This is a genomic window from Lacrimispora sp. (genome assembly GCF_031982545.1).
GTDB lineage: Bacteria > Bacillota > Clostridia > Lachnospirales > Lachnospiraceae > Lacrimispora.
The window spans coordinates 1-57,671 of sequence record NZ_DALYXB010000022.1; the positions used below are offsets into that span (position 1 = coordinate 1).

Annotated in this window: 50 protein-coding genes and 2 tRNA genes (1 of these 52 running past the window's edge); 38 read left to right on the plus strand and 14 right to left on the minus strand. The window is 41.7% G+C overall.

The annotated features are described in order from the left end of the window. Positions 1-245: 245 nt before the first annotated feature. From ABS301_RS24680 to ABS301_RS24735, 12 genes are all read left to right on the plus strand, one after another. Positions 246-2,411, plus strand: coding sequence for a bifunctional diguanylate cyclase/phosphodiesterase (locus ABS301_RS24680; RefSeq protein ID WP_349674710.1), 2,166 nt, complete (start codon positions 246-248; stop codon positions 2,409-2,411). Next, on the plus strand, positions 2,396-2,671 hold the full coding sequence (locus tag ABS301_RS24685) for an acylphosphatase (protein WP_349674711.1): 276 nt from the start codon (positions 2,396-2,398) through the stop codon (positions 2,669-2,671). The genes ABS301_RS24680 and ABS301_RS24685 overlap by 16 nt, the downstream gene beginning before the upstream one ends. A 206-nt stretch (positions 2,672-2,877) precedes the next feature. Further along, positions 2,878-4,326, plus strand: coding sequence for an ABC transporter substrate-binding protein (locus ABS301_RS24690; protein ID WP_349674712.1), 1,449 nt, complete (start codon positions 2,878-2,880; stop codon positions 4,324-4,326). Between the two features lie 77 nt (positions 4,327-4,403). After that, on the plus strand, positions 4,404-5,339 hold the full coding sequence (locus ABS301_RS24695) for a carbohydrate ABC transporter permease (protein WP_349674713.1): 936 nt from the start codon (positions 4,404-4,406) through the stop codon (positions 5,337-5,339). 11 nt (positions 5,340-5,350) lie between these two features. Continuing rightward, positions 5,351-6,235 carry a carbohydrate ABC transporter permease gene (locus tag ABS301_RS24700; protein ID WP_349674714.1) on the plus strand — a complete coding sequence of 295 codons (885 nt, stop codon included), beginning with the start codon at positions 5,351-5,353 and terminating at the stop codon, positions 6,233-6,235. A gap of 113 nt (positions 6,236-6,348) precedes the next feature. Further along, entirely contained in the window at positions 6,349-8,190 is a 1,842-nt protein-coding gene (locus ABS301_RS24705; RefSeq protein ID WP_349674715.1) for a sensor histidine kinase, read from the plus strand. After that, the gene (locus tag ABS301_RS24710; protein WP_349674716.1) at positions 8,175-9,782 is read left to right on the plus strand and encodes a response regulator; all 1,608 of its coding nucleotides are present in this window, start codon (positions 8,175-8,177) and stop codon (positions 9,780-9,782) included. Before ABS301_RS24705 ends, ABS301_RS24710 begins: the two co-directional genes overlap by 16 nt. Positions 9,783-9,794: 12 nt before the next feature. After that, the gene (locus ABS301_RS24715; RefSeq protein WP_349674717.1) at positions 9,795-11,774 is read left to right on the plus strand and encodes a heparinase II/III domain-containing protein; all 1,980 of its coding nucleotides are present in this window, start codon (positions 9,795-9,797) and stop codon (positions 11,772-11,774) included. After that, positions 11,771-12,826 (plus strand): SGNH/GDSL hydrolase family protein, encoded by a 1,056-nt coding sequence (locus ABS301_RS24720; protein WP_349674718.1) that lies wholly within the window; start codon positions 11,771-11,773, stop codon positions 12,824-12,826. The genes ABS301_RS24715 and ABS301_RS24720 overlap by 4 nt, the downstream gene beginning before the upstream one ends. Further along, positions 12,810-14,144 (plus strand): FAD-dependent oxidoreductase, encoded by a 1,335-nt coding sequence (locus ABS301_RS24725; RefSeq protein ID WP_349674719.1) that lies wholly within the window; start codon positions 12,810-12,812, stop codon positions 14,142-14,144. Before ABS301_RS24720 ends, ABS301_RS24725 begins: the two co-directional genes overlap by 17 nt. A gap of 99 nt (positions 14,145-14,243) precedes the next feature. Continuing rightward, on the plus strand, positions 14,244-14,837 hold the full coding sequence (locus tag ABS301_RS24730) for a lactate utilization protein (protein ID WP_349674720.1): 594 nt from the start codon (positions 14,244-14,246) through the stop codon (positions 14,835-14,837). 282 nt (positions 14,838-15,119) lie between these two features. Next, positions 15,120-16,100: a DUF4352 domain-containing protein gene (locus tag ABS301_RS24735; RefSeq protein WP_349674721.1), complete on the plus strand. Its 981-nt coding sequence runs from the start codon at positions 15,120-15,122 to the stop codon at positions 16,098-16,100. Positions 16,101-16,320: 220 nt separating this feature from the next. Here the strand turns inward: ABS301_RS24735 and ABS301_RS24740 are convergent. Further along, positions 16,321-16,391 (minus strand) — tRNA-Gly (locus ABS301_RS24740). A gap of 156 nt (positions 16,392-16,547) precedes the next feature. Between ABS301_RS24740 and ABS301_RS24745 the strand changes: the two genes are divergently transcribed. From ABS301_RS24745 to ABS301_RS24765, 5 genes are all read left to right on the plus strand, one after another. Then, positions 16,548-18,467 (plus strand): DNA gyrase/topoisomerase IV subunit B, encoded by a 1,920-nt coding sequence (locus tag ABS301_RS24745; protein ID WP_349674722.1) that lies wholly within the window; start codon positions 16,548-16,550, stop codon positions 18,465-18,467. Between the two features lie 11 nt (positions 18,468-18,478). Beyond that, the gene (locus ABS301_RS24750) at positions 18,479-20,713 is read left to right on the plus strand and encodes a DNA gyrase/topoisomerase IV subunit A (protein ID WP_349674723.1); all 2,235 of its coding nucleotides are present in this window, start codon (positions 18,479-18,481) and stop codon (positions 20,711-20,713) included. Positions 20,714-20,873: 160 nt separating this feature from the next. Further along, positions 20,874-21,962, plus strand: coding sequence for an aspartate-semialdehyde dehydrogenase (asd, locus tag ABS301_RS24755; RefSeq protein WP_349674724.1), 1,089 nt, complete (start codon positions 20,874-20,876; stop codon positions 21,960-21,962). A gap of 66 nt (positions 21,963-22,028) precedes the next feature. After that, entirely contained in the window at positions 22,029-23,087 is a 1,059-nt protein-coding gene (locus tag ABS301_RS24760; RefSeq protein WP_349674725.1) for an aldose epimerase family protein, read from the plus strand. Positions 23,088-23,163: 76 nt separating this feature from the next. Continuing rightward, positions 23,164-24,051, plus strand: a complete 888-nt coding sequence (locus tag ABS301_RS24765) for a DMT family transporter (protein WP_349674726.1) — start codon at positions 23,164-23,166, stop codon at positions 24,049-24,051. An 18-nt stretch (positions 24,052-24,069) separates the two neighbouring features. Here the strand turns inward: ABS301_RS24765 and ABS301_RS24770 are convergent, their stop codons facing one another. Together ABS301_RS24770 and ABS301_RS24775 are read right to left on the minus strand one after the other, a co-directional pair. After that, entirely contained in the window at positions 24,070-24,741 is a 672-nt protein-coding gene (locus tag ABS301_RS24770; RefSeq protein ID WP_349674727.1) for a CPBP family glutamic-type intramembrane protease, read from the minus strand. A gap of 31 nt (positions 24,742-24,772) precedes the next feature. Continuing rightward, positions 24,773-25,258: a YbaK/EbsC family protein gene (locus ABS301_RS24775; protein ID WP_349674728.1), complete on the minus strand. Its 486-nt coding sequence runs from the start codon at positions 25,256-25,258 to the stop codon at positions 24,773-24,775. A gap of 196 nt (positions 25,259-25,454) precedes the next feature. On the opposite strand from ABS301_RS24775, the gene ABS301_RS24780 reads away from it, so the two are divergent. From ABS301_RS24780 to ABS301_RS24790, 3 genes are read left to right on the plus strand one after another with little or no spacing between them, the layout of a single operon-like run. Then, positions 25,455-27,509 (plus strand): DNA topoisomerase, encoded by a 2,055-nt coding sequence (locus ABS301_RS24780; RefSeq protein WP_349674729.1) that lies wholly within the window; start codon positions 25,455-25,457, stop codon positions 27,507-27,509. A gap of 12 nt (positions 27,510-27,521) precedes the next feature. Further along, positions 27,522-28,205, plus strand: coding sequence for an LbetaH domain-containing protein (locus ABS301_RS24785; protein WP_104436119.1), 684 nt, complete (start codon positions 27,522-27,524; stop codon positions 28,203-28,205). A 7-nt stretch (positions 28,206-28,212) separates the two neighbouring features. Beyond that, positions 28,213-29,544, plus strand: coding sequence for a sodium-dependent transporter (locus ABS301_RS24790; protein ID WP_349674730.1), 1,332 nt, complete (start codon positions 28,213-28,215; stop codon positions 29,542-29,544). Positions 29,545-29,616: 72 nt separating this feature from the next. Here ABS301_RS24790 and upp read toward each other — a convergent pair whose 3' ends face one another. From upp to ABS301_RS24835, 9 genes are all read right to left on the minus strand, one after another. Beyond that, entirely contained in the window at positions 29,617-30,246 is a 630-nt protein-coding gene (gene upp / locus ABS301_RS24795) for a uracil phosphoribosyltransferase (RefSeq protein WP_097006321.1), read from the minus strand. Between the two features lie 30 nt (positions 30,247-30,276). Then, a complete protein-coding gene (locus tag ABS301_RS24800) occupies positions 30,277-31,602 on the minus strand; it encodes a uracil-xanthine permease family protein (RefSeq protein ID WP_349674731.1) in 1,326 nt (441 codons plus the stop codon). Positions 31,603-31,674: 72 nt separating this feature from the next. Further along, positions 31,675-32,472, minus strand: coding sequence for a polysaccharide deacetylase family protein (locus tag ABS301_RS24805; protein ID WP_349674732.1), 798 nt, complete (start codon positions 32,470-32,472; stop codon positions 31,675-31,677). A 203-nt stretch (positions 32,473-32,675) separates the two neighbouring features. Next, positions 32,676-32,758: transfer RNA gene (locus ABS301_RS24810), tRNA-Leu, on the minus strand. Between the two features lie 191 nt (positions 32,759-32,949). Beyond that, entirely contained in the window at positions 32,950-33,942 is a 993-nt protein-coding gene (locus ABS301_RS24815) for a CgeB family protein (RefSeq protein ID WP_349674733.1), read from the minus strand. Further along, positions 33,943-34,776: a hypothetical protein gene (locus ABS301_RS24820; RefSeq protein ID WP_349674734.1), complete on the minus strand. Its 834-nt coding sequence runs from the start codon at positions 34,774-34,776 to the stop codon at positions 33,943-33,945. 10 nt (positions 34,777-34,786) lie between these two features. Continuing rightward, positions 34,787-35,917 carry a non-hydrolyzing UDP-N-acetylglucosamine 2-epimerase gene (gene wecB, locus ABS301_RS24825; protein WP_349674735.1) on the minus strand — a complete coding sequence of 377 codons (1,131 nt, stop codon included), beginning with the start codon at positions 35,915-35,917 and terminating at the stop codon, positions 34,787-34,789. A gap of 3 nt (positions 35,918-35,920) precedes the next feature. Then, the gene (locus tag ABS301_RS24830) at positions 35,921-37,051 is read right to left on the minus strand and encodes a polysaccharide biosynthesis C-terminal domain-containing protein (RefSeq protein ID WP_349674736.1); all 1,131 of its coding nucleotides are present in this window, start codon (positions 37,049-37,051) and stop codon (positions 35,921-35,923) included. Then, on the minus strand, positions 37,048-38,064 hold the full coding sequence (locus ABS301_RS24835) for a polysaccharide biosynthesis protein (RefSeq protein ID WP_349674737.1): 1,017 nt from the start codon (positions 38,062-38,064) through the stop codon (positions 37,048-37,050). Before ABS301_RS24835 ends, ABS301_RS24830 begins: the two co-directional genes overlap by 4 nt. 199 nt (positions 38,065-38,263) lie before the next feature. On the opposite strand from ABS301_RS24835, the gene ABS301_RS24840 reads away from it, so the two are divergent. From ABS301_RS24840 to ABS301_RS24880, 9 genes are all read left to right on the plus strand, one after another. Next, positions 38,264-38,614 (plus strand): anti-sigma factor family protein, encoded by a 351-nt coding sequence (locus tag ABS301_RS24840; protein WP_349674738.1) that lies wholly within the window; start codon positions 38,264-38,266, stop codon positions 38,612-38,614. An 8-nt stretch (positions 38,615-38,622) separates the two neighbouring features. Next, positions 38,623-41,154, plus strand: coding sequence for a DNA polymerase I (gene polA / locus ABS301_RS24845; RefSeq protein ID WP_349674739.1), 2,532 nt, complete (start codon positions 38,623-38,625; stop codon positions 41,152-41,154). Between the two features lie 16 nt (positions 41,155-41,170). Next, positions 41,171-41,752 carry a dephospho-CoA kinase gene (gene coaE / locus ABS301_RS24850; protein WP_349674740.1) on the plus strand — a complete coding sequence of 194 codons (582 nt, stop codon included), beginning with the start codon at positions 41,171-41,173 and terminating at the stop codon, positions 41,750-41,752. Between the two features lie 6 nt (positions 41,753-41,758). Continuing rightward, positions 41,759-42,556 (plus strand): MBL fold metallo-hydrolase, encoded by a 798-nt coding sequence (locus ABS301_RS24855; protein ID WP_349674741.1) that lies wholly within the window; start codon positions 41,759-41,761, stop codon positions 42,554-42,556. A gap of 14 nt (positions 42,557-42,570) precedes the next feature. Continuing rightward, positions 42,571-42,843, plus strand: coding sequence for an ACT domain-containing protein (locus ABS301_RS24860; RefSeq protein WP_104436132.1), 273 nt, complete (start codon positions 42,571-42,573; stop codon positions 42,841-42,843). A gap of 39 nt (positions 42,844-42,882) precedes the next feature. Beyond that, positions 42,883-44,247 carry a PFL family protein gene (locus ABS301_RS24865; protein WP_349674742.1) on the plus strand — a complete coding sequence of 455 codons (1,365 nt, stop codon included), beginning with the start codon at positions 42,883-42,885 and terminating at the stop codon, positions 44,245-44,247. 2 nt (positions 44,248-44,249) lie between these two features. Then, complete coding sequence (locus ABS301_RS24870) at positions 44,250-45,416, plus strand: class I SAM-dependent methyltransferase (protein ID WP_349674743.1); 1,167 nt, start codon at positions 44,250-44,252, stop codon at positions 45,414-45,416. A 75-nt stretch (positions 45,417-45,491) separates the two neighbouring features. Continuing rightward, a complete protein-coding gene (locus ABS301_RS24875; protein ID WP_104436135.1) occupies positions 45,492-45,836 on the plus strand; it encodes a phenylpyruvate tautomerase MIF-related protein in 345 nt (114 codons plus the stop codon). Between the two features lie 36 nt (positions 45,837-45,872). After that, on the plus strand, positions 45,873-46,379 hold the full coding sequence (locus ABS301_RS24880; protein WP_349674744.1) for an NUDIX hydrolase: 507 nt from the start codon (positions 45,873-45,875) through the stop codon (positions 46,377-46,379). Here ABS301_RS24880 and ABS301_RS24885 read toward each other — a convergent pair. After that, entirely contained in the window at positions 46,374-47,639 is a 1,266-nt protein-coding gene (locus tag ABS301_RS24885) for a tRNA(Met) cytidine acetate ligase (protein ID WP_349674745.1), read from the minus strand. The two genes, ABS301_RS24880 and ABS301_RS24885, sit on opposite strands and share 6 nt — an antisense overlap. Before the next feature lie 162 nt (positions 47,640-47,801). Here ABS301_RS24885 and pduL point away from each other — a divergent pair, with 162 nt between their 5' ends. The 6 genes from pduL to ABS301_RS24915 all read left to right on the plus strand — a co-directional run bounded on the left by pduL (position 47,802) and on the right by ABS301_RS24915 (position 53,651). After that, a complete protein-coding gene (gene pduL / locus ABS301_RS24890) occupies positions 47,802-48,371 on the plus strand; it encodes a phosphate propanoyltransferase (protein WP_349674746.1) in 570 nt (189 codons plus the stop codon). 20 nt (positions 48,372-48,391) lie between these two features. Further along, on the plus strand, positions 48,392-49,585 hold the full coding sequence (locus ABS301_RS24895; RefSeq protein WP_349674747.1) for an acetate/propionate family kinase: 1,194 nt from the start codon (positions 48,392-48,394) through the stop codon (positions 49,583-49,585). A gap of 114 nt (positions 49,586-49,699) precedes the next feature. Beyond that, positions 49,700-50,227, plus strand: a complete 528-nt coding sequence (locus ABS301_RS24900) for a YceD family protein (protein ID WP_349674748.1) — start codon at positions 49,700-49,702, stop codon at positions 50,225-50,227. Between the two features lie 2 nt (positions 50,228-50,229). Beyond that, entirely contained in the window at positions 50,230-50,412 is a 183-nt protein-coding gene (gene rpmF / locus ABS301_RS24905) for a 50S ribosomal protein L32 (protein WP_097006282.1), read from the plus strand. A gap of 191 nt (positions 50,413-50,603) precedes the next feature. Next, a complete protein-coding gene (locus ABS301_RS24910; RefSeq protein WP_349674749.1) occupies positions 50,604-52,115 on the plus strand; it encodes a sialate O-acetylesterase in 1,512 nt (503 codons plus the stop codon). Between the two features lie 9 nt (positions 52,116-52,124). Further along, the gene (locus ABS301_RS24915) at positions 52,125-53,651 is read left to right on the plus strand and encodes a glycoside hydrolase family 43 protein (RefSeq protein ID WP_349674750.1); all 1,527 of its coding nucleotides are present in this window, start codon (positions 52,125-52,127) and stop codon (positions 53,649-53,651) included. On the opposite strand, the gene ABS301_RS24920 is transcribed toward ABS301_RS24915, so the two are convergent. Then, positions 53,648-54,508 (minus strand): helix-turn-helix transcriptional regulator, encoded by an 861-nt coding sequence (locus ABS301_RS24920; protein WP_349674751.1) that lies wholly within the window; start codon positions 54,506-54,508, stop codon positions 53,648-53,650. The genes ABS301_RS24915 and ABS301_RS24920 overlap by 4 nt on opposite strands. A 327-nt stretch (positions 54,509-54,835) precedes the next feature. Here ABS301_RS24920 and ABS301_RS24925 point away from each other — a divergent pair, with 327 nt between their 5' ends. The 3 genes from ABS301_RS24925 to ABS301_RS24935 form a co-directional block, all read left to right on the plus strand. Further along, positions 54,836-56,197, plus strand: coding sequence for an ABC transporter substrate-binding protein (locus ABS301_RS24925; RefSeq protein WP_349674752.1), 1,362 nt, complete (start codon positions 54,836-54,838; stop codon positions 56,195-56,197). A 73-nt stretch (positions 56,198-56,270) separates the two neighbouring features. Further along, positions 56,271-57,158: a carbohydrate ABC transporter permease gene (locus tag ABS301_RS24930; RefSeq protein WP_349674753.1), complete on the plus strand. Its 888-nt coding sequence runs from the start codon at positions 56,271-56,273 to the stop codon at positions 57,156-57,158. Positions 57,159-57,171: 13 nt separating this feature from the next. Continuing rightward, positions 57,172-57,671: the 5' portion of a carbohydrate ABC transporter permease gene (locus ABS301_RS24935; protein WP_349674754.1), read on the plus strand. 355 nt of this gene lie beyond the right edge of the window; 500 of the gene's 855 nt are visible here — the first part of the coding sequence; the start codon lies at positions 57,172-57,174; its stop codon lies off the right edge, out of view.

Here is a 57,671-nt window from a genome sequence, read left to right on the forward strand (position 1 = left end):
CGGGGGGACTCGAACCCCCGACCCACGCATTACGAATGCGTTGCGCTACCAACTGCGCTACGGAAGCAATCCGACTATTCGGCACAGTGCCGAACCTTTGACAGTATAACAAAAACCAGGTGAAAAATCAACCCCTTTATGAAAAAAATCTTAGATTATGTAATCGTTGCCAAACGTTCCATAAAAAGCTATAATTAACATAAAAGAACAAAATGTAAGCTTTCGTTACAAGGAGTAGGACTGTTATGCATATGAGGGAAAATATCAGAATTAGAAAATTTGATATGGCAATTCCTGTACTCCTATGGCTGTTTCTGATTATTTGCTGCATCAGCTTTCTTCTTTATATGGTGCAGAAGAATGATATAGAAAATAATAATTATTATAATAGCGTATCAAAGCAAAACCAGTTAACAGTCAAAGGCCGGATAGAAGGGGATATCTACCTGCTTAAAACCATAGCAGCAGGTTTTGGAGGCATGGATTCTGATCATGCCAGGCAGCTGCCAGATATAGTCAGCCGTATGAAGCTTTCCATGGAAGGTATGAGGGTGGAATATTCCAAGCAGCTTGACTGGACAAGATTAGACAGAGAAGATTATTATTTAAACGTTTTAATAAGGGGCAATGAAAACCAGCCCCTGGGTTACCTTTACGCGGGAAATGTACACCATGTACTGAATGAGTTGCTGAATACGCAGATTTATGCAAGTTTAGGAATATGCGCAGTTTTTGACAACCAGGGGAATTTAATCGCGGCATCAGGTGATAGAAATGATGAACTTGCGCGGAGTGATATAAGACATAAAATTTACAATATGCTTTCCAGTGGTCAGCAAACTTCTTCTGAATTAAAGATAGGAGTCAGGGGGCAGGAACATGCTGTATTGATACCGCTTGAAATCAATGACTGGTATCTTTTAAATACCTTTCCCAGATCTGATTTGGAAATCAGATATATGGAAACTACAGTTGGTATCGGAGTTTTGATATTATTATCCTCCGGATTGTTTTTTTTATTTTATTTCAGGCAGTACAGAACAATTGCAGCGAACCAGAAAACTCTGGTGAACATTGCCTATACTGATTCACTTACCCGCTGTCATAATTTTTATGCATTTAAAGAGGAAGCGGAACGTATTCTTAAAAACGCGGATATGAAAAGCTATGCGGTATGGTATTGTGACATTAAAAAATTTAAGTTTATTAATGATGTGCTGGGATATGAGGAAGGAGACCGGATTCTCATCACCATTGCCAATTTGCTGCAAAAGTGTTCGAAACAGAATTTTGTGTTTTGCAGAGTGTCAGCGGACAATTTTGCGGGACTTTGTCAATATGAATCCCGGGCAGAACTGAAGAACTGGTTTCATAAACTGGTTCAGGCTTTCCGCCAGCAGGAGTTAACCAATAATAAAAGAATTGCAACCGAACTATGTATGGGAGTATATTGCCTGGAAGAGGAAGATCGGAATGTATCTATTGATAATATTGTGAATCGTGCCAACATTGCGCAAAAATACATAAAAAGCTTACCAGGAGATCAGTTTGGTTTCTATAATAAGGAGATACGGGACAAGGTTGTGGATGAATCTGAACTGGAATCTGAGATGGAAGGAGCCATAGAAAGACAGGAGTTTCGGATTTTTGTTCAGCCTAAGATCTCCATTCAGAATAATAATCGGATTGTGGGAGGAGAAGTTCTGGTTCGATGGGAAAATCCTCGTAAAGGAACCATACTGCCTGGACAGTTTATTTCTATTATGGAACGGGAAGGAAAGATTATCCTGTTGGACCGCTATATGTTTGAACTTTCTTGTAAATGGCTTCATGAATATTTACAGTCTGGAAATCACCCTATAAACCTTGCTGTAAATGTTTCCAAAATGGGTATACTGAGGGAAGATTTTGTAGACTACTATGGCAGTATCAAGGAAAAATATGAGATTCCCGACGGCTTACTGGAACTGGAATTTACCGAGACAGTTATGCTCTCGGATGATACAGTATTTAACGGTCTGGTGGCAAAACTTCATGAAAAAGGATTTATCTGTTCCCTTGATGATTTTGGAGCAGGTTACTCGTCTTTAAATCTCTTGAAGAATCTTTCCATTGATATTGTTAAGCTGGATATTATGTTTTTTAGAAAAAGTAACGATATCCAGAGAGAGCGTATTGTCATTTCCAATATCATTAATATGGCGAAGGAACTTCATATTAAAACCATTGCAGAAGGTGTGGAGTTTACAGAAACAGTTGACTTTTTAAAATCAGCTGGATGCGATATTATACAGGGATACGTATTTGCCAGACCCATACCGTTAGAAGATTTTGAACGGCTTCTTAGTGAAACAATATCTCTGTCGCCTACAGATGAAAATAAGGTGGTGAATATATGCATAGAGAAATAATAAGAGAACACATCTATGTCGATGGAAGAGTCCAGGGTGTGGGCTTCCGTTTTCGAACCATGCAATTTGCCATTCAGTTAAAACTGACGGGCTGGGCGAGGAATTTGGATGATGGCCGTGTGGAGATGGAACTGCAGGGGGAACGGGAGAAAATTAATCATCTGTTTGAGATATTGAAGAGAGAACGCTTTATAGAGATTGATGATTATGAGGCGGATTTAATGCCTGTAAAACATGAGTCTGGATTTCAGATTAGATGAAGTGAGAAATATAAAAAACCCAGTATTTACAAGGAAACTTGTTTTTACTGGGTTTTTTGATGAAAATACCAACAAACATATAAATGTGTACAGACTATGAACTGCAACATCGGATTTTGAACATGGGATAGACGGATATTGCATTTACGGTCATTCATTTATCCCGTATAATGAACCCATAAACAAGAAATGGGAGGAAACATCTTATGAGGTTAAGAAGAATTGGAGCAATTACACTTGCTGCACTCATGACAGCGGGTACGCTGGCAGGTTGTTCAGGCAAAACAGCAACGACTGAAACAACAAATGCCCAGACCACAGCAACAGCGGAAACAACAGCGGCATCATCTGACACAAAAGCGGCAAGCGGGGAGAAAACCGTGATTAACATCTGGTCGAAGGATCGCCATGACGCATCCTATGTACAGGAAAAGGTTGATCAGTATAACAAAACCAATACAGATAATATTCAGGTAAATTACCAGCTCTATACGGACAACTACGTTCAGGCCATTGATATGGCAGTACAAAGCGGTGAGCTGCCTGATATCATGGTTCAGCAGGATCAGATGTTTGATAAATACGTGAATGAAGGTCAGTGGGCAAACCTCTATGACTTTATGGATGAAGATATGAAGACGTATTTCAAGGACGTCATCTTCCCTGGTTATAACGAACTGGATGAAAAGCTTTACTTTATTCCCACCACTGGAACGACCTGCCGCCTCTTCTATAATAAAGAAATATTCGCACGTGTAGGGATTGCGGAGCCTCCAAAAACGTTAGAGGAAATGGTAGCAGATTCCAAACTCATTACTTCCAAGCTGTCTGGTGAGGGAATTTATGGATTTGCTGAAAATATGAAGAGTGCAAGCTCTGGCTTACAGCGGTCCTTATTGGTCGGACTTCAACGTGAAACAGGACTTGTAAATGGATATGACTTTGCAAAGGGCGAATATGATTTTACACCATGGGCAGAATCTCTCAAATTATGGAAAGAACTGCTTTCTGAGGACAGTGCATTCCCAGGCTGTGAATCCCTTGATATTGACCCGTTAAGAACGCAGTTTGCAGCAGGAAAAATCGGTATGTACATGTCTTACAGCCATGCAGAGCCAGGAGTATACCAGAATCAGTTCCCAATGGATTCTGATAAATGGGATTGTGTTCCCATTCCAACCGTTGGGGGCAAAACCAATGGAAAACAGTATTTCTCCGGGACCGGCGGATATGTTATTAACGCAAAGAGTTCTAATTTAGAGAAGGCATTTAAAGTATATAAAGATATTTTCACCAAGGAAGATTATCTGGTTGGTTACTATGAAGGCGGTTATGGTGTGAGCATTCTGCCAAGTGTTATTGCAAAAGCAAAACCAAGTGTTGACTTCCAGAATAAAAAATGGCTGTTGATATCCGATATAGATGCACTTCTTCCAAAGCCACCTCACTCAGCATTTGCTTCCGGTATGGTCGTGGAAGGTGAGGATATGTATAAGACCTGTGAATCCATTTACTATGGAGATGCAGATCCAGATGCTGCATTAAAGGATTTAACTGATCGTTATAACAAGGCCTATCAGGATGCGATTAAAAATAACACAGGCTATGAAGTAAAGATTACTGGTTACGATCCGCAGAACCCAAAATTGCAGTAAAATAAGTAAGTAATGGAAAAGAGGGGCCACTTCAATAAAAGAGGCAGCCCCTCTTTCGTTAAGAAAGGAGTACACAGATGAAAGAAATCATAAGCAGGAATCTCAGAATAAAGAAGACTTTAAAACACAACCTGCAGACATATTCTTTTTTGCTGCCAAATCTGATTCTTTTTACAGCCTGTTCTCTGTATCCGGTTGTATGGACGTTAAAGTATGTATTCTATCAATATGGCGGCTATGGAACCGGGAAGCCGATATTTGTAGGTATTGCTAATTTAGCAAGAGTATTTCGGGATAAAGTGTACTGGGAAAGTGTACTTCATACGTTTACTTACGGATTTGGAAAAGTTCTAATTATTATCCCTCTGGCCTTTTTCCTTGCATTTCTTTTAAATCAGCAGAAACGCGGAAATGGAGTCACCCAGAGCATTATGTTTCTGCCTACAATCATGAGCTCTGCCGTCATGGGCCTTGTATTTTACTTATTGTTTAATGCTTATAACGGTGAAGTTAATAAATATCTTCTGGAATCGGGAATCATCAGCCGTCCCATTAACTGGCTTGGTAAAGATCACGCCATGAAAACACTTATTCTGACTGCCGTCTGGGGCGGCGTCGGAAACTATATGGTTTATTTTATAGCAGGAATCCAGCAGGTATCGGAGGATGCCATAGAAAGCGCCAGAATTGATGGAGCGGGCAAACTTCAGACGATCTGGTATATCATTGTTCCAATGCTGGGACCAATTCTTAAGATCATCATGATGCTTGCAATTACATCTGCCTTCAATGATATAACCAATGTTATGGTACTTACCGAGGGCGGTCCCAATAATGCGACCATGGTCATGTCTCTTTACGGATACCGGTATTTCTTTCCAATTTCAGCTGCGGAAGCAACGGTCCCCCAGTATGGATACGGCGCGGCAGTCAGTGTAGTTTCTGCTGCTATTGCAGGCGTGGTTACGGTGATTTATTTAAAAGTTTCTAAGAAACTGGATGATATTTATTAAGGAGGCAGATTATGACAGAAGCATATACACAGAATAAGAAAATGAAAAAAGTACATCTGTCTGACAAAGCCCGGGCTGCGTTGATTTCGAAATGGGTCTTTTTGGGGATTATGATTGTTTTCACCCTGTATCCGGTGATTTATACTGTTCTTGGATCGTTTAAGACCAATGCCGAACTGACTCAGGGAGGCGGTTTCTTCCCCAGTGTCTGGCATTTTGAAAACTATTATAAAGCGTTTATACAGGCTGATTTTACGAAATATACGTTAAACAGCGTTGTGGTCAGCATTTCAGTGACCATTCTCGCAGTGACTACCACTTCCCTTTCCGGATTTGCTATGGCAAGAAAAGATTTTGCAGGAAAAAAGATTCTGCTTGCACTTTATATGTCTATGATGTTTGTGTCACTGGGATCCGTTACCCTCTATCCCATTTACGAACTGCTCCGTGCACTGAAAATAAACAAAACCATATTTGCGCTGGTGATTGCCCTGACCGGGGGGCAGGCCACCAATGTATTTCTGGTTATGGGATTTACCAAAGGTATCCCAAAGGAATTAGATGAAGCCGCCATTATTGACGGATGCAGCATATACGGAGTGTATTCCCGCATTATTCTTCCGCTGAGTAAGCCAATTCTTGCAGTTGTGGCGTTATTCTCCTTCCGGAACGCGTGGAATGATTATATTACCAGTTTAATTATGACAATTTCCATACCAAAGCTTCAGACTTTGACCGTTGCGGTGGTTCAGCTTAAATATTCCGTTAATTCGGCAGCGGAGTGGCACATTATGCTTGCAGGTGCTTCCATAGCAATTATCCCCATCCTGATTGTATACATGTTTTCTAATAAACAGTTTATTGCAGGGCTGACGGCCGGTGCGGTAAAAGGTTAGCCTTTCCATTTTGTAGCCGGAACAGTCTGTGTTCTGGCTATTCGGCCTTTCGGATGGTATGATAGAATCGTATTGGATATACATACCAGGAAAGGCGATATAAAAGGAAAATAATGATGAAAAAAATTTATAAAAACCTGCGGTTTCGTAGCAAGATTATACTGATATTTGGAATTATGTTCTTTTTAACAACGGCAATCAGCGGTTTTTCTTATTATCGTTATACGTCTCATGACATTGAGGAGAATTTCAGAGTCAGTGCGGAAAGTGTACTGACACAGATTGTGGATACCCTTGATATGCGGCTTGGAGTGATCAGGCAGAGAGCTCAGGGTATGCTGACCAATTATACCTTTGTAGTCAGCTTTTCTGATTATTTAAACAATCCCAATGATCTGAATTTAATAAAAACCATGGGAACCGTATCATCTTTTTTAAAGGATTTGGAGACAGGAGAAAATCTGCTGCATTCCTCCTATATTTATACAGACAAGCGGGAATTTGACAATTTTGTCCGGATGAGAAACTGGCAGTTTCAGTTTAAAGAGTCGGAGTATTATAGTTCCTATATAGGAGGACCGGGGAAAGCCATTCAGTGGTTCCCGTCACAAACGGACCAGATCTTTCAGGATACGGATCAGATTATTCCCTGTGTGAGAAGGTTTAGTGTGGAGGGCTATAAGGGCAGCTTATATTTAATCCTTCAGTTAAAGAAAAAGGAACTGGAACATTTATTAGCAGGAAAATATGAATTTTTCGACAAGATCATTATTCTGGATCAGGATGGTAATACAATTATTGGCTCAGAAGGCATTGACTCTGCAAAACTGATGAAACTGGTTCCGAAGGAGGGAGAAAAAGAAGCAGTCCTCACCAGTGATTACGAGTATGAAGGCAATACGTATTTAGTGACCTGCAATCAACTTTCCGAAAATGGCTGGCAGATCTTTGGATTGAAATCAAGAGAAACTCTGCTGGGCAGCTTACAGAGTTTAAGAGATGTAATTTTAGAGACTTTGGGAGTGATCTTTTTGGTTGGTGTGGCTGCCATCCTGTTGTTATCCTATCAGTTAACCAACTCTTTGAGAAAACTGGAAAAGCGCATGAGTCTGGTTGAAAAAGGAGATTTTAATACCCGCTTTTTTTATCCATATAAAGATGAAGTAGGGAGTCTGGCGAAAAGTTTTAACTATATGATCGGAGAAATCCAAAATCTGGTCAGAAAGCAGGAGGAGACAATCGAAGAATTAAAGTGGGAGCGGGATCATGCAGCCGAAGTGCAAAAGCAGAAGAGAAAGGCGGAACTAAAGGCATTGCAGGCACAGATTAATCCCCATTTCCTCTATAATACGCTAAATGCCATAACATGGCAGGCTGCCGATCAGGGGGCTGAGGAAATCAGTATATTGTCTAATTCTCTGGGGAAATTCTTTCGGATTTCCTTAAGTAAAGGTGCAGAAATTATTACCTTAAGGGAAGAAATTGAACATGTCACCAGTTATCTTGATATTCAAAAAATTCGCTATCATTCCAAATTAAATTACCAGATTGATGTAGAGGAGCAGTGGCTGGACTTAAGAGTAATTAAACTGATTTTACAGCCGTTGGCAGAAAATTCGATTTATCATGGTATCAAAGAGAAGAAGGGAACAGGACTGATACGGATTTACGAAGAATCACAGGGAGAAGGTTCACAGAAAACATTAAAGCTGGTTGTATGGGATAATGGAGCAGGGATTCCAGAAGATAAGTTAAAGATTCTGAATGAAACACTAAAAAAAGGGGTAACAGACCGTTTGGAAGGTTACGGAATTTATAACGTAAATGAAAGGCTCCGCTTATTTTACGGAGAGAATTACGGACTTCAATTTGAGAGTGTAGAAGGTCAGTGGACCAAAGCAATGCTTACACTTCCAGTCACAGATGGGGAGATGGATTCATGTATCGGATCATGATTGTAGATGATGAGGATTATGTCAGGGATATACTTGTAAAAAACATTCGCAGCTCCTCGTTAGCTGTAAAAGTGGTTGCGGTTGCGGGAGATGGAAAAGAAGCTTTAAAATCAGCTCTACTTTTAAAACCGGATATTTTAATCACGGATATATCCATGCCTTTTATGAATGGATTGGAACTGATTAAAGAGATGCAGAAAGCCAGACTTTTAAGCAAATATGTTGTGATCAGCGGATACGATGAATTCGATTATGCCAGACAGGCTATTTCACTTGGTGTAAAGGATTATCTGCTAAAACCGTTTCTGCCCCAGGAGCTGGAGGAGGTTTTAGTGAAGATGATAAATGAGTTAGACAGTCAGAAAACACTCCAGCAAAATTTGAGCCTTCTTCGGGAACAGGCGATTATCAGAGAAGGTCTCTACAGGGAAAAAGTATGTAAGGATCTGCTGGAAGGGCGTGAGTGCAGGGAAACGGACTATAAGCAGCTTGGTATGGATTTAACAGGAGACTATTATCTGGCAGGCATACTCCGCCTTGCAGGGGGAACCTGGGATTTTAAAAGTCAGGAAAGTATAGAAGAGTTTCTGCTGCTGATACGGGATGGTTATTTTCCTGCTGATATCAGTCTTTATGGGGTCAGTTTTGATGGAGCCCATCTGGTAATAATCTGGTGCGGGTCAGGAGACGGAAAAGCTGCATTTACCGGTAAAATAAAAACAGGTATGGAAAAGATACAGATCAGCCTGAAAAAGTATTATCAGATCCAGCTTACTTCTGCCATAGGCTCTCCTTATAAGAGCAGAGAGGGGCTGTGTGCTTCTTATCAGGAAGCGATGGCGGTATGGCGGGGAATGATTAATACAGAACACCCTATATTGTTTTATGGAGAAGAGCTTGAAAAACAGGAGGAGGGCAGCAGCTCCTCAATCAGAGACTGGAAAAATCAGATTCGCCTTTCCGTACGGCTGGGGCAAAAAGACGAAGCGCTGTTACAACTGAAAGGTTTAATTAAAAGCTACGCTTCTCTTGCCAACAAGAAAAATGACTACATCAGTGTGTCGGTAAAGGAACTGATTTACGCAATTCAAAATGATATGGAACATGATGGTTTTGACCGTGAGATTCTGGAGCCTGCAGCCTCGATGCAGGACAGGATTCATTATGGCAGCCTTATGGACATGAAGGAAATGCTGGAAAGCTATATCGAAACCTGCTGTCTGGTGATCTCTGATTATTCAGAGGAAACAAAGGCCAGTGCAGTGGTAAAGCAGATGAAACTGTTACTGGAAAACAATATAAAAGACAGCAAGGTGGATTTGGAGTGGGTTGCTGACAAGGTGCATTTTAGTTCCAGCTATGTCCGCCAGATTTTCAAACAGCATACAGGTGAAGGGGTTGGGGAATATCTGATACGGAAACGGATGGAGCATGCCGGAATGCTTCTTCAGAAGACCAGTTTAAAAATACAGGAAGTGTCGGAAGAGTGCGGATATGAGAATCAAAGGTATTTTGCAAGCAGTTTTAAGAAGTTTTACGGATGTACACCAACCGAATTTAAAAAGGCAGTAGAAGAAGAGCGGTTATATTAAGGGAGGGATACCATGATACAGTTTACAAAAGCACAAATTACGCAGCTTCAAATAAAAGGGGAGCTTTGGCCTGAAGCAATCAGTCAGTTAAAAGAGGAAGTAAGTGAGGTAATGGCAGAGCCAGTTCTTGTTCCCAAAACTGGAATAGCAAACTGGTTCCTCTATTATTACTGTCCCAAATGCTCGGTTTTGCTGGAATTTAACAGAATGAATGGGCATTATCATAAATGCCCGGCCTGTGGTCAGGTATTTACAGGGGAGCCTTACGACAGCACCTGGTGGGGAATCATAAACTCCAGAAATTATACTGCTGCATTTAAAATGGGACTCTTATATCTGGTTACCAAAGACGAGGCTTATGCAAAAAAAGCAATTTCTATCATGACAGAGTATTCCAAATATTATAAAGATTATGAGGTGCATGGAGATATCCCTTACAATGGTCCTGGAAAATCAGGCGCCCAGACTCTTGATGAGGCCAATTTTCTAAGAAGCTTTGCCATGACCTATGATCTTTTATCCGATGCAATGACGAAGGCAGAGCAGGCTTTTATCCGGGATGGCATGCTGCTTCCAGGAGCTGAATTTCTCATGGAACACCGCCATAATCAGCTGCATAATCATGAGGTAATTATTAATTCTGCCATAGCCATTATCGGGCTGATTTTTCATAAGGATTCCTATGTTAAATTTGCCGTTTATGAACCATATGGCCTTCTTTATCAGCTGGAGCATGGAATGCTTCCCAATCATATGTGGTTTGAAGGGGCATTTGGTTACCATTTTTACGCGTTAACCAGTTTTTTTGCATATGAAAAGTTTGCTCTGCAAACTCCCCACAGCCATATCAGTCATCCCAATTATAAGGCCATGATGGAGTTATTAGTGGATTATTTAGAGCCGGGATTCCGAATACCAATGTTAAATGATACAAACTATGGACATACATCTTCCAGTCTCTATCTCTATGAGTTTGCTTATCGTGAGATGGGAGGGGAGAAACTTTTATATATTTTAAACCAATTATATGAAAACGAAAAACGGGATAATATGGAAGCTTTTATCTATGGTGTGGATGAGCTGCCCTCATGCAGTCATACGTTTAAAAATTATCATGTAAAAAAAGGACTCAGTGGAAATACCATTTTAAGAGGTTCCAATGGGCGGTATCTGCTGTTTAAGCATGACAGCTATGGCGGGGAGCACGATCATTACGACCGGCTGGACATTAGTTATCTGGCTTATGGGAAGCGGATCTCCCCCGACCTTGGTACCACCGGATATGGTGCCTTATTGCATTACGATTATTATAAAAATACAGGATCTCACAACACCGTGATGATAGGGGAAGAAAATCAGGTACCGGTAAACGCAGTCTTAAAGCGGTATGAGCAACTGGATGGGGTTATTTATGCGGAGGCAGAAGCAGACTGGACTGCTCCCTATACCATGCCCGACAGCTTTACCATTGTACAGTGGAAGGAAGAACATTACAGATCTGTTAAAATGACAAGAAAAATCGCCTGGACAGATGATTATTTTGCAGAAGTTTTTCTCGTAACAGGAGCAGATCCTGATTTAGCAATTGACTGGGTCATGCATGTTTCGGGAGAGAACCTGTTACCGTTTAACGGCCGGCCAGCAGAAGGCTTTTCTATAAAAAAGCCATTTAAGCATCTTCATTCCGTTCAAGAGACCATAGCAGACGGTTCCATCGTAACTGCTTATCAGGATGGGGAAGTGACAACTCATATATTTGGTTATGGATTTGGTCAGACTGTATTTAGTGCAAAAGGACCGGATAATCCTTCGGTGTCAGATATTAACTACAGGATTGAGCGCTCTTTTGGAGGAGAGGCTATGTTTGCTCATGTGATTACCAGCAGCGACGGAGCCTGTAAAGTGGACGCAGTATCATTTGAAGCGTCAGACGGAATTATGATAATTCATGTAAAGGAGGCAGACGGAGGAGAAAGGAAGTTAATAGTATGATTGACTATGGCATGGAGTTCCACAATGTGGATCATTTGGAAGACGTGGAAGGAATGGGAGGAAAGAAACTCTGCCGCTTTCCCCGTGATTTAAGCCGAAGCCTGGGAGTGGCAGGAAACAGGAACGCAAGATTCCGTGCTGACAGGGCCCATGGTTGTGAACTCCGGTTTGTAACGGAGTCCAAATACTTTGATGTGGCGCTGACAGCGGTGGAGCAGGATATTGATGTGCTCATTTATAAAGGAGACTTACTCCATAAAAAAGAAGTACTAAAGGCAGGAGTCTGCACTGTACTTCATGTGGAAGATCCTCCTGTTTATGAGATTGTAAATAAAAATATGCTGACAGGAAAACAATTTGCCCCCTGGATCTGGCGGATTCAGTTTGGAATGAATGGAGCCATCTATTTTCATTATATTGACACTTATGAGAGCACCCTAAGGCCGCCCAATAAGGAAGAAAAACCAGCTGTTTTATGGGCAGCTTACGGATCATCCATTACATGCGGAAGTGTGACGAATCTGTATTCCAACAGTTACATAAACCAGGCGGCGGTGACAGCAGGCTGGGATGTAATGAACAAAGGCCTTTCTGGCTCCTGTCTATGCGAAAGGGAAGTGGCTGACTATCTGTCAGAACTTTCTGTGGATGTCCTTTCTCTGGAAATTGGTGTGAATATGGTACTGTTTTTTGACGAGAAAGAGGCTTGTAAGCGAGTGGAATATCTTCTGGAGGCATTAAAGAAAAGCCGGGCCAGAGATATTTTTGTGATTGATATGTTTCCCAACAAAGGCCTTATCGCACTGGATCAGGACTCCGCCTATTATCGGCATTACCGCAGCTTTAAGGAAATAGTAAGACAGGCTGTATTAAAAGTGGGAGATCACAGATTTCATCTGGTGAAAGGGGAAGAGATATTAAAGGATTTCACGTATTTAAGCACGGATCTGCTTCACCCTTCTGATAACGGACATATACGTATGGGGGCGAATCTGGCAGACCAGTTAACAGGAAGAGGAAAAGGAGTGTTGCAGCATGAAAGAGCAATATGATGTAATCGTGGCAGGAGGAGGTCCATCAGGCGTGGCAGCGGCTGTAGCAGCCTCCAGAAATGGCTGTAATACATTGTTAATTGAGCAGGAAGCTTATTTAGGAGGTATGGCAACCATAGCCGGTGTACCTGCATTTGGTCCTTTTACAAATGGGGAACAGGATTTAATTGGAGGGATTGGACGGGAAATTTTAGAGGCGCTAAAAAAAGACGGATATAGAAGTCCCTTTTATGACCGGAAGCCAGACCGCATAGAAGGAATCGACTGGTATTCCATTGATCCGGAGCATTTAAAACGTGTCATGGATGATCTGGTAATGGACAGCGGCTGTGATGTGCTGTTTCACACAACAGTCACAGAAGCCAAATATAAAGATGGTAAAATCGAAGCAGTCAGAGTCTGCAACAAAGGGGGATTTAAATGGTTTAAGTCCGACTATTTTATCGACTGTACCGGAGATGGGGATTTAGCAGCGATGGCAGGAGCAATGTGGGAATATGGAGATGAGAACGGCAGGGTACAGTCAGGGACACTTTGTTTCCGTGTTGCAAACATCGATGTGAATCGGTTTATGGACTACGTGGATAAAGAAGGGGAAAACGGAAATCTTTCGGTTGCATCGGAAAAAGCAAAAAAAGACGGGCGTTTTCCATTAAACGAGACCAAGGTAGGGGGGATGGCTTTACAGGCAGAAGGAATAGCAGGATTAAATTTCGGTCATGTATATGATTTGAAGCCTTTAGACCCATGGAACAAAAGCCAGGCTGAAATGGAAGCCAGAAGAAACTTACCAGAGCTCATAACGTTTTTAAGGGAATACGTCCCGGGGATGGAGAAATGTGTGCTGGCTTCCAGTGGACCCAGCCTTGGGATACGGGAATCCAGAAGAATTAAGGGCCGCTATACATTGACAAAAGAGGATTATTTAAACAGAGCCGATTTTGCGGATGCAATTGCTTACTATTCCTATCCAATTGACATTCATTCAGCGCTGCCTGAAAAAAGCGGAAAGAATGAGAAACTTTATCAGACTTCCAAGTATGAGAATGGCGAATGCTATGGGATTCCATACCGTTGTTTAATCCCCCAAGGGCTTAAGAATTTAGCTGTTGCAGGACGGATCATCAGCGCGGATCGTATTATGATGTCCTCCATACGTATTATGAGTGCCTGTTTTGCTACCGGACAGGCAGCAGGTACGGCTGCGGCGCTAGGCAAAAAAGCAGGAGGAATTGACCTTAGTGATATTGATACCGATGTACTAAGAAAATGGTTAAGGGAACAGAAATTTCCTGCAGAAGAAGGATTAACTTATTAGAGTACATTGAATGTTAGTGTTGATAGTTTTCAGGTTTGATGGTATCCTGTTTCTATAAACAAACAGATAAGAAATGTAATTTAAAATGGAGATGAGTTTATGGAATATTCGCAGATAAGAAAGAACTTTGAGCGGCATGGATTTACAACACAGGTTTTTTCTACAAAGGAAGATGCCTGCAGTTACCTTACCGATCTTTTACAAAATCAAACCATCGGATTTGGGGGAAGTGAAACTTTGAAGGAGATGGGATTGTTTGAGGCTCTGCAACAAAAAAATGCTGTTGTATGGCACAATAAGGTTCCAGGTATGGCAGTGCGAAGACTTGCAAATTGCGCAGACATTTATATATCCAGTGCAAACGCAATAACGGAGACTGGGGAGATTGTAAATATTGACGCTACAGGAAATCGTGTTGCAATGACTGCTTTTGGACCTCAATCCTGTTATATCATTATAGGCAGAAATAAAATTACAGCGAATATTGGTGAAGCTTATTCCCGGTGTAAAAATATAGCTGCCCCCTTGAATGCCAAACGATTGGGAGCAAAAACACCATGTGCGGTTAAGGGAGATAAATGTTACGATTGTGACAGCCCTAACCGGATTTGCCGTATTATATCGGTAATTGAACGAGTACCATTAAGTATGAAATGTGAAATTATCTTTGTGGATGAGGAATTGGGGTATTAATCTAACTGAAATTACATACCTGTTACGTAAATTGTAAGCAGCTTTTCTAAAATTCCAGAAAATGGGTGATAGAAACAAAAAAGAGGATAATCCAGAACATTCTGGGAGTCCTCTTTTTCCTTTATTATAATTTATCTTGTTCTATTAATGTGATGTCGGAGATATCTGGTTATCTTTAATTACAAATATTTATAGAAAATATTAAACTAAAAAACTGTATTTTCTTTTGTATGATTTTATTGTAAAATGAATCCATATTGGTTTGCAGAACGAGGTGGGAAAATGAGTATAAAAGGGACATCACAAGAGTTATATGTAGGGAAGAAAGAAAGTAATATTATTTCGTATTGGGGAAGCAGAAAACGAATCGATTATGATGATTTAAAACGAATCGATTATATGTTTGCTACATATTCAGAGTTGGGGTATGTTAATTTTGTTCATAACAGCAATAAAACAGACAGATTTAAATTCAGACATAAAGCAAATGAAAAAATACTGCGTACCGTAGAATTAATAAAAGAAAATAATGAAGAAATAAATTTAATAGAAAAGCGAGTAGATGATCTGAAATTCTATGAGCGATGGTGGTTTATTATAGTGTCAATGTTTTTATGTTGCGCTCCGATTGGTATATTTTTATTATGGTACAAGAGAAAATCAACCTTAAGCAATCGAATATTTATTACGATTATGGCTTTGATTCTATGGGGCGCATGGTCTTATGTGCCTTATATTAATTATAAAGCATCAATGAATCAGTTAAGGGAAGCAATGTCTGACAACCAAAACATAGTAAATACTTTAAACTCTGACGCAGAAACAAATAGTATTCAATCACCCATTCAGGAGACTGAGGAAACCTCTACCGCAAGTGACACTGTTTTTGAAGTGGGGGATATTTACGAATCTGATAATATAAAAATTATGTTTTTAAACTGTGGAGATTATTCGGTTGATAACCAATTTATGCAGCCGGAATCAGGAAACAAATATATATTCGCTGAATTTTCAATAGAAAATGTAGGTAAGTCTGATTTAAGCACTGGATCGTTTTTATTTGACTGCTATGCAGGAAATACAGAATGTAAACAGCCTATAATTTCTGGTGAAGATATGCTTACATCAATAACCAGTATTTCTTCGGGGAAAAATACGAAAGGAAAAATATTTTTTGAGGTACCAACAGATGCAGAAGAGATCCAGTTAGAATATAAAATAGATGTATTATCAGACGAAAAGATATACTTTAAAATCAAATAATAAAAGCCGCGTGGGAATAGGTTATAATTTTGAAACGGTCTCTCCATTAAAACTTCATAACTGTTTAAAGGCAGCAGAACCATAATGCCCTTAGCAGCCTCACTCAATTTACACAACTAAAATAAATGATTTCAACTTACGAAGTGGTGTCAAACTTAAAAAAAGAGGGCAATCCAGGTCATTCCGGAAGTCCTCTTTTCCTTGTAAATCAAAGGTTTTAAGCAGATAACGGGAATCGGACCCGCCTCCTCAGCTTGGGAAGCTGATGTTCTACCAATGAACTATATCTGCATGCTATTGTTTGACACATTCCGTATTATACCACAATAGACTTTATTATTACAATAGGTTTTTCTGAAAATTGGTAAAAAATCCCCCATAAACTTGCCAAATATGGAAAAACCATTGTATAATGGGTATTGATAATACAAGATGTGGAGGAGTAACATGGCGAAAACGCAGTATAACGCAGACAGTATTACCGTGCTGGAAGGCCTTGAGGCGGTACGGAAACGTCCGGGAATGTATATAGGAAGTGTTGGGACAAAGGGACTGAATCATCTGATTTATGAAATTGTTGATAACGCAGTGGACGAGCACCTGGCAGGTTTCTGTAATCAGATCTGGGTGACACTGGAGGCCGATGGGTCCTGTACAGTCAAAGACTCTGGCCGTGGTATTCCGGTTGAGATGCACAAAAAAGGTGTTTCAGCGGAACGAGTGGTTTTATCTACCCTTCATGCAGGCGGTAAGTTTGACAACGATGCATACAAAACCAGCGGAGGGCTTCACGGCGTAGGTTCTTCCGTGGTAAATGCCCTGTCTGATTACATGAGTGTTAAAGTATATAAAGATGGTCTGATTCATTATGACAAATACGAGCGGGGCATACCAACGGTGGAGCTGGTGGATGGCCTGCTTCCTACGTTGGGAAAAACCAGAGAGACAGGAACGGAAATCAATTTCCTCCCTGATGAGACTATATTTGAAAAGATACGTTTCAAAGCGGAATGGCTGAAAAGCCGTCTTCACGAAACAGCATACTTAAATCCCAATCTTCATATCACCTATTCCAATAAGAGATCAGGAGAAGAGGAGAAAGTGGAATTTTATGAGCCGGAAGGAATCGTTGCTTACGTAAAGGAATTAAATGCTGGAAAAGAAGCTGTCCATGACCCGGTTTATTTTAAGGGTATTGTTGATAAAGTGGAAGTGGAAGCAGCCATTCAGTTTGTGGATACCTTTGAAGAAAATATACTTGGTTTCTGTAACAACATATTCACCCAGGAGGGCGGCACCCATTTAGCCGGTTTTAAAACCCGCTTTACCCAGTTGATTAACAGCTATGCCAGAGAACTCGGTATATTAAAAGAAAAGGATACGAATTTCACAGGAGCTGACACGAGAAACGGTCTGACTGCAGTGATTGCAGTCAAGCATCCGGATCCGATCTTTGAGGGACAGACGAAAACAAAGCTTGCCAGCGCAGACGCCACAAAGGCAGTTTTTACTGTGGCAGGCGATGAGCTGCAGAGATATTTTGACCGGAACTTAGAAGTGCTTAAATCCGTTATCAGCTGTGCGGAAAAGTCAGCAAAAATCCGCAAAGCAGAAGAAAAAGCCAAAACCAATATGCTCAGTAGGTCAAGATTTTCTTTTGACAGCAACGGAAAGCTGGCTAACTGTGAAAGCAGGGATGCTACCAGATGTGAAATATTTATTGTCGAGGGAGATTCGGCCGGCGGCTCTGCCAAGACGGCCAGAAACCGCCAGTACCAGGCCATACTGCCCATTCGCGGTAAAATTTTAAATGTGGAAAAAGCTTCCATCGATAAGGTATTGGCCAATGCTGAAATCAAAACAATGATAAATACCTTTGGGTGTGGCTTTTCAGAGGGTTATGGCAATGATTTTGATATTACAAAGCTTCGTTATGATAAAATTATTCTTATGACCGATGCCGATGTGGATGGCAGTCATATTGATACGCTGCTGTTAACATTTTTATACCGGTTTATGCCCGAATTAATTAACGATGGACATGTTTATATTGCTATGCCTCCATTGTTTAAAGTGATTCCAAAACGGGGAGAGGAACAGTATCTTTACGATGAAAAAGAGCTGGAACGTTACAGAAAAACACATACCGGTGAATTTACCCTTCAGCGTTATAAAGGACTTGGAGAGATGGATGCAGAACAGCTTTGGGAAACAACTCTGGATCCGGAACGGCGTGTATTAAAGCAGATTGAAATTGAAGATGCACGGATGGCCTCAGAAATAACAGAAATGCTAATGGGTAGCGATGTACTTCCCAGAAGACAGTTTATTTATGAGCATGCGGATGAAGCGGAGATCGATGCGTAAGGAGAAGGAATATGGCAGAAAAAATTATTAAGACAGAGTATTCCGAGGAAATGCAGAAAAGCTACATGAACTACTCCATGAGTGTCATTACAGCACGAGCTATCCCGGATGCGAGAGACGGATTAAAGCCGGTGCAGCGCCGCGTACTTTACGATATGAGCGAACTGCATTTAAATCATGATAAACCACACAGAAAATCAGCACGAATCGTGGGTGATACCATGGGTAAATATCATCCCCATGGTGACAGTTCCATCTACGAGACTCTGGTTGTAATGTCCCAGGTATTTAAAAAAGGAGTACCCCTGGTAAACGGGCACGGTAACTTCGGTTCCATAGAAGGTGACGGGGCAGCGGCCATGCGATACACCGAAGCAAGACTGGAAAAGTTTGCCGAAGAGGTTTATTTGAAGGACCTTGATAAAACCGTAGAATTTATTCCCAATTATGATGAGACGGAAAAAGAACCGGAGGTTCTTCCGGTTAGAGTTCCCAATCTGCTGATTAATGGTGCGGAAGGAATTGCAGTCGGCATGAGTACCAGCATTCCCCCCCATAATTTAGGCGAAGTGGTAGACGCGGTTCAGGCATATATAGATAATCCTGATATCTCTGTAAGGGAACTAATGGAATACCTGCCGGGTCCTGATTTCCCGACTGGCGGAATTATTGCCAACAAAAGCGATCTTCCCTCGATCTATGAAACCGGAATGGGGAAAATTAAGCTTCGGGGAAAAATTGAAGTAGAGCTTGGTAAGCGAAAAGCCGATAAGGACAAGCTGATTATTACCGAGATTCCATATACCATGGTAGGAGCCGGAATCAATAAATTCCTTATAGATACTGCTGATCTGGTAGAGAATAAAAAGCTTACAGATGTAATAGATATTTCCAATCAATCCAACAAAGATGGAATCCGTATCGTTTTAGAACTTCGGAAAGATGCGGATGTAGAGAAAATCCGAAACATTCTTTATAAAAAGACAAAATTGGAAGATACCTATGGCGTCAATATGCTTGCAATAGCGGAAGGACGCCCGGAAATCCTGAATTTAAAAGGTATTTTAAGAAATTATCTGGACTTCCAGTACAAAAATGCAACCAGAAAATATCAGGTTCTTCTGGATAAAGAGCTGGAAAAGAAAGAAATAAAAGAAGGACTTATAAAGGCCTGCGACATTATTGATTTAATTATAGCAGTTTTAAGAGGATCGAAGAATCTAAAGGATGCAAAAAACTGTCTGATAACAGGTGATATCTCAAATATTTCTTTCCGGGTCAGGGGTTTTGAAGAAGATGCAAAAAAACTGTGCTTTACTGAAAAGCAGGCAAGTGCGATTCTCGAGATGCGGTTATATAAGCTGATCGGACTGGAGATTCTTCAGTTGGAAAAAGAATTCAAAGAAACACTGGCAAAAATTAAAGAGTATGAGAAAATACTTTCCAGCAGAAGAAATATGGATGAGGTCATTAAAAAGGATCTGGATTATATTAAGGCAGAATACGGTACCCCGAGAAAGACTCTGATTGAAGACGGAAAGGAAGCCGTATATGATGAAGCAGCTGTAACTGTTTCAGAAGTTACCTTCATAATGGACAGATTTGGTTATTGTAAGATACTGGATAAAAATACTTATGACAGAAATAAAGAAACCATTGAAACCGAGAATCCTTTTGTGGTAAACTGTCTGAATACGGATAAAATCTGTATTTTCACTAATACTGGAAATTTACATCAGATAAAAGTATTGGATATCCCGGGTGGAAAGCTTCGTGACAAGGGGACTCCTATTGATAATTTAAGTAAATTTGACGGGTCGAAGGAAAAGATTATTTATTTATCCCATGCAGGCGGATTAAAAGGGAATAAGTTTTTGTTTGCAACCAGGCAGGCTCTGATTAAGATGGTTCCAGGAGAGGAATTTGAAACCAATAACCGTACTGTGGCTGCAACCAGACTGGTGGATGACGATATGGTAATTTGTGCACTGCCATATAGGGGACAGACGGATGTAGTCCTTCAGACTTCTTCCGGAGTATTTCTGCGTTTTGCCTCCGATGAGATTCCCGAGATGAAAAAGAATGCCAGAGGGGTAAGAGGAATAAAGCTGTCTCCCGGTGAGAATCTGGAAGCTGTCCATCTCCTGGGAGATGAGCCGGTGATACAATACAAAGAAAAAGAAGTGCATTTAAACCGTTTAAAGATAGGCAAAAGAGATGGAAAAGGCAGTAAGGTTCGCCTTTAATGCTTTACTGTAACACACATTTTAAAGAAATGTCTCCCTGACACGCACAAATGTATTTTTCTGACGAATAAATATTGATTTTTTTTTCACTTTGTTATAGGATAGTTAAGAATTTAGCGTATTATAGTATTACAAAATGAAAAGAAATGAGGAGAGTGCGATGGAAAAGAAGTTGCGAGTTGGTATATTGGGAGCTACCGGTATGGTTGGCCAGAGATTTATATCTCTGCTTGAGAACCACCCATGGTATGAGGTGGTGACTGTGGCAGCCAGTCCCCGTTCAGCAGGAAAATCATATGAAGAGGCAGTTGGAGACCGTTGGAAGATGACAACTCCCATGCCGGAAGCAGTAAAACACTTAACAGTCATGAATGTAAATGAAGTTGAGGCAGTTGCAGCAGGCGTGGATTTTGTATTCAGCGCAGTGGATATGACGAAAGATGAGATTAAAACCATAGAAGAAGCATATGCAAAAACTGAGACACCGGTTGTTTCCAACAACAGCGCCCATAGATGGACACCGGATGTTCCTATGGTAATTCCGGAGATTAATCCAGAGCATTTTGAAATAATAAAAGATCAAAGAAAGCGCCTTGGTACAGAGCGGGGATTTATTGCCGTAAAACCCAACTGCTCCATCCAAAGCTATGCACCGGTTCTCACTGCATGGAAAGAGTTTGAACCATACGAGGTGGTAGCTACAACTTATCAGGCGATTTCAGGCGCAGGAAAGACCTTTAAGGACTGGCCTGAGATGGAAGGAAACATTATTCCTTATATTGGCGGTGAGGAAGAGAAAAGCGAGCAGGAGCCCCTTCGTTTATGGGGAACGATTGAAAATGGCGAGATTGTAAAAGCGCAGGAGCCGGTAATCACCTGCCAGTGCATTCGTGTTCCCGTTCTCAATGGTCACACTGCAGCAGTTTTCGTAAAATTCCGCAAACAGCCGTCTAAAGAAGAATTAATAGACCGACTGATGAACTTTAAGGGGCTTCCCCAGGAACTGGATCTTCCAAGTGCACCAAAGCAGTTTATCCAGTACTTAGAAGAAGATAACCGCCCTCAGGTTGCCCTTGATGTGGATTTTGAAAGCGGAATGGGAGTTTCTGTAGGTCGTTTAAGAACAGATTCTGTGTATGATTATAAATTTATTGGTTTGTCCCACAATACAGTTCGCGGGGCAGCCGGCGGCGCAGTACTCTGCGCAGAGCTTTTGACTGCGAAAGGGTATATTAAAGCCAGAGATTAACCGGATTATGAGGCTCTCTCTGTCCAGGAGGGGGCCTTTATAAAATAGGTATATGGAGGAAGTAAGATGGCATACAAAAAAGAACTTTGGGGAAATATGCCGGATGGCAGAGAGGTGTATTTATATACACTGGTAAATGAAAACAAAGTATCTGCTTCATTTACAAATCTGGGTGCAGTTTGGGTAACCATGAATGTGCCTGATCGGAACGGAAAGGAAACGGATGTGGTATTAGGGTATGATAGTGTATCGGATTATCTGCTCAACCCGCCTCACTTTGGTGCTCCCATTGGAAGAAATGCCAACCGTATTGCCGGAGCTAAGTTTATCATTAATGGAAAAGAATATAAACTTGCAGCTAATAACAGCACCAATAACTTACACAGCGGCCCGGATCTTTATCATTCACGTCTTTGGGACAGTGAGGCAGAAGAAAATGATATGGGAACCAGTGTGAGCTTCTCCCTGTTTTCACCAGATGGAGATCAGGGATATCCCGGCAATGCCAATATTACCATAACATATACCCTCACGCCAGACGATGGCTTAAAGATTGATTATCATATGATCTGTGATGAGGATACAGTTGCAAACTTTACCAACCACAGCTATTTTAATCTGGATGGACATAATAGCGGAAGTGCATTAGACCAGAAAGTATGGATAGATGCCGATACATATACCAGGGCTGATGAAATATCAATTCCTACGGGCGAATTTACTCCGGTAAAAGGAACCCCCATGGATTTTACTGTTATGAAAACAATCGGGCAGGATATCAATGAAGAATATGAAGCACTTGTTTTTGGAAGTGGCTATGATCATAACTGGGTCTTAAATCATCCATCAAAAGAACTGGCTTTATCTGCAGCTTCAGAGTCTGATAAGACAGGAATCAGAATGGAAGTGTATACCGATCTTCCAGGAATGCAGTTTTATACTGCAAACTTTTTAAATGACCAGATGCCTGGCAAGGGTGGTGCAGTTTACAGCAAACGCTGCTGCTATTGCTTTGAAACCCAGTACTACCCCAATGCGGTGAATACTCCTGAATTCCCTACCCCTATCCTAAAAGCGGGACAGGAATATCAGACAACAACAATATATAAGTTTTCAACAATTTAGAGAGGCATTGATATAATTTCAGGGACGCAGATTATTGCGCCCCTGAACGCTTGTGAAAGGACATAATTGCATACTTATGAATAAAACGAATGAAAAAGGGATAAAAGCACTGTCAGTTATGGGACTGATTATCACCACGGTAATTTGGGGAAGTGCTTTTGTGGTAATGAAAAATTCGGTGGATGTCATTTCACCAACCTATCTGCTGGCACTCCGGTTTACCATCGCTTCTACAGCACTTACAGTGGTGTTTTGGAAGCGCTTGAAGAGGGTGGGAAAGACAGATATTATCTGTGGTCTGGTTTTGGGATTTTTTCTGTTTATCAGTTACTTCTTTCAAACCTATGGATTAAAGTATACCACTGCCAGTAAAAATGCTTTTATTACTACATTGTACGTCATTCTTGTTCCTTTTTTGCACTGGTTTTTTAATAAGAAAAAACCTTCAAAGAACAATGTGGGAGCGGCAGTTATCGCAGTCATCGGTCTGGGGTTTATTTCCCTGGAGGGTGACTTAAGAGTGAATATTGGTGATTTTATGACTCTTATCTGTGGTATATTTTTTGCTTTTCATATTGTATTTGTTGACCGGTATACTGAAAACCATGATCCGATTATATTAACGGTGATGCAGATGGCAGTTGCGGCCGGGTTAAGCTGGGTGGTTGCTCCGGTTTTGGAGGGAGGACTGGATCTGTCTGTAATAGATAACTCTATGGCGGTCAGCCTTCTATATCTTGGCATTTTCAGCACGATGATCTGTTTTCTGCTGCAGAATATGGGGCAGAAGTATTTAAGTCCCAACACTTCTTCCATTATTCTGTCTTTTGAATCAGTATTTGGTCTGATATTCTCGGTTTTTTTACTGGGAGAATTGGTAACTTTAAAATTACTGACAGGCTGTGCTTTATTGTTTCTATCGGTTATCTTGTCGGAATTCAAAAAACAAACTCCCGCTGTTTAATCCAGCGGGAGTTATGCTTTAGAAGAAACTGTAGATCGCATCCCATATGATATATCCGTATCCTGCTCTCAGTATGATAAGCACACCGTCTGAAATGATTAATGGAATAATACTTTTTCTTGAAAAAGAGTATAAGTAATAGCAATACAGAACTGTTGTTATAAATGTTCCATACATATTTACTCCAACAAACCTTAAAGTAACAGACAGATTAATAACATAAATAAGCAGGAAGCTGATAAGAATGACGGCACACTTAGAAGAAAGCAGCTGATTTAATTTTGTGAAGATGTATCCTCTGAATATGACTTCTTCTGTTATTTTATTGATAAATGAAATAAGGAGAAGGGTGTATAAAAAAGGCATTTCTTTAAATGGATAACTAATAGTTACGGACACATTCGTAAACAACTCGGTCGGAACGGAATAAAGAAGGTAGAGTACAACGCCCAGTACTGCACCATGTACAATATCCATAATAGAAAAGCTTCGCAAACCAATACTGCTAAGCGGCTCTCCATCCACTTTTCCTGTTATGTAGCAAATCATTGCAATCTCAAAAATACTGATAAAGATTAGGATCCATTGATAATGTTTATTTGTTTCGTAATTTCTCAATAAAAAACCCATCAGTAATACAAAAATATAAATTGATGCAATCTGCAATGTTATTTTGCTTTTTGCTGTCATAAAAAATCCCCCCGGTTTTATTTTCTTATTATTAATTGGAAACTTCAATACCTTTACAAACATCAACCCATTCTTTCGCCTGGGCAAATAAAAACAGTTCTTCGTTGGTCAGTTGGATAGCTGAATTAGAGCTGCCGGCTGCCGGAAAAACAGAAGAGAATCTTTGAAGAGACACATCTAAGTAAGTGGTCGCACAGTCAGGATTGGCAAAGGGACATACGCCTCCGATTTCATGACCAGTGAAGGCAGATACTTCGTCAGCGGACAGCATTTTTGATTTAATCCCAAATGTTTTTTTGAACTTTGCATTGTCAATTTTCATGTCACCGGCCGTAACCACCAGGATACAGCTGTTTTCGTCAGAACCGTGAAAAGACATGGTTTTTGCAATCCTTGCCGGAATCACATCAAGGGCTTTTGCCGCTAATTCTACGGTTGCACTGGAAACAGGAAACTCCATAACCTGGCAGTCCCGGCCAGATTCTTTGAAGTATTCTTTTACTTTTTGTACAGACATAAGAAAAACACTCCTTTGCATTCATGTAATGGAATTTTAAGTAAATTGTTAATTATTGTACCATTGATATTAAAATTTATCAATGTTATAATAAAATTTGATGTGCCTTTTGGTGAGAGTTGTCAGAAATATTTGCTATTCATGAAGTTTAATGGTATAATAGAACGGTTACTATCACAAAGCAGTAGGGAGTTATATGTCTAAATCGTTATACATTGCAGAAAAACCAAGTGTGGCTCAGGAGTTTGCAAATGCGCTTAAGATTAACGCAAAACGCAGCAACGGATACATAGAAGCAGATCAGGTGATTATTACCTGGTGCGTGGGACATCTGGTTACTATGAGCTATCCGGAATGTTATGATCCCAGATATAAGCGATGGAGCTTAGCCACCCTGCCGTTTCTTCCAAAAGAATTTAAATATGAAGTAATTCCAAGTGCAGCCAGACAGTTTGAAGTTGTGAGCAGTCTGCTAAACCGCCCTGACGTGGATACAATCTATGTTTGTACTGACTCCGGAAGAGAAGGAGAATACATATACAGGCTGGTTGCCCAGATGGCGGGGGTGAATGATAAAAAGCAGAAGAGAGTCTGGATTGATTCCCAAACGGAAGAGGAAATTTTAAGAGGCATACGGGAAGCAAAAGATGAGGCGGAATATGATAATCTTTCGGCTTCTGCGTATCTGCGTGCAAAAGAAGATTATCTTATGGGAATTAATTTTTCCCGTTTGCTTACACTAAGATATGGACAGAATATTTCAAATTATTTAAAGAGCGGGAAGAATACTGTTATTTCCGTTGGCAGGGTCATGACCTGTGTAATGGGAATGGCGGTGCGGAGAGAACGGGAGATCAGAGACTTTGTAAAGACTCCGTTTTACCGGGTTATCGGTACGTTTACCAGAGAAGATCTGGATTTTGACGGTGAATGGAAGAGCGCTCCGGGATCTAAGTTTTATGAGTCACCATACCTCTATAAAGAGAATGGATTTAAAGAAAGAAAGCATGCCGAGGAGCTGATAGGGATACTTTCTGCATCAGATCCCATGGAGACAGTTGTTGCATCAATTGAGAAAAAGAAGGAAACAAAGAATCCGCCCCTGCTTTACAATCTGGCTGAACTTCAAAATGACTGTTCTAAGATGTTTAAGATCAGTCCTGATGAGACTCTAAAGGTAGTTCAGGAGCTTTATGAGAAGAAGATGGTCACTTACCCCAGAACAGATGCCAGAGTTCTTTCCACTGCAGTGGCAAAGGAGATCTATAAGAACATCAGTGGTCTGAAAGGCTTTGAACCTTTAAAGGGTGCAGCAGAGGAAGTGTTAAACAGTGGATCCTACAAATCAATTGATAAAACAAGATATGTCAATGATAAGCAGATTACGGACCATTATGCCATCGTACCCACTGGTCAGGGTCTGTCCTCGTTAAGAGGCTTATCACCCCTTGCGGCTAAGGTTTATGAAGTGATTGCAAGAAGGTTTTTAAGTGTTTTCTATCCGCCGGCCATTTATCAAAAGTATGCGCTTGAGCTGGTTGCAGAAAAAGAGCACTTTTATTCCAACTTCCGGGTAATGCTGGAAGAGGGATACTTAAAAGTAGCAGATGGTTCCGGCAGCAAGAAAAAAGCAGAGGAAAAGACGGAAGAATCTCTCCCTGACAGTGAAAATCAGGATGAGAATAATTCTGAAACGTCACAGAAGCAAATGGACAATCCAGCTTTTATTGCCATGCTTGGTTCATTGAAAAAGGGAATGCAGCTGCCTGTTAAAAAGCTGATTATCAAAGAAGGTGAGACCTCTCCGCCAAAGCGCTATACATCAGGATCCATGATTCTTGCTATGGAGAATGCGGGTCAGTTAATTGAAGATGAAGAACTCCGTGCCCAGATTAAGGGTAGTGGTATCGGAACCAGTGCCACGAGAGCAGAGATATTAAAAAAGCTTTTTAATATAGAATACCTTTCTTTAAATACCAAGACCCAGGTGATAATGCCTACGCTGTTAGGAGAGATGATTTATGATGTAGTGAATGCCTCCATAAAACAGCTTCTTAATCCGGAACTGACAGCCAGTTGGGAAAAGGGATTAACTTATGTCTCAGAGGGAAGCATAACCTCAGAAGAATATATGCAGAAACTGGAGAATTTTGTTGCCGGACGTACCGCTTGGGTACTGAAGCTGAATAATCATTATGATTTGCGTAATGTATTTGATGCTGCGGCAGCTAATTATAAAAAACAAAAATAGGAGATTATTAACATGAAAAAAGAAGATATGACAAACCAAGACTTATTTGATACCAATCATACAGTGGCCAAATTATTGTTTGAACAGACCACCTATCCGTGGGAAATTCTTCCTAAGATCAGCGAGTTTATCGTTTCTCTTGGAGAGCGTCTTCCAAAAGACGAATATGTTCATGTAGGAAAAGCAGTATGGATTCATAAGTCTGTAAATCTTCCGCCAACAGCTTGTATGGGCGAGCATGTAATTATCTGCAAGAATGCACAGATCCGTCATTGCGCATTTATCAGAGGCAACGCGATTATTGGCGAAGGCGCAGTAGTTGGAAACTCATCAGAAGTAAAGAATTCTATTCTTTTTGATGGCGTACAGGTTCCTCACTTCAACTATGTTGGAGATTCCATTTTAGGATATAAGTCCCATATGGGTGCATCCTCCATTGCTTCCAATGTAAAAACAGATAAATCTCTTGTTACTGTACATGCAGAAGATGGAGATATTGAAACAGGGCTTAAAAAGTTTGGTGCCATCCTTGGAGATTTCGCAGAAATCGGCTGTGGTGCTATTTTAAATCCTGGTACAGTGATCGGACCAAAAGCAGATATTTATCCGCTTTCCTGCGTCAGAGGCTGCGTAGAGGGTAATTCCATCTACAAAAAGCAGGGAGAAATCGTAGAAAAGAAAATTACTGAGGAATAAATAAAACATGAGCGAAAGTAAACATGCCCAGGCAGGAAATGAAAAATTCGGTTCAAGAATTGGATTCATTCTGGCTTCTGTTGGTTCCGCAGTTGGTATGGGAAACATCTGGATGTTTCCCTATCGGCTGGGACAATATGGAGGAGCTGCTTTTTTACTGGTGTATTTTGGTTTTGTATTTTTATTTGGTCTGGTTGGTTTGTCCGGAGAGTTTGCTTTTGGCAGACTCACCGGCACAGGTCCCATTGGCTCCTATGATTATGCTCTTAAGACGAGAGGGAAAAAAGGCGGTTCCTTTCTGGGTGCCATCCCTCTGATTGGTTCCTTTGGTATTGCCATTGGTTATGCCATAATAGTGGGCTGGGTGTTAAGATATTTATGGGGAGCATTGTCCGGTGTTATGATGAAGGGGGAAGCTTCTGAATATTTTTCCCAGGCAACTGGTCATTTTGGCAGCGTTCCATGGCATCTGCTGGTCGTTATAATGACGGTAGCTATATTAGCAGGCGGTGTATTAAAAGGCATTGAAAAAGTAAATGCAATTATGATGCCTGCTTTTTTTATCTTGTTTTTACTGATTGCGATCCGGGTATTTTTCCTTCCTGGAGCTTTTGAAGGATATAAATATCTACTGGTACCAAGGTGGGAGCTTTTGCTAAAACCGGAAACGTGGGTTATGGCTATGGGACAGGCTTTCTTTTCCCTATCCATTACAGGCTCAGGAATGGTTATTTACGGAAGCTACCTGGATAAGAAAGAGGATATACCAAAAGCGGCGGTTACCACTGCTTTGCTGGATACCGTTGCTGCTCTTTTAGCAGGTTTTGCTATTATTCCAGCTGTATTTGCATTTCAGATGGATCCGGCCAGCGGACCTCCTCTGATGTTCATTACCTTACCAAAAGTGTTTGAACAGATTCCAGCGGGTAGAGTTATTGCAACATTGTTTTTCCTTTCCGTATTATTTGCGGGAGTAACCTCTCTGGTTAATATGTTTGAAGTTTGCTCAGAAGCGATTCAGACACATCTGCATTTCCCCAGAAAAGCAGCAGTTGCCTTTGTTGGCGCAGTTGTTTTTATTATAGGCCTTTTCATTGAATATGAGCCATATATGGGGGCTTGGATGGATTATATTACGATCTATGTAGTTCCATTTGGTGCAGTGCTATGTGCCGTGATAATCTACTGGGTACTCAAAGATGAGAAGATCATGGAAGAGTTAAATAAAGGACGAAAAAAACCATTGGGGAATTATTTTGTTTTTACTGCAAAATACATTTATGTCTCCCTTGCATTACTTGTATTCGTATTAAGTATTGTATACAAAGGAATCGGTTGATCCTGTATTACATAAAAAACCTGTATTTTCATGCCTTGTTTCAGGCGGAAAATACAGGTTTTTTCATATTTATTATTTTGTACCGAATATACGGTCGCCAGCGTCGCCAAGACCTGGGCAGATATATGCATTCTCATTTAACTGACGATCTAAATGTCCTACATAGATCTGGATATCCGGATGTGCTTCATGAAGTCGTTTTAAACCTTCTGGAGCAGCAATGATGGCCATGAACTTAATGTGCTTTCCACCGTACTGCTTAATAAAATCAACGGCTGCAGTAGCAGAACCGCCGGTAGCAAGCATAGGGTCGGTAACAACAATGGTTCTCTGCTCAATCGGGCTTGGAAGCTTGCAGTAATATTCATGGGGCTCATGAGTTTTTTCATCCCGATATAAACCGATATGTCCTACCTTGGCAGACGGTACAAGAGCCAGGATTCCGTTAACCATACCAAGACCTGCTCTGAGAATCGGAACAACTGCCATTTTTTTACCGGCAATCATGGGAGTCATACAGGTCTCAATTGGGGTTTCAACCTCCACATCCTGTAAGGGAAGATCCCTTAATGCTTCAAATCCCATCAGCATGGCAATTTCTTCTATAAGTGCACGGAATTCATTGGTTCCCGTTCTCTTGTCTCGTAAGATTGAAATTTTGTGCTGAATCAGCGGGTGGGTAAAAACAGTTACATTGTCCATTAATAAATCCATAATAGTTTTAATCCTTTCTTAATCTCTTGCTGTGTCAGGGGTTTCAGGCAGTATCAGGTTCATAAAGACACCTATAATAACAGCGATGAAAAGACCTGAAATGTTTAATGTTACAGAACCGACATTTACGTTAAGCCCTCCAAGCTGGGCAAGTCCAAGTCCGAATACCAGGATCAGTCCAACGATAGTTAAGTTTCTGCTGTGTGTGAAATCCAGGTTAGACTCTGCCAGAGAGCGTATACCTACAGCGGCAATCATACCGAACAGCATGATCTCCACACCACCTTTTACAGGACCTGGAATAGTCTGAAGAATTGCGCCGACTTTTCCAAAAAGACCCAGAATGATTGCAAAAACAGCTGTCACACGAAGAAGCTTGGGGTTATAATTTTTAGTCGTTGCCAGAACACCTGTATTCTCAGAATAAGTAGTGTTGGCAGGTCCGCCCAGCAATCCTGCAAGCAGAGTGGCAATTCCATCACCCATTAAAGTGCGGTGAAGTCCCGGATCCTTAAGAAAATCTTTGCCTACAACGGTTCCGTTTGTAGTGATGTCACCAATGTGCTCCATGAAAGTAACGCAGGCAATGGGTGCGATGGAAAGAATAGCACCTAAACTGAACTTTGGAACAGACATAAAGGTTACGCCGTTAAGATCCTTTGTTACAAACGGGATATTAATCCATGATGCAGCTGAAATGGCTGAGTAATCCATATGGAAGATTCCAAATGCCCCTAACACAATGCAAAGGATATAACCAGCCGCGATTCCGATCAGGATCGGTACCAGCTTGAAAAATCCATGGGCAAAAATGGAACAGAGAATAACAACGAATAATGTGAATATCGCTATTCCCAGGTTCAGCCCGATAGCAGGTGTTACACCGTCAGCCAGACTTAAATTACCGGTTGCATCACTGAGTGCCGTGCCGGCCAGATTAATTCCGATGACTACAATTACAGGACCGGTCACAACGGGAGGGAAAATCTTTTTGATTTTCTCAGCACCGATGATGAATGCAATGTATGCAAAGATTAAATACACCAGACCGGCAAAAATAATTCCACCCTGTACTAAAGGTACGTTCTCAGGGATCACGGTTCCTTCCGGTCGGATAATTGCAGTAACCGCGGCCAGAAAAGCAAAGGATGAACCGAGAAACACAGGAACCTTAAATTTAGTACAGCAGTGGAATATTAAGGTGCCAACGCCTGCAGAGAATAATGCCAGCGATGGATTGAGACCTGTCAGTAAGGGTACCAGCACGGTTGCGCCGAACATGGCGAAAAGATGCTGAATGCTGAGCAGATAGTCTCGGGTTGTCAATTTTGCGTTGTTACTCATGAGAATACCCCGTTTCTTTTTATTTTTCCGTCCTATTTTATCAGAGAAAGGGATAAATGGCAACTCTTTTCGTTATTTTGTCTCAGGAGTATATTCAATTAACGCAAAATCACCCAAAGCATGAGCGACTGGTATGGAGACGATAATGACTCCCTGATCCTCATAGCTAAAGGATTCTGGAAATTCTGAGGCCCCTTTTTCCAACTGTTCTGATGAAAAATCTGCATTTTGAAAAATGTCGGTATATGTCTGTTCATCCGTATCGGTCCGCGCGCTCATCAAAGCTTCCTTAAGCTCGGGAGAAGTGTTGTAAAACTTACACTGATCAGACAGCACATATTGAGCCAGCAGTTTTGGATCGACGTAATCCGTCAGCCTGATGTTCTTACCGGTCTTTAAGTCAATGACGCTGGTGTAATAAACATTGGTGGGATGTGCAGCCCCTTCAGCAGAAAGCATGCCTGTGTAGGCAACGCTGATTCTGTTCCTGTCAGCTGAAATGATATCAGCACTGACAGTAAGAGTGTCCTTTGATGGATCAATGGAATAAGCATTGATAATTTCCAGTGCGTTGTCTTTTAACAGATTGTTGATGGCTTCTAATTTTGATTCATCTGCTAATTGTTTAAGAACCGGATATTCAATGGTCACCTTGTCATTCTTATAAACGTATATCGAAGTGTCTATTTTTGATTTGGGATCTGTGCTTAAACTGCCGGAACTCTCGGATTCATTCTGAACTTCTATCACAGACGTTTCGGCGGGGGCAGTTATTTCTTTACTTTTTGTTGTCTGAATGTCTGACAAATCTGGTTTTACATAATTTCGGTGACCGCAGCCATTAAGAGACAGAGATAGAAGTGCAGCCATGAAAAGAATATGACGTTTCGTAAAATCACCTCGGATCTGATTTGTTTTTTCTGAAGTTAGTATATCATAATACCATCTGGTTTTCCTATATTATTATGTAAAATTAAGGGAATTGTAGGAAAAATATGAAGACATAGAGAAAAGACTCCCCAAAGCCAGAATAAATCCGCTTTGGGAAGTCTTGCTCCCTGCCAAGGGTGTAGTGCCGGCAGTGGGACTTGAACCCACACGATGTTGCCATCAACGGATTTTGAGTCCGCCTCGTCTGCCATTCCGACATGCCGGCTTGCACTTACAACGTTCATTATTCTATCACAGGATTTTCCATTTGGCAAGTATTTAAATTGAAAATCAGCAAAATATATTCCCAGCATCGGGAATGCAGCAGTATATGAACCAGTAGGCTGTAAAAGTATTCTCCCTGTCTGTGGAGTTGGAGTAATTGAGTATGAAAGTATCAGGCAGGGAGATTAGAGGTTATAACCCTTTTTTATACTGTTCAATAATATACTCGGCCCGCTGTTTGTAGGTATGGTTCTGTACGCTCAGCGCCGCATTTTTTCGTATGTTCATCCATTCATCTTTGTTATTCTTATAGTATTCCACCAGTTCCAGGGTCTGTTCGGGGGAAGAAGACACAACAAGATCACGTCCCGGAGTAAACAGCTTTCTGATCTCATCATTGTCAGATGACAGCACAAAACCGCCGGAACCCAGTATTTCAAAGGTACGCTTGGTGATCGTCTGCTGGTGATTTTGTGTTACAAGATTGATAAAACTGCTGTTATATGCTGCGCAGGTGCGGTCATAGGGCATACCCCCATGATAATATATCTGAGGCGTATCCATGGCTAATATTTGTTTGATAAGGGGCAAATAGCCCGGGTCTCCGTAAAGCTGTACCTGGTATCCGTGTTCCAGAAGCGGTTTTAAGAGTATCTGCAGTGATTTATAGCGATAGTGTTCCGGATGGAACGGGTATATCATAAAGTAAGAATTTCCGATCAAATTAATAAATTCTTCTTTTGTATCAAGGCCTTCTATTGGATGATGAACAACCGGACAATAGGCGTAATACATCATCTCACAGGGGAACCCCTTTTTCATAATAAACTGGTGCATTTCAGGACACATGGTAAGCACCAGATCCGGTTTCGATGCATAGATGATATCCATTTCAATACCGTCTCCTGTTTTTGAAAGGAAATAGGTACTGGATATGCCATCGGTGTCCCAGTGGATATATTTCAGAGACTTAGGACGGTTACTTCCCAAAAATGACATGACATCATGTTTGAGCTCCAGAGGTGCCCCCATGGTGATAAGGAGGTCAGCGTCACAATTTGTTAAAATCTGATCCATCTGATTTACAGTGTTAGCCGTGATGACGGAGGCTTCGCAGCCTGCCTGCTTAAATCCCCACAGCATATCATCTGAAAATAGTCTGTTTCCAAGAATGAGTACTTTCATTTATTTATTCACTCCTTCCTGATAACGGGTTAAAAAATAATGTTTGTGCCAGGGACTGCCGTGCAATTCGCTTAAAGCTTTGAGCCCCATGGTGCCGTATTGCTTTACCAGGCCGTCAAAATTGTCTGCGGATTTACCGCCTGCTGTCATCCTCTGCCCGGCAATTTCGTGATACACCACGGAATTGTAATTGACTTTTGGATACCAGCCTCGTTTGGTTCCATAATAGTAGTAATAACCAAGAAGCATACTGTCATCTTCAAAGCATTGGCGTCCCTTTAGAAAAGCCGCATTATAGCCGCCTGTCTTCTTAAGTATTTCAGAAATGTGAATACAGGGATTCGTAAATCCCTGAACCACGCTGTCTGTCCGAAGTCCCATAAGAAATTCGTCGTATTGTGATAACTGCTCCGGCAGAGCAGCATTTTTATTTAAGAAGGGCATTGCCCCTTTTTTATCCACAATACCGCAGCTGACCAGAGGTTCTTCATTATTCTCAAGATAGGTTACCAGTGGGTCCTCCCAGTTATGAGAAAAGATCATGTCTAAATGAAGTTCGCTGATATATAGTGTATCCGGTATGTTCTCCCAAATGTATTCAAAGCATTTTTGCCGGCCAACTGTCGTACCTGCGTTAGTACCGTCCCCAATAATGTGATAATCAAGATTAAAAGCTTTTAAAAAATTTTTCAGATTATTATTATCCAGGTTCCCCTGGTTATAGATGACAATTGTTTTATAGGTACTGTTTTCCAGAGATTTTAAACAGCTGACGGCTAATTTCATATCCTGTTCCTGCCTTAACATGAACAGCAGAGTGTGCACAAGACTCATTTCATCCACCTCATATATTTTTTTTCCATACATTCTGATTGATTATTTTGGTGTAGCTCTCAATAATTCTGACTACTTTGCAGGAAACGTTGGTATCTGTATAATCAGGGACCGGAGCTATGGGTTCCTGATTTGCTCTCATGGATACGGACAACTCAAGCGCCTGCAAAATGTCTTTTTCATTTGTTCCTCCGATGACGACAGAACCTTTGTCAAGGGCTTCAGGTCTTTCCGTGGAAGTACGAAGAAGTACTGCGGGAAAACCGAGAATCGCGCTTTCCTCGCAAAGAGTTCCGCTGTCAGATAATACACAAAAAGAACTTTTTTGCAGCCGGCAATAGTCGAGAAACCCGAAGGGCTCCATGCATTGTACAAGCGGATCGAAGACAAAGCCGTAATTGTCAATCCTTTTCTGGCTTCTTGGGTGCACAGAAAAGACTACAGGCATCCCGTAGGTCTTTGCGGCGGCATTGACGGCCTGCATAAGTGAAATAAATGTGCCTTCCACATCTACGTTTTCTTCCCGGTGAGCGGATACGACCAGATATCGTTCCTGCTCCAGTCCAAGCCTGCTCAGTATGCTGCTTTCGCTGATTTTTTGCCTGTGGCTTTCAAGCACTTCAGTCATGGGAGAACCGGTGACAAAAATATGCTCTTTTGTAATACCTTCAGACAGAAGGTACCGCCTGGCATGTTCTGTATATGCCAGGTTTATATCGGATACGTGATCCACGATCTTACGGTTGATTTCCTCCGGCACATTTAAATCAAAGCACCGGTTGCCCGCTTCCATGTGGAAGATGGGAATCTTGAGGCGTTTCGCTGAAATGACCGACAGTGCTGAATTGGTATCTCCCAGCACAAGCAGGGCATCAGGCTTCTCCTTTTGTAAAATCCGGTAGGTTTCTGCTATAATATTGCCAATAGTATCCCCAAGTGTTTCACCAGGGCATGAAAGACTGTAATCCGGCGGACGGATCTCAAGATCATCAAAAAATACGTCATTTAAGGATTTCGCCCAATTCTGACCTGTATGAACCAGAATATGGTCAAAATACCGGTCAAAAGCTTTGATGCAGGAGGACAGTCTGATAATTTCCGGTCTGGTTCCCAGTATGGTCATCAGTTTCAGTTTCTTCATCGCTTACTCCTTTTTGAATGAATTATCATGAATTTCAGCAGGATATGTGTCTGGCTGCTCAGGGTCATAAAGCTGGCTGGCCCAGATCAGCAATACCAGGTCACAGCTGCCTGTATTGGTTACATCATGGATATAGCCAGGCGGAATGTCTACTGCCTCCAGTTTTTCTGATGATATGGGATACTTAAGGATATCCCCGCCGCCCAGTTTCTGAAAGCGCAGGATGCCGGAACCGTTTACGGCGATGAATTTCTCAGTCTTGGTATGGTGCCAGTGACCCCCCTTTGTCATGCCGGGTCTTGTAATATTTACGGATATCTGCCCCCCTGCTGTTGATTTAAGGCATTCAGCAAAAGCGCCCCGCTGATCCCGGTGTTCTTTAAGCGGATAGCAGAATTTGTCATCAGGCAGATAGCTTAAATAGGTGCTGTACAGTTTCAGGGTCAGTGGGTCGGCCATGTCCGCCAGCTCAAGGTTCTGCCTGCCTGCCCGAAATCCCCTGATGGTTTGTTCCAGTTCCCTGACCGTTGTGCGATAAACAGGTTTCGCCTGACAAAACCCGTTCTGTTTTATGACATCGCCCTGCAAAGCTGCTGTGAACCCCTGGAGCACATCATCGATATAGACCAGTGGGATTTCTGTATCGGGATCATCGATGCGTACGGGTAAACCACGGGCAATGTTGTGGCAGAAGGTAGCCACTACACTGTTATAGTTGGGTGCGCACCATTTGCCGAAGACCCCGGGCAGGCGAAAGATATATATATCGGACCCTGTTTCATACGCATATGCCTTTACCAGATCCTCTGCTTTCCGTTTGCTCAGGCCATAAGGATTATCAAGCAGCGCCTGTGCAGATGATGACATGAGCACAGGTGTATTTTTACCGCTGTTTTTCAGAGCCTTTAACAGCGTACTGGTAAACTTAGCGTTTTCCTCAAACTCTGAAGGATGCTCCGGTCTGTTAACGCCGGCCAGGTGAAACACGAAATCACAGTCTGCTGCATACCGCTCTAAAAGCTCCGGGCTGGTCTGTATGTCGTATTTAAAGAGCTGGCAGTCTCCCCTGGCTTCCAGGTGGACACACAGATTTTTTCCGATAAATCCGCCTGAACCTGTAATCAGTATTTTCATAGATGGTTCCACTCCTTTAATTCGTTTGCCACATAGCTGCAGCCCGACAACGTTTCTTTCAGTTCTTCTGGGGACAGCCGGTGGGTGTTATAAGAATTGTACTCCTGTATGATTCCAATATCCCGGTTACCGTCGCTAAAATATTTTGCATAGTTTAAGTCGCTTTCATCTGCGGGGATGCAAAAATAATCTCCCATATCCATTGCTGATGCCATTTCCTCACGGGTAAGCAGCGTTTCATGCATCTTTTCCCCCGTTCTTATGCCAATATTCCGGATTTCGTTATCGGCATGGAACAGGATTTTGAGTGCCTGAGCAAGATCGCCAACGGTAGCCGCCGGGGATTTTTTGACCATCCGGTCCCCGGATTTTCCATTTTCAAATGCGAAAAGCACCAGTTCAATGGCATCGTCCAGATTCATCAGAAACCGGGTCATATCCGGATCCGTTACAGTGAGCGGCTGTCCGTTTTTTATCTGTTCAATAAACAGAGGTATCACGGAACCCCGGGATGCCATGACGTTTCCGTACCTGGTACCGCAGATCACTATATTTTCTGCTGTTCTGGCTTTGGAGATAAAAGTTTTTTCCATCAGGGCCTTGGACATGCCCATTGCATTTATAGGGTAAACGGCTTTGTCGGTTGATAAGCAGACCACTTTCTTAACACCTGCTTCCACGGCGGCACTCAGCACATTTTCTGTGCCTAAAACATTGGTCTTGACCGTTTCTAACGGAAAGAATTCACAACTTGGGACCTGTTTGAGGGCGGCTGCATGGAAAATATAATCCACACCCCGCACGCAGTTTTTTACGCTGGTAATATCCCTTACATCACCAATTAAAAACTTTATTTTTTTGTTATTATATTTTTTCCTCATATCATCCTGTTTTTTTTCATCTCGTGAAAATATTCTGATTTCTCCTATATCTGTATCGAGGAGCCGATTAAGCATGGCATTCCCGAAGGAACCGGTCCCTCCAGTTATGAGCAGAGTCTTGTCTTTAAACATAAGTCACACAGATCTCCTATCGAAAGTTAAGTCAGTTATAGTATATGTTTGTTAACCTGGATTTGTTTTTTTGATCGTGTGCAATGATGGATACGATAGAAATCATCTTTTTGAACTTGCTCAAGCAGTATTTAAATTGAAAATCGGTAAAATATATTGTATGATAGTAAAAAGCTATGGTTAAGGAGGTGTCTGGGCGATGACATGTAAGGAAGCAGAGCGTCTGGTCATTCCATATATAAACGATGAACTGACAGATGAGGAACTAAAAGAATTTTTGGAACATACGCAGACCTGCTCAGATTGTATGGAAGAACTGGAGATATATTTTACCATAGAGGCTGGAATCATGCAGCTGGATTCTGAAACAGGGAATTATAATATCAAGGGAGCACTGGATGCGGCTCTGGAACAGTCCAGACAAAGACTTCAGTTCATTCAGCTGATAAAAATAGCAAGATATGCGGTATCCACCGTGTGCGTCATGGCACTTGTCATTACAGTCCTTCTTCAGTGCAGAATCTGGCTGCAGTTGGGCTTGCTTGGATAGGAGAACAGATGAACAGAAAAAAAACAGTACTGATTGACGGAACCAGCATGCTGAAAGAGGTTTATTATGCAGTTCCAGCCAATTGTGTAAAAGGAATACGCAATGTGGTGGTTCGTATTATAGAAGAAAAACAGACGGATTATATTGCAGCGGTATTTGGCAGTATAAATGAGAATGGAATAGCCGCCCGGGATCTGATGGAGAATGAAACAAAATTAAAGGAAACACTGTCTTCTTTAAAAATTCCTGTTTTTGAAAAAGAGGGGGCCCGTTCTCTGGATCTTATTTGTTCTCTGGCAAAAAACTGTGAGTCGGATGAAAAAGATGTTTCCATACTCACTGCAGATGAGAACTTTTTAATGATGGTAAGCCAGCATATCACTGCCTGGATTCCTGGCGTGGGAGAAGAAGGGGCAGAGTTAATAAACTGGACTGCGGAGAAAGTAAAGAAAGAGTTTGGTCTTGAACCGGAACAGTTAAAAGAAGTGTTTTCATTGGAACGCGGTGCAGGGATTGGCCGAAAAACTGCATGCCGTCTTGTTTCCCAGTATGGTTCCCTGCAAGCAATCTATGGGAAGAAAGAGGAGCTTGAGTCTGATCAGATCCGGGAAGCATTATCGAAGTATGAACAGCAGATCAGCAAAGAAGCGCAAATTCTTTGTCTGAAAGCTGATTATGATGTTCATCTGGATGAGGTCAAATCCATTGCAGAATCAGAAATTGCAGAAATTATGGATATGGATTTTGAGCCTGCGAGCTTCCCGGAAGAAGTGGAGGAGATTTCTTCTGATGGCTGGATGGGAAAAGCGATTACGGAGCTTGTTGATGCAGAGGAGATTTTTTCAAGATGTGCTGCAGGTATGAGCGTTGGTATGCAGGTGGCAGGAACTGACAAAAAAATCACAGCCCTGGCTTTATGTTTGTCAAAAGAGGCGTGCTGGTGTTTGATTGCTCAGGGGGATTTAACGTCAGAATACCTCAAAGAAAAGGCTGAAGATATGATTAGCCACTCAGAAACTATTACGGTTCTTGATCTGAAAAGCCAGCTTCCGTTTTTGAACGTGTCTGATGAAAAAACAGTGTTTGATGCTTCCCTGGCGGCTTATTTAATTGATCCGTTAAAAAGCTCCTATGAATACAATGAACTGGCACAGGATTATCTCCAGCTATCCCTTCCTTCCAAAACAGAGTTGTTGGGGAAACGTACGATAATCCAGGCACTTTCGGAAAATCAAACCCAGGCAGTAACCTGTATGTGTTCCATGGCTTATGTTTCTTTTATGTGCGGAAGCGTTTTAAAAGAAGGACTCCAAACAACTGAGATGGATCGGCTGTTTTATGAAATTGAAATGCCGTTAGTATATAGTTTATTTACTATGGAAGAAACAGGAATCCGCGTGGAGAGGGACAGGCTGAAAGAATACGGGGACAGATTAAAGGTCCGGATTAAGGAAACAGAACTGAAAATATATGAACAGACGGGTGAAACCTTCAATATTAATTCGCCGAAACAGCTGGGTGAAATTCTGTTTGAAAAGATGAAACTTCCAGGTGGAAAAAAAACAAAAACCGGTTATTCCACAGCAGCGGATGTGCTTGAAAAACTGGCTCCGGATTATCCGGTCATAGAGCAGATTCTGGATTACAGACAGCTGACAAAATTAAATTCCACCTATGCCGATGGACTGGCCGCCTATATTGGTACCGATGAACGGATTCACGGAACCTTTAATCAGACAATTACCGCTACCGGCAGAATCAGCAGCACAGAGCCTAATTTACAGAATATCCCTATTCGTATGGAACTGGGAAGAGAGATCCGAAAAGTCTTTGTTCCACAGGAAGGCTGTGTTTTTGTAGACGCCGATTACTCCCAGATTGAGCTGAGGGTTCTGGCTCACATGTCGGGAGATGAAAGACTGATCAGTGCCTATCAGCAGGCCGAGGATATTCACGCAATCACTGCCTCAGAGGTTTTTCATGTCCCATTGCCGGAAGTAACCTCCCTGCAGCGACGCAATGCAAAGGCGGTCAATTTCGGCATTGTATATGGAATCAGCTCATTTGGTTTAAGCGAAGGCTTAAGTATTACCAGAAAAGAGGCGACCGAATATATCGAGAAGTATTTTGAGACCTATCCAGGAGTAAAGCTGTTCCTGGACAAACTGGTGGCAGATGCAAAAGAAACCGGGTTTGCAGTCAGCATGTTTGGAAGGCGCCGTCCCGTCCCTGAACTGAAATCATCTAATTTTATGCAGCGTTCCTTTGGGGAACGTGTAGCGATGAATTCTCCGATTCAGGGAACAGCAGCAGATATTATGAAGATTGCCATGATTCGGGTTGACCGTGCTCTTAAAAAACAGGGTCTGCAGTCGAAAATTGTCCTTCAGGTTCATGATGAACTTTTAATTGAAACCCGGTTGGAAGAACTTGATCAGGTAAAAAAACTGCTGGTGGAAGAGATGAAGAGTGCTGCCAGTCTTGCTGTGCCACTGGAAGTTGATGCCAATGTTGGGGAATCCTGGTTCGATGCCAAATAATAGGATGGTGAAACGAATGAATGTAATAGGACTTACTGGCGGAGTGGGGGCTGGTAAAAGTCTGGTTCTCACCATATTAAGAACAAAATATAATGCAGAAGTGATGGAAGCGGACAAAGTTGCCCATGAACTGATGGAACCAGGAGAAGAAGGATATCTGCGGATAAAAGAAACTTATGGTGAAGCCATTCTTAATTCAGACGGCACCATTAACCGTACTGCACTGGGAAAAGTGATTTTTGACAATGAATCTGCCAGAGAACAGATTAATTCAATCATTCATCCCCTGGTGTGGAAAAGAATCAGACAAAAAATTTCCGCTTCCCAAGCCGGGCTTATTGTGGTAGAATTTGCAATTATGGGTGAAGAAGCGGAAGATATCTATGATGAGATGTGGTATGTACATGCATCGGAAGAAGTCAGAATGAGACGGCTTTTAAAAAACAGGGGCTACTCAAAAGAGCGTTCGGAAAAAATGATCAGAAGCCAGGCGTCGGAGCAGGAATATGCAAGGCGCTGCGACCGGATAATCGAAAACCATGGTTCTGTTAAGGATTTAGAGGATCAATTGGCGGAAATATTAAAAAGCAGGGGATAGAAAACGATGAGACTGGTAAGCATTGCTAGCGGGAGCAGCGGAAACTGCATTTATGTAGGTTCTGATACGACTCATGTTCTGGTAGATGCCGGAATAAGTAATAAAAGAATTGAACAGGGCTTAAATGAAATTGGATTAAAGGGCAGCGAGCTCACAGGGATTGTAATCACGCATGAACACTCGGACCATACCAAAGGGCTTGGAGTGCTGGCCAGAAAGTATGGAGTTCCCATCTATGGAACAAGGGAGACTCTGGAGGAGATTACCAAGCAGAAATATCTGGGAGAATATCCCCAGGAATTGTTTTGCGCCATTCGCCCGGATGTTGATTTTTTCGTTGGAGATTTAGAGGTCAAACCGTTTTCCATAGACCATGATGCGGCAAATCCGGTAGCATACCGGATACAGCATGAACATAAATCTGTTGCGGTAGCAACGGATATGGGGCATTACAACCAGTACATTATCGAGCATCTCCAGGGACTGGATGCTGTTTTGTTAGAATCCAACCATGATGTGAATATGCTTCAGGCAGGACCTTATCCTTATTATTTAAAACGAAGGATATTGGGAGATCATGGACATTTATCCAATGAAAATGCGGGACGGCTGCTGTGCTGCATACTTCACGAAAACTTAAAAAAGATTCTGCTGGGCCATTTAAGCAAGGAAAATAATTACGAAGAGCTTGCTTATGAAACCGTAAAGCTTGAAATCTCAGAGGGAGATAATCCATTTAAGGCATCTGATTTTTCCATAGCCGTTGCAAAACGGGATCAGATGTCGGAAATTATCACTATATAAAGAGGAGATGCACGATGAATAAGACGATTATTACAGTAGTTGGCAAGGACACAGTAGGGATTATAGCAAAGATTTGTACGTATCTGGCAAATAACCAGGTAAACATATTGGATATTTCCCAGACCATTGTACAGGGATATTTTAATATGATGATGATTGTTGACATCAATGAAGCAGCGAAGCCTTTTGGAGAGCTTGCGGATGAACTGGAACAAATTGGAGACGAGATTGGCGTAAAGGTAAAATGCCAAAGAGAAGAAATTTTCACTAAAATGCATCGGATCTGATTACTGCAGTGAGGCTTAAGAAAAGGATGGGTTATCGATATGTTGAATATGTTTGAAGTAAATGAGACCAATAAGATGATCGAGCAGGAATTGCTGGATGTGCGCACTATCACCATGGGTATCAGTCTCCTTGACTGCTGCGACAGTGATTTAAAAGCGGTGAATGAAAAGATTTACAACAAAATCACCACGGTTGCAAAAAATCTGGTATCTGTAGGAAAAGAGATAGAGAAAGATTTTGCAATTCCCATTGTTAATAAACGTATTTCCCTAACCCCGATTGCAATGATAGGAGCTGCTGCCTGCAAAACTCCTGATGACTTTGTTACCATAGCACAGACCCTTGACCGCGCAGCAAAAGAAGTTGGTGTTAACTTCATTGGCGGATATTCTGCACTTGTCAGCAAGGGAATGACAACGGCTGATAAAAATCTGATCTGCTCTATTCCAAAAGCTCTGGCCTGTACAGACCGTGTCTGCAGTTCTGTAAATGTAGGTTCTACTAAGACAGGAATCAATATGGATGCAGTTGCTCTTATGGGCAAAATCGTTCTGGAAACAGCAGAGGAGACCAAAGATAATGATTCCCTTGGCTGTGCAAAACTGGTAGTATTCTGCAACGCGCCGGATGATAATCCATTTATGGCTGGTGCATTCCACGGTGTTACAGAAGCAGATGCAATTATCAACGTAGGTGTCAGCGGACCTGGTGTAGTAAAACGGGCGATTGAGACCGCAAGAGGAAAGGACTTTGAAGTTCTTTGCGAGACCATTAAGAAAACTGCATTTAAGATTACCCGAGTAGGACAGCTGGTCGCACAGGAAGCATCCAAAAGACTTAACATTCCATTTGGAATCATAGATCTGTCTCTGGCTCCCACACCTGCAATCGGTGACAGTGTAGCTGAAATCTTAGAAGAGATTGGTCTGGAACGGGTTGGTGCCCCAGGCACAACGGCTGCCCTGGCTCTGCTCAATGACCAGGTAAAAAAGGGAGGAGTTATGGCTTCATCCTATGTAGGCGGTTTAAGTGGTGCATTTATCCCTGTCAGTGAAGATCAGGGAATGATTGATGCAGTTGCCATGGGTGCATTAAACCTTGAAAAACTGGAAGCAATGACCTGTGTCTGCTCCGTTGGTCTGGACATGATTGCCATTCCAGGTGATACTCCTGCCTCCACCATATCCGGAATCATTGCAGATGAATCCGCAATCGGTATGATAAACCAGAAGACAACAGCAGTTCGTATTATTCCGGTAATCGGTAAGTCTGTGGGCGAAACCGTGGAATTCGGAGGTCTTTTAGGATACGCTCCTGTTATGCCAGTCAATCAATACTCCTGTGAAAAGTTTGTAAACCGCGGAGGAAGAATTCCTGCGCCTATTCACAGCTTTAAGAATTAGCCATGGAACAGAACGATAAAATAGAAGTGACGGAAGCACTTAATGAATTTATTGATGAATATCTAATTCGTATGATCATCAGCAATCCGGTTGAGAAACAGGGAATGTCCAAAGTGAAAATCCGTCCTCTTAAGCAAAAAGATTTATTATTGTTTCAGGCCGAGGAGTTCATTGGAAACCAGGCATTTCATAAGAACCTGACAAAAGAGGAATGTGCAGACTATGTTGCAGATTTACTGTCCGAAACGTTTCGGCAGCTGGAACTGGAATCAGCAAAAGGCCAGGTCCGGGTTCTGATCAGCAAAAAAGGGGTTCCAGGTATTAAGCTGAAACGTATTCCCCCAAAAATTACAGCACTTCCTGTAGTAACGGATCACAACAGACAAAAAAATTATATATTAAAAGAAGGAACGCCCATACCATTTTTAGTTGATTTGGGAGTTATGTCGGAAAATGGAACCATCATAAAATCTAGATATGACAAATTCCGCCAGATTAACCGGTTCCTTGAATTTATTGAAGATATACTTCCCAGACTTCACAAAGACAGAGAAAATGTAATTATTGATTTCGGCTGTGGCAAATCCTATTTAACATTTGCCATGTATTATTATCTTCATGTGCAGAAGGGATACTCCATCCGCATTATCGGTCTTGATTTAAAGCAGACGGTAATTGACAACTGCAACCGGTTAAGCGAGAGCTATGGATACGAAAAACTCAGATTCTATCATGGAGATATTGCATCATACGAGGGCGTCAGTCAGGTGGATATGGTGGTTACACTTCATGCCTGTGATACAGCCACTGATTTTGCTCTGGCAAAAGCGGTTTCGTGGGGGGCATCTGTCATTTTATCCGTACCATGCTGTCAGCATGAACTCAACAAACACATAGAGAACAGTCTGATGGCACCCGTTTTCCAGTATGGTCTTATAAAAGAACGAATGGCAGCTCTGTATACAGATGCCCTTAGGGCAGAGATATTAGAGAATCAGGGATACAGAACACAGATTCTGGAATTTATTGATATGGAGCATACACCAAAGAACATATTAATCCGTGCTGTTAAGCAGGGAGAAAAGAAAAACAACCGAAGCCAAATTGATGAAATTATAGAATTTCTTCACGGAAATCTGACTCTTTATGATTTGTTTTACAAGGAATAAACTAATATAAAATAATGAGTGAAATTTGCTGTCATATATGTTATGATAGAAACAATAATGAAAGGAGGAAAATCCATGCCTTTTATTAATTCAAAAGTAAATGTTGCGTTATCAGAAGAAGAGAAAGAACTGATAAAAGATAAACTTGGCCAGGCAATCAGTCTGATTCAGGGAAAGTCAGAAAGCTGGCTGATGGTTGGTTTTGAAGATAACTATTCTCTTTATTTTAAAGGAAAGAACAATACGAAGCTTGCTTTTATAGAAGTTAAGATTTTTGGGCATGCTTCTGACCGGGATTTGGATCACTTAACTGCTGAGATTTCCAGAATTTTTAAAGAAGTACTTGGAATTGCCCAGGATAAGATCTATATTAAATACGAAGAAGCAGAGCACTGGGGCTGGAATGGAGCAAACTTCTAAATTTAACTGTTGACACGTCAGACAGGGGAGCGGCTTATGGAGCTTTGGGATATCTACGATGAAAACAGAGCGGCAACAGGAAGGACTCATGTCCGGGGAGTTCCGCTGGGAAAAGGGGAATATCATCTGATCGCTGATATCTGGACTGTAAATCACAGGAATCTGATTTTACTGACCAGACGGCATCCGGATAAGCCTTATGGTTTAATGTGGGAGTGTACCGGCGGTTCGGTTCTTGCCGGCGAGACCACAGTGGAAGGGGCTATAAGAGAACTTTGGGAAGAAGCTGGAATTCATGCTGAAAAAGCGGATTTGAAGCTGATTCACAGCATCAGACAGAGGGAACGGTTTGTGGATACTTATATTAACAGGCAGAATATCACCGAAGATGATCTTAAGTTACAGGCGGAGGAAGTTGTAGATGCAAAGTTTGTGACTTTTGATGAGCTTCTTGATCTGTGGAAGCAGGAAATTGTAGTTCCCAAATCACGGTTTCTTCTATATAAAGACAGAATTAGAGAATTTATCAATCCGCCGTCATAATATGACGACGGATTGTGTAAATTCATTTTTAATTTTTATATCATATTTAGCCTGTAATACTGTCTGATAAATGTGAGAACAATAGAAATCATGCCGGAGCATAGCGGCGGCTGCTCCCGTTAAATTGGTTTCTGCACCGGCAGTTTTGGCGATGAGAGGGATGCTCCCTCTCTTTTTTATTTCACCCATCAGGGATACGGATTCTTTTTTAAATCCCAGTATTCTGGCGTAAGGAGCATAGCCTGCCCGCCTGCCATCCTCCGCCAGCTGGCAGGTTGTCCCCAGCGTAATATGGAGCAAAGCACGGTTCACTCGAGTATAGGTGTATTGTCTGGTTTTTAACTGGTTGATCTTTTCTTCAAATGAATGATAATCAGGAAGCTGTTTTATAATTCTTGCAGCCAGTTCTTCTGACACATCGGAAAAATTATTAAATGGGATCCCTTCCATAGACAGCCTTAGGAGAGCGGAATTTAAAAGGAGACTGAAATCATCACAGTAGAGAGGTTTGCTTTCCTGTATTTTTATTTTTACCGGATCTGGTACATAATCGAAGACTGTGTTCTCCACCTCGTTGTAATGTTCTCCTGATTCCCTTAACGCCTTTCTAAGTCCGGTCGCCGAACAAAAACGATCGGGCATAAGCAGAGGATCGTGATAGCCACTTCCATTTCTTGCAATGGTCAAAGGTGTTAAAGAAGCGTTTTGTCTATAGATGGCCTTTAAATATTCAATTCCCAGGATGTTGTTGGGAGAGGCCAGAATCGAGGCATCTTCTTTCCCTACAGCGCCGCTGGTAACAAGTGCGGTGTTTCTTGCTTCTGGAAAAGTAGCCCCCTTTTTCAGCTCTTTACGCAACTCATCTGAATAAACAGCAGGTTCGTTGGCGAGAATAGTAGCAATAGCGGAAAGTTTTTCCATATCCCCGCTTTCACTGCCAAAACACACGGTATCAACTGCCCCCAGGCCGTTTAGCAATGCCACAGAGCAGGAGGCAAAGTCTTCCGCGCTTCCGGAAGCAAAAACAGAAGGAATTTCCAATACCAGATCGGCTCCGCAGGAAAGTGCCATGGCAGTCCTTGTATACTTATCATAGATAGCAGGAGCTCCCCGCTGTACAAAATCTCCACTCATGACTACCACAGCATATTCTGCATTTGACAGTTCTTTCGCTTTTCTGATATGATAGGCGTGGCCATTGTGAAAGGGGTTGTATTCAGCGATAATACCTACAGCATGCAATTTTTTCTCTTTTATCATAAAAAACGTCCTTTTTCTTTATTTCAACCTATATTATGCTATTGTTTCGCAAAAAATGCAAATTATTTTGTCACAACACTTGAAAATTTTCAGGAATGCTCATAGAATAGAGTGAGAATCAAGAAGAAGCATTGATCAATTAGAACAGGAGAATAGATAAGTATGAATTTTATCGTTGAAACATCAGCTCGTCATGTACATTTATCTCAGGAACATCTTGAGATTTTATTTGGACAGGGATATGAATTAACCAAGAAGAAAGAATTATCCCAGCCAGGTCAGTTTGCTAGCGAGGAGAGAGTTACTGTTGTGGGATCAAAAGGTGAGTTCAAAGGAGTGTCCATTTTGGGACCAGTCAGAAAATCTACTCAGGTGGAACTTTCTCTGACAGATGCCCGTTCTGCAGGAATCGCCGCACCAGTAAGAGAATCCGGAGATATTGCAGGCAGCGGACCATGTAAGATTGTCGGACCGGCAGGTGAAATTGATATCGCTGAGGGTGTAATTGCAGCAAAGCGTCATATTCATGCAACGCCTGCAGATGCACAAAAGCTGGGAGTTGAAAACGGCGAGATCGTTTCTGTGAAAATTGACACAAATGGCAGAAGTCTTGTTTTCGGAGATGTAGTTGTACGTGTAAGCGAGTCCTATGCTCTGGCTATGCACATTGATACGGATGAATCTAACGCAGCAGGCTGCGGCAGAGAACAGTACGGCGAAATTGTAAAATAATTGAAGGAGAATTTAGTTTTATGAAAATTTTAGTTATCAACTGCGGAAGCTCTTCCTTAAAATATCAGCTGATTGATATGGAAAACGAGGGAGTTTTAGCAATAGGATTATGCGAAAGAATTGGTATTAACGGATCCAAACTGACTCACAAAGCAGAAGGAAAAGGCAAATTCGAATTAGAAGAAGAGATGCCTAACCACACTGTAGCAATCAAGCTGGTTATGGATGCCCTGGTTAATCCTGATCATGGAGTAATCAAAGATACCAGTGAAATTTCTGCAGTAGGACACCGTGTTCTCCATGCCGGTACTATTTACAGTGATTCCATCGTTGTAAATGAAGATGTTAAAAAAGTGATCCGTGACTGTTTCGATTTAGGACCTCTGCATAACCCTGCAAACTTAATGGGTATTGAGGCGTGTGAAGCAGCTATGCCAGGAACACCAAACGTAGCTGTTTTTGATACTGCATTTGGTATGGGTATGCCAGAGAAGGCATCTCTTTACGCAATTCCTACGGAATATTTTGAAAAATACAGCATTCGCCGTTACGGCTTCCATGGAACAAGCCACAGCTTCGTTTCTAAAGAAGCACTGGGCTTTTGCGGACTGGATTCCGATAATGGCAAGGTAATTGTCTGCCACTTAGGAAACGGCGCAAGCATCTCTGCTTCCATCGGAGGCAAGTGCGTAGATACAAGTATGGGTCTTACACCTCTTGAGGGTCTTATTATGGGAACCAGAAGTGGTGATATTGATCCGGCTGTGATTCAGTTTATCTGCAATAAAGAAGGAAAGACAGTCAACGAAGTACTGGATATCTTAAATAAAAAATCTGGTATTCTTGGTATGTCCGGCGGAATCTCCAGCGATTTCCGTGATGTTCAGAAAGCACAGGCAGAGGGAAATCACCTGGCTGATACAGCAATTAATGCATATATCTATCGTGTTGCAAAGTACATCGGCGCTTATACTGCAGCTATGAACGGAGTAGATGCCATCGTATTTACAGCAGGTGTAGGTGAGAATGATAAGCCAATCCGTGCAGGAATCTGTTCTTATTTATCCTATCTTGGCGTAGAAATCGATGCAGAAGCGAACAGCCACAGAGGCGAGCGCATGATGATTTCCACACCTGATTCCAAGGTAAAAGTATGTGTAATTCCTACCAATGAAGAGCTTGCAATTGCAAGAGAGACAAAAGCTTTGGTATAATTCCTAAAATATTAGCACATTATAGTTTTTATAATGTGAAATATGGAAATATTTTGTTGACAAATAGTGCGCCCCTATGTATAATTACATAGGTGCGTATTAGGAGACTATAATATGCTTATTAATTTAACCGAGTTGTTTACCCTGGAAGGGAAAGAGAAAACCTATACACCAGATATAGAGATGAAGACTTATCATGGGCCCTACGGAGATTATGAAATAGCAGATGCCAAACCGGTAGTGCTGCGGATCATGAATCTGGGTGGAAAGAAACTGGAACTGGAAGGAAAAGTGGAACTCACTTTGCTGATTCCCTGTGATCGTTGTCTGGAGCCTGTCCCTAATGAGCTGAGTTTTGATGTCATTCGAACGGTTGATTTAAGTGAAACCAGAGATGAGAGTGAAGAGGATCTCGAAGAACAGCCATATGTAATTGGTTATTGTCTGGATGTAGACCAGTTGGTTTGTGATGAACTCATACTGAATCTGCCTATGAAGGTTCTCTGCAGTGAAGACTGTAAGGGAATTTGTAATAGATGTGGAACAAATCTCAATCATGAGACTTGTGACTGCGATGTTAGGTCTCTTGACCCGAGAATGGCAGTCATCCAGGATATTTTTAAACAGTTTAAGGAGGTGTAACCATGTCTATCTGTCCAAAGAATAAATCTTCTAAAGCTAGAAGAGACAAACGTAGAGCAAACTGGAAGATGAGCGCTCCGAACTTAGTGAAATGCAGCAAGTGCGGTGAGCTTATGATGCCACACAGAGTATGCAAAGCTTGCGGTTCTTATAACAAGAAAGAAATCATTTCTGTTGCTGAATAATTTCAGTATGGAAATAGCTCAAAACATAAAAAGGCAGGGAATCTGATTATTCAGGTCCTTGTCTTTTCTTGTTGTGGGGAAAAGGTGAACGATACAGCTAATATTGATAATAAGGACGCAAGTATTTTGTTTTTAATCATTGGGTTCTATGCTATACTGAAAGAAAAATGACCAGCTTACGGGGGTATAATATGGCACAGATAAAATTACCGGAAATCTTTCAGAACGGAATGATCCTTCAGCGGAATAAGACGATTAAAATATGGGGAGAAGCTGAGGGAACGGACAAGCTGAGAATCACCTTCTGCAGTGACAGCATTTTTGCAGATATAAAAGAAGGGAAGTTTTATTGCGAATTAGCGGCAAAGGAAGCAGCATATGGGCAAAAATTAGAGATTTTTGCTGACGAAAGGAAGGAACCGGCTGTCGTTTTGGATGACATTTGTATTGGTGATATTTACATAGCAGCCGGTCAGTCAAACATGGAATATTATCTGAGATACGATGCCCATTGGAATGAGATAAAGCAGTGGGAGCGAAACGATATGATCCGTATGTTTAACTGCAAAAGGATTGCTTATCCCGGTCAAAACAGGGAGCTTCCTGAATGCGGAAGCTGGTTTAAAGAACAGGAATATCAGTGGGAGAGCTTTTCGGCTCCAGGCTATTCTTTTGCCAGAGCCATTCAGCCGGTGATTGGTGTTCCGGTTGGCATTATAGGCTGTAACTGGGGCGGAACTCCAGCCTGTGCATGGATGGAAGCATCGTATTTAAATGATCCGCCTCTGTCTGTATTTAAAAAAGAATATGAGGAGGCTGAGAGGGCTGTTGATGAGGAAGAAATGAGACGGCTCAGCCTTGAGGCATGGGAGTATGAGGATTCCTACCTTCATCAGGTTGCCTGGAGAGCAATGATGTATGGCATGAACCAGCAGGATCAGGAGCGGTGGATGGCTGAAACTGCGGATGCACCGGTTCTCCCATTGGGGCCTTATCACCACTACCGTCCTTCCGGATTGTATGAAATGATGCTGAGAGAACTTGCCCCTTTTTCTGTGAAGGGAGTTTTATGGTATCAGGGGGAATCGGATGCAGGACATGGGGAGATATATGATAAAACCTTTGCTTCTCTAATCCGCTGCTGGAGAGACTTATGGCAGGATGAACTGCCGTTTCTCTTTGTTCAGCTGGCTCCGTTTGGTAAATGGCTTGGCATCGGAGGAGAGGATTATCCTGTGGTAAGGGAGAGCCAGGAGCGGGTATTAAAAAACGTACCAGGTACAGGTATGATCTCTATTATGGATCTGGGAATGTATGAGGATATCCATCCCAAAAGAAAGAAGGAAGTAGGCGAACGTCTGGCTCTTCTGGCAAGAGGATTGATTTACGGGGAAGACATCTTATGTGAATCTCCGGAATTTACAGGCGGAGAGCGGGAAGGAAACCAGATCCGTCTGCATTTTTCCCATACTGGATCAAAACTACACGTAAACGGGAACGGTATTAATAGCCTGTGTGTAGAACAGGGCGGTATTTTAATTGAAGTAAAGGAATTTAAACTGGATCAGGATTTGTTGCTTAATTTTGGAATGCTGACAGAGGAACCGGTAGAAATCAGGTTTGCAAAAGAGGGATACTGTGAAGTTAATCTGTTTAACGAAGCAGATCTTCCTGTAAAGCCATTTGCTGCTGTGGTTATTTAGGAGGCTGCCATGATAAAAATAATCAATCCGATACAAAAAGGCTTTTATCCTGATCCATCCATATGCAGGGTTTCTGATGAATACTATATGGTTCATTCTACCTTTGCATATGCACCTGGTATCCCAGTATTCAAAAGCCTTGATTTAAAGAACTGGACTTTAATCGGACACGTTCTGGAACGGAAGGAGCAGCTTCGGCTTTCCGGAGCCAGAGTTTCCCAAGGAATTTATGCGCCCACAATCAGGTACTACAAAGGATTGTTTTATGTAATTGCCACTAATGTATCCGGCGGCGGTAATTTCTATGTTACTGCCTCAGATCCCAAAGGCCCATGGTCAGATCCGGTTTTTCTGGAAAATGCGCCAGGAATTGATCCCAGTCTGTATTTCGAAGAAGATACCTGCTATTACATCGGACAGCGTACAAAGGAACATCCGGCTTATTACGGTGATTGTGAGATATGGATTCAGGAGCTTGACTTAAAGGAGAAAAAGCTGGTAAAACAACCAGCTGTATTGTTTGATGGAAGCATGAAACGTACAATATGGGCGGAAGGGCCTCATCTGTACCGAATCGGCGGCATGTATTATCTTCTTCTTGCAGAGGGAGGAACGGAGTTTAATCACAGTGTAACGGTTGCCCGAAGCCAGAGTCTTTATGGCCCTTATGAGGCATGCCCTAATAATCCGATTTTAACCCACCGTCACCTGGGACATAATTATCCGGTGCAGTGTATCGGGCATGGAGATCTGATTGAGACTCCGGATAAAGAATGGTTTATGGTGATGCTTGGTACAAGACCCTTAAATGGCTGTGCAGAATTAGGCAGAGAGACATTTCTCGCAGATGTAGTATGGGAAGATGGCTGGCCGGTGGTGAGTCCCGGTTTTGGAAAGGTGCCTGAGTGCCTGGAGTTATCCGCTTCGGATAAAGAGCAGGAGGTTTTACCGTCAGAACCCCATATTAAATGGACAGAACCCCTTGACGTGCGCTTGATTGGTTTAAGAGATCATCCCTCCCGGCTGCCTTTAAAAATTACCGGGGCAGGCAGTCTGCAACTACCTTACCTTCCTGAAACCATAGAAGATTTGTCAGTTCCTGCCTACGCAGGGATCCGGCTTTTATCCAGAACTTTCCATATCGGGGTAACGATAGAGTCCGATCCTAAAGGGTCGGAGGAAGCGGGGCTTGTTTATTTTTACAATGAATCCCATTATGTAAAAGTTGTCATTTGTGAAAGAGAAGGAAAGCTGGAAGCGGTAACGACCATTCGAAAAGGGGAAGACTGGGAGGAGAAGAGCAGGACAGAAGTCACCGGCAAGATTCATGAAATTAAGCTGCTGGGGCATGACCAGGCACTGTCTGTTGAGCTTGATAATCACACCACAGGGCAGTCCTTCCAGATAGGGGATCTCTGCTCACAAAAAGCCGGTGGATTCACCGGCTGTACCGTAGGGGTATATGCATCTTCCGTACATGAGGCTTCTGACCGTTTCGCAGTCTTTGGACCGCTTCATGTCCGTTTTTTTGATTAATCCTGGATATACATCTGGCGAAATTCTGTAGGTGTACAGGATTTAATGATTTTAAACATTCGTATAAAGGCGGAGGGGCTGGAAAAGCCGGAGCGCAGTGCCACTTCAGTGACAGAAAGCTGAGGGTTAATCAGCAGCGTTTCGGCAACAGCTATCCGCTTTTTATTGACATATTTATAAAATGAAATATTAGCAAATTGTTTAAACAGCCTGGAAAAATGATATTTGCTGAATCCAAGGAGAGATGCAACTTCTTCTAACGTTAATTCCTCTGTGCAATGGCTGCTGATATAATTGCAGATGTAAATGAATTTCTCTGCATATTTTTTTTGCTGGATGTTCCCAATATCCAGAGAACTGACCTGCTGGGTATGGTTTCGCCCAATCAGAGCAAACATTTCCAGAAGCCTTGAGTAAATCTTTGTTTCTGTGAGAGGCATGTCTTTCCTGTATTCTTCCAAAATTTCCAGCATGTACTGATGGAGCTGGTCGTGTATAGAAGGATAAAGTTCCGGCGTAACAAGGAACGTAGGATTTAAAAGCGTAAGTATGGATTCCAGCTCTTTGATTTCATGAAACATGGGAAGTTCAGCCTGAAATATAATCCGCCGTCCTGATTTTGGCGCTTTCAGGGCGTGTATAACTCCCGGACAGATCAAAATAATATCACCCGGTTTTAATTCAATGGCGTGGGTGCTTAAAACGATGGTGTATTTGCCGGTAAGAGGCATAATGATTTCAAGGGGAGTATGCCAGTGGGAAGGATAGTCTTCCGCCTGAGTGTTGTCATATAGGCGGATATTGGTATATTCTTTATAATTTACAGTCTCATGAGTTCCTCTCAGATTTTCAATCAAAATAAAACCTCCCCATAATATTAATGATAATGAATAATTGCTTTTGCTGTTTGTAAAAATTATAAAATATACTACAATAAATATCAATATAAAATAGTAAAATAGGCATATTTTAATTTTTCGGTAGTTAAATAATACAAAAAATCCTGGTTTGAAAAGTGTATTATGTATATTACGTTCAAAAGCAAAGTATGTATAAAATTTACAAATAGCAATATTTGATAATAGACAGGCAATAATTATAAAGAAAAACGGACAAAATTCTGATAGAGTTAATACATATCATAATTGCTTCAGATAATGTGAAGATTGTTAAGGAGGAAAGGTATGGTAAAGAGATTTGTTTCGGGTTTTTTGGCAGCTGCACTTGTATTGGGGTCACTTTCTGGATGTTCAGTATCTACAGATACTGGCGGAGGTGCAGGATCATCAGGCGCCACCACAGAGACTACATCTGGTTCTGTTACTGCAACGGGGAAAGAAGAGCAGATTACATGGATGTTCTGGGATGATTTAAATGCTACAGAAGATTTAATCAGTAAGGGGTACAAACAGGTTATAGACCGGTTTAATGAACAGTATAAGGGGAAATACTACTGTAATGTTGTGACTACCAATCTGGAGGAATACCCCACAAAATTGAATGCGTTGGTTACTTCAGGCAATACACCTGATGTATTTATCTGCAATCCAGGTCCTAATTTAACTCAGTATGTAGAATCAGGTGCGGCAGCAGACTTAACAGATATTCTTAAAAACCAGGAATCACAGTGGTATGGTAATTTTACAGATGGTATCTTTGAGCGTATTACATATGACGGAAAGATCATGGCAGTTCCTACTAACTTTGCAGCTGCCTGCGTATTCTATAATACAGACATCTTTAAAAAGGCAGGGGTTGAGGTTCCGAAGACCTATGACGAACTGCTCGCAGCATGTAAAAAAATCAAAGAAGCTGGTTATACACCAATTTCCTGTTCTGCAGGTACTGCATGGTGCCTTTCCATGATAGCCGGTTATCTCTGTGACCGTGAAGGCGGACCGGATAATCTGGTTGATGTAAATGCAGGTAAGATTGAATGGACCAGTAAGACATTTGTTGATGCAGCAACGAAATTAAAAGAACTTTCCCAGTATTTCCAGGATACTGCAGCTGGAGATTCCAATGATCAGGCAACTGCAAACTTCTACAATGGAGACGCAGCCATGCTGGTACAGGGATCATGGGCAATTGCTCAGATCAACGGAAACAATCCGGAATTTGAAGACAAATGCGGCGTATTCCAGTTCCCTGCTATCGAGGGTGGTTCAGATCCAAACCGTATGATCGTAAAAACAGATAATCTTGTTATGAGTTCGACCACGAAGCATAAAGAAGCAGCCCTTGCACTTATGAAGATGTTCACCGATGACACTGCTCAGAAGTATACGGCTGAAGTAGCTGGTAAGATTCCGGTTACCAAAGTGGCAATTGACTATAACAAAGCTCCAAAGCAGTTTGCTTATATCAACGATATCTTAAAGAACGTAACCGGTACATTAGGATTTTATAATGAATCACTGGCAAGCGTAGAAGCAGGAGATACCTTTGATGCAGCCATGGTAGATGTATTCCTCGGTAATGCAGAACCACAGCAGGCACTTCAGAAAGTACAGGATTTCTATAATAAAAACGTCTGGAAAAAATAATTGACAGAAAGATGAGGGTATGCGAAGCATAAACGCCTTTGCATACCCTCATTATAGAAAGAGAGGCAGCCATATGAACAGGCTATTGGAGGATAGAAAAGCGGCTTTTATTTTTATTGCGCCGGCATTCCTTTTATTTACTCTGATTTTATTTGTTCCGATTATTCAGGTTATCTACTATTCCCTGTGTAATTATACGGGACTGACGAAACCGGATTTTGTCGGATTGAAAAATTATATCGATTTATTCACCAGTGATGAGACCATGAAAATCGCTTTGAAAAACTCCATATTTTTTATGCTTTTCTCTGGTGTGACCCAGCAGATTGTCGGTTTATTCCTGGCGGTTCTACTGACTAATATTAAGGCAGGCAGGAATTTGTTTAAAAATATTTACTACCTTCCCTGTGTACTTTCGTCAGCTGCGCTTGGCCTTTTATGGGCGTTTCTTTTTAATCCTAAAATAGGTATTAATAATCTTTTGAGCTCAATTGGTATCCAGGGGCCCAACTGGCTTTTTAACACCAAAGGATTCATCCCTCTTCCCATGTGGGTGATCGGTTGTGTTGCTTTGTGGCAGTATGTGGGCCAGAATATGATGCTTTATATGGCTCAGATCAGTGGGATATCCAGAGATATCTATGAAGCTTCCTACATTGACGGGGCTTCCAGAGGACAGTCGTTCCGTTTTATAACCTTACCGTTAATCAAGCCTATGCTGATTACAACTCTTTCTTTGAACTGCATTGGTTCTCTTAAATTTTTTGACCTGATTTATAATATGACTCAGGGAGGACCAAACCATCGTACGGATGTGCTGGCAACCCATTTATATACACAGGGATTCAAATATTATAAATACGGTTATGCCAGTGCGATTTCCATAATTCTGCTCATTTTATGCCTTTTTACCACATTCCTCATTAGTAAATGCATAAAAGTTGAAACGTACGAGTCTTAGAGGGAGGAAAACAATGAAGATAGAAGATAACCAGAAAAAAAAGAAAAAGATCACTCTGACCGGTGTGCTTTTATATGCATTCCTGATTGCCCTTGCTCTTGTTTATTTACTTCCGCTGGTCTGGATGCTGAGCGTTTCTTTAAAATCCAACAGGGAAGTACTGAGTTCACCATTTTCACCTCCCAGTGTTCTGCAGCTGGGCAACTACATATTTGCATGGGTCAACGGGCAGTTAGGAGTGGCAACTTTAAACTCTGTAATTGTGTGTACTTCCGCATTGATCATCAGCTTACTGATCGGAGCTATGGCGGCATTTGCCATCGCCAGAATGAGACTGGGCTTTCTTAAGTATATGATGCAGTATTTTCTCATTGGAATGATGATACCGGTACATTGTGTTCTGATCCCGCTTTTCGTCCGCTTTTCCAACTGGCATCTGACCAATCAGCTCATTGGACTGATTATTCCATATATTACGTTTTCACTTCCAATGACTATATTTTTAATGACAGG

Coding starts and splice junctions, on each gene's coding strand:
- ABS301_RS24680 (WP_349674710.1), top strand. CDS start 246: ATGCATATGAGGGAAAATATCAGAATTAGAAAATTTGATATGGCAATT.
- ABS301_RS24685 (WP_349674711.1), top strand. CDS start 2,396: ATGCATAGAGAAATAATAAGAGAACACATCTATGTCGATGGAAGAGTC.
- ABS301_RS24690 (WP_349674712.1), top strand. CDS start 2,878: ATGAGGTTAAGAAGAATTGGAGCAATTACACTTGCTGCACTCATGACA.
- ABS301_RS24695 (WP_349674713.1), top strand. CDS start 4,404: ATGAAAGAAATCATAAGCAGGAATCTCAGAATAAAGAAGACTTTAAAA.
- ABS301_RS24700 (WP_349674714.1), top strand. CDS start 5,351: ATGACAGAAGCATATACACAGAATAAGAAAATGAAAAAAGTACATCTG.
- ABS301_RS24705 (WP_349674715.1), top strand. CDS start 6,349: ATGATGAAAAAAATTTATAAAAACCTGCGGTTTCGTAGCAAGATTATA.
- ABS301_RS24710 (WP_349674716.1), top strand. CDS start 8,175: ATGTATCGGATCATGATTGTAGATGATGAGGATTATGTCAGGGATATA.
- ABS301_RS24715 (WP_349674717.1), top strand. CDS start 9,795: ATGATACAGTTTACAAAAGCACAAATTACGCAGCTTCAAATAAAAGGG.
- ABS301_RS24720 (WP_349674718.1), top strand. CDS start 11,771: ATGATTGACTATGGCATGGAGTTCCACAATGTGGATCATTTGGAAGAC.
- ABS301_RS24725 (WP_349674719.1), top strand. CDS start 12,810: ATGAAAGAGCAATATGATGTAATCGTGGCAGGAGGAGGTCCATCAGGC.
- ABS301_RS24730 (WP_349674720.1), top strand. CDS start 14,244: ATGGAATATTCGCAGATAAGAAAGAACTTTGAGCGGCATGGATTTACA.
- ABS301_RS24735 (WP_349674721.1), top strand. CDS start 15,120: ATGAGTATAAAAGGGACATCACAAGAGTTATATGTAGGGAAGAAAGAA.
- ABS301_RS24745 (WP_349674722.1), top strand. CDS start 16,548: ATGGCGAAAACGCAGTATAACGCAGACAGTATTACCGTGCTGGAAGGC.
- ABS301_RS24750 (WP_349674723.1), top strand. CDS start 18,479: ATGGCAGAAAAAATTATTAAGACAGAGTATTCCGAGGAAATGCAGAAA.
- asd (WP_349674724.1), top strand. CDS start 20,874: ATGGAAAAGAAGTTGCGAGTTGGTATATTGGGAGCTACCGGTATGGTT.
- ABS301_RS24760 (WP_349674725.1), top strand. CDS start 22,029: ATGGCATACAAAAAAGAACTTTGGGGAAATATGCCGGATGGCAGAGAG.
- ABS301_RS24765 (WP_349674726.1), top strand. CDS start 23,164: ATGAATAAAACGAATGAAAAAGGGATAAAAGCACTGTCAGTTATGGGA.
- ABS301_RS24770 (WP_349674727.1), bottom strand. CDS start 24,741: ATGACAGCAAAAAGCAAAATAACATTGCAGATTGCATCAATTTATATT.
- ABS301_RS24775 (WP_349674728.1), bottom strand. CDS start 25,258: ATGTCTGTACAAAAAGTAAAAGAATACTTCAAAGAATCTGGCCGGGAC.
- ABS301_RS24780 (WP_349674729.1), top strand. CDS start 25,455: ATGTCTAAATCGTTATACATTGCAGAAAAACCAAGTGTGGCTCAGGAG.
- ABS301_RS24785 (WP_104436119.1), top strand. CDS start 27,522: ATGAAAAAAGAAGATATGACAAACCAAGACTTATTTGATACCAATCAT.
- ABS301_RS24790 (WP_349674730.1), top strand. CDS start 28,213: ATGAGCGAAAGTAAACATGCCCAGGCAGGAAATGAAAAATTCGGTTCA.
- upp (WP_097006321.1), bottom strand. CDS start 30,246: ATGGACAATGTAACTGTTTTTACCCACCCGCTGATTCAGCACAAAATT.
- ABS301_RS24800 (WP_349674731.1), bottom strand. CDS start 31,602: ATGAGTAACAACGCAAAATTGACAACCCGAGACTATCTGCTCAGCATT.
- ABS301_RS24805 (WP_349674732.1), bottom strand. CDS start 32,472: ATGGCTGCACTTCTATCTCTGTCTCTTAATGGCTGCGGTCACCGAAAT.
- ABS301_RS24815 (WP_349674733.1), bottom strand. CDS start 33,942: ATGAAAGTACTCATTCTTGGAAACAGACTATTTTCAGATGATATGCTG.
- ABS301_RS24820 (WP_349674734.1), bottom strand. CDS start 34,776: ATGAGTCTTGTGCACACTCTGCTGTTCATGTTAAGGCAGGAACAGGAT.
- wecB (WP_349674735.1), bottom strand. CDS start 35,917: ATGAAGAAACTGAAACTGATGACCATACTGGGAACCAGACCGGAAATT.
- ABS301_RS24830 (WP_349674736.1), bottom strand. CDS start 37,051: ATGAAAATACTGATTACAGGTTCAGGCGGATTTATCGGAAAAAATCTG.
- ABS301_RS24835 (WP_349674737.1), bottom strand. CDS start 38,064: ATGTTTAAAGACAAGACTCTGCTCATAACTGGAGGGACCGGTTCCTTC.
- ABS301_RS24840 (WP_349674738.1), top strand. CDS start 38,264: ATGACATGTAAGGAAGCAGAGCGTCTGGTCATTCCATATATAAACGAT.
- polA (WP_349674739.1), top strand. CDS start 38,623: ATGAACAGAAAAAAAACAGTACTGATTGACGGAACCAGCATGCTGAAA.
- coaE (WP_349674740.1), top strand. CDS start 41,171: ATGAATGTAATAGGACTTACTGGCGGAGTGGGGGCTGGTAAAAGTCTG.
- ABS301_RS24855 (WP_349674741.1), top strand. CDS start 41,759: ATGAGACTGGTAAGCATTGCTAGCGGGAGCAGCGGAAACTGCATTTAT.
- ABS301_RS24860 (WP_104436132.1), top strand. CDS start 42,571: ATGAATAAGACGATTATTACAGTAGTTGGCAAGGACACAGTAGGGATT.
- ABS301_RS24865 (WP_349674742.1), top strand. CDS start 42,883: ATGTTGAATATGTTTGAAGTAAATGAGACCAATAAGATGATCGAGCAG.
- ABS301_RS24870 (WP_349674743.1), top strand. CDS start 44,250: ATGGAACAGAACGATAAAATAGAAGTGACGGAAGCACTTAATGAATTT.
- ABS301_RS24875 (WP_104436135.1), top strand. CDS start 45,492: ATGCCTTTTATTAATTCAAAAGTAAATGTTGCGTTATCAGAAGAAGAG.
- ABS301_RS24880 (WP_349674744.1), top strand. CDS start 45,873: ATGGAGCTTTGGGATATCTACGATGAAAACAGAGCGGCAACAGGAAGG.
- ABS301_RS24885 (WP_349674745.1), bottom strand. CDS start 47,639: ATGATAAAAGAGAAAAAATTGCATGCTGTAGGTATTATCGCTGAATAC.
- pduL (WP_349674746.1), top strand. CDS start 47,802: ATGAATTTTATCGTTGAAACATCAGCTCGTCATGTACATTTATCTCAG.
- ABS301_RS24895 (WP_349674747.1), top strand. CDS start 48,392: ATGAAAATTTTAGTTATCAACTGCGGAAGCTCTTCCTTAAAATATCAG.
- ABS301_RS24900 (WP_349674748.1), top strand. CDS start 49,700: ATGCTTATTAATTTAACCGAGTTGTTTACCCTGGAAGGGAAAGAGAAA.
- rpmF (WP_097006282.1), top strand. CDS start 50,230: ATGTCTATCTGTCCAAAGAATAAATCTTCTAAAGCTAGAAGAGACAAA.
- ABS301_RS24910 (WP_349674749.1), top strand. CDS start 50,604: ATGGCACAGATAAAATTACCGGAAATCTTTCAGAACGGAATGATCCTT.
- ABS301_RS24915 (WP_349674750.1), top strand. CDS start 52,125: ATGATAAAAATAATCAATCCGATACAAAAAGGCTTTTATCCTGATCCA.
- ABS301_RS24925 (WP_349674752.1), top strand. CDS start 54,836: ATGGTAAAGAGATTTGTTTCGGGTTTTTTGGCAGCTGCACTTGTATTG.
- ABS301_RS24930 (WP_349674753.1), top strand. CDS start 56,271: ATGAACAGGCTATTGGAGGATAGAAAAGCGGCTTTTATTTTTATTGCG.